This is a genomic window from Ruegeria sp. H9 (genome assembly GCF_056532915.1).
The window spans coordinates 281,891-336,050 of sequence record NZ_JBQFNX010000004.1; the positions used below are offsets into that span (position 1 = coordinate 281,891).

Annotated in this window: 60 protein-coding genes (2 of these 60 cut by a window edge); 48 read left to right on the forward strand and 12 right to left on the reverse strand. The window is 57.7% G+C overall.

Annotated features, from left to right (window positions below):
- The 3 genes in view from ACR0CZ_RS17365 to ACR0CZ_RS17375 are tightly spaced (at most 17 nt apart) and all read left to right on the forward strand, a layout consistent with a single transcriptional unit that may run on beyond the window.
- A protein-coding gene (locus ACR0CZ_RS17365) for a M20 aminoacylase family protein (protein WP_170397099.1) crosses the window boundary here: on the forward strand, positions 1-1,102 show its 3' portion. Its footprint begins 65 nt before the window's first position; only the last 1,102 of its 1,167 coding nucleotides appear in the window; the start codon falls outside the window, past its left edge; it ends in the stop codon at positions 1,100-1,102.
- Positions 1,103-1,116: 14 nt separating this feature from the next.
- Positions 1,117-2,280 (forward strand): M20 aminoacylase family protein, encoded by a 1,164-nt coding sequence (locus ACR0CZ_RS17370; protein ID WP_170397097.1) that lies wholly within the window; start codon positions 1,117-1,119, stop codon positions 2,278-2,280.
- A gap of 17 nt (positions 2,281-2,297) precedes the next feature.
- Positions 2,298-3,461 (forward strand): M20 aminoacylase family protein, encoded by a 1,164-nt coding sequence (locus tag ACR0CZ_RS17375; RefSeq protein ID WP_170397095.1) that lies wholly within the window; start codon positions 2,298-2,300, stop codon positions 3,459-3,461.
- Positions 3,462-3,535: 74 nt separating this feature from the next.
- Here ACR0CZ_RS17375 and ACR0CZ_RS17380 read toward each other — a convergent pair whose 3' ends face one another.
- Both ACR0CZ_RS17380 and moaA read right to left on the reverse strand, forming a co-directional pair.
- A complete protein-coding gene (locus ACR0CZ_RS17380; RefSeq protein WP_170397093.1) occupies positions 3,536-4,834 on the reverse strand; it encodes a 3-deoxy-D-manno-octulosonic acid transferase in 1,299 nt (432 codons plus the stop codon).
- Position 4,835: 1 nt separating this feature from the next.
- Entirely contained in the window at positions 4,836-5,843 is a 1,008-nt protein-coding gene (gene moaA, locus ACR0CZ_RS17385; RefSeq protein ID WP_170404063.1) for a GTP 3',8-cyclase MoaA, read from the reverse strand.
- Positions 5,844-5,934: 91 nt separating this feature from the next.
- Between moaA and ACR0CZ_RS17390 the strand changes: the two genes are divergently transcribed.
- Entirely contained in the window at positions 5,935-6,348 is a 414-nt protein-coding gene (locus tag ACR0CZ_RS17390; protein ID WP_170397089.1) for a hypothetical protein, read from the forward strand.
- Here ACR0CZ_RS17390 and ACR0CZ_RS17395 read toward each other — a convergent pair.
- From ACR0CZ_RS17395 to glmU, 3 genes are read right to left on the reverse strand one after another with little or no spacing between them, the layout of a single operon-like run.
- The gene (locus ACR0CZ_RS17395) at positions 6,336-7,019 is read right to left on the reverse strand and encodes a DNA alkylation repair protein (RefSeq protein WP_170397087.1); all 684 of its coding nucleotides are present in this window, start codon (positions 7,017-7,019) and stop codon (positions 6,336-6,338) included. The genes ACR0CZ_RS17390 and ACR0CZ_RS17395 overlap by 13 nt on opposite strands.
- Positions 7,020-7,025: 6 nt before the next feature.
- Positions 7,026-8,849, reverse strand: a complete 1,824-nt coding sequence (gene glmS, locus ACR0CZ_RS17400) for a glutamine--fructose-6-phosphate transaminase (isomerizing) (RefSeq protein WP_170397085.1) — start codon at positions 8,847-8,849, stop codon at positions 7,026-7,028.
- A 3-nt stretch (positions 8,850-8,852) separates the two neighbouring features.
- Positions 8,853-10,205: a bifunctional UDP-N-acetylglucosamine diphosphorylase/glucosamine-1-phosphate N-acetyltransferase GlmU gene (gene glmU / locus ACR0CZ_RS17405; RefSeq protein WP_170397083.1), complete on the reverse strand. Its 1,353-nt coding sequence runs from the start codon at positions 10,203-10,205 to the stop codon at positions 8,853-8,855.
- Positions 10,206-10,339: 134 nt separating this feature from the next.
- On the opposite strand from glmU, the gene ACR0CZ_RS17410 reads away from it, so the two are divergent.
- The 3 genes from ACR0CZ_RS17410 (at position 10,340) to ACR0CZ_RS17420 (ending at position 13,568) form a co-directional block, all read left to right on the forward strand.
- Positions 10,340-11,011 (forward strand): HAD-IA family hydrolase, encoded by a 672-nt coding sequence (locus ACR0CZ_RS17410; RefSeq protein ID WP_170397081.1) that lies wholly within the window; start codon positions 10,340-10,342, stop codon positions 11,009-11,011.
- A 39-nt stretch (positions 11,012-11,050) separates the two neighbouring features.
- The gene (locus ACR0CZ_RS17415; RefSeq protein ID WP_170397079.1) at positions 11,051-12,241 is read left to right on the forward strand and encodes a DegT/DnrJ/EryC1/StrS family aminotransferase; all 1,191 of its coding nucleotides are present in this window, start codon (positions 11,051-11,053) and stop codon (positions 12,239-12,241) included.
- A gap of 163 nt (positions 12,242-12,404) precedes the next feature.
- Positions 12,405-13,568, forward strand: coding sequence for an isovaleryl-CoA dehydrogenase (locus tag ACR0CZ_RS17420; RefSeq protein WP_170397077.1), 1,164 nt, complete (start codon positions 12,405-12,407; stop codon positions 13,566-13,568).
- Positions 13,569-13,615: 47 nt separating this feature from the next.
- On the opposite strand, the gene ACR0CZ_RS17425 is transcribed toward ACR0CZ_RS17420, so the two are convergent.
- Positions 13,616-14,221: an OmpW family outer membrane protein gene (locus ACR0CZ_RS17425; protein WP_170397075.1), complete on the reverse strand. Its 606-nt coding sequence runs from the start codon at positions 14,219-14,221 to the stop codon at positions 13,616-13,618.
- A gap of 136 nt (positions 14,222-14,357) precedes the next feature.
- On the opposite strand from ACR0CZ_RS17425, the gene ACR0CZ_RS17430 reads away from it, so the two are divergent.
- From ACR0CZ_RS17430 to ACR0CZ_RS17585, 32 genes are all read left to right on the forward strand, one after another.
- The gene (locus ACR0CZ_RS17430) at positions 14,358-15,884 is read left to right on the forward strand and encodes an AMP-binding protein (protein ID WP_170397073.1); all 1,527 of its coding nucleotides are present in this window, start codon (positions 14,358-14,360) and stop codon (positions 15,882-15,884) included.
- The gene (locus tag ACR0CZ_RS17435; RefSeq protein WP_480852333.1) at positions 15,884-16,345 is read left to right on the forward strand and encodes a lysozyme inhibitor LprI family protein; all 462 of its coding nucleotides are present in this window, start codon (positions 15,884-15,886) and stop codon (positions 16,343-16,345) included. Before ACR0CZ_RS17430 ends, ACR0CZ_RS17435 begins: the two co-directional genes overlap by 1 nt.
- Entirely contained in the window at positions 16,342-17,949 is a 1,608-nt protein-coding gene (locus tag ACR0CZ_RS17440; protein WP_170465999.1) for a carboxyl transferase domain-containing protein, read from the forward strand. Before ACR0CZ_RS17435 ends, ACR0CZ_RS17440 begins: the two co-directional genes overlap by 4 nt.
- Position 17,950: 1 nt before the next feature.
- The gene (locus ACR0CZ_RS17445; protein ID WP_170465996.1) at positions 17,951-18,376 is read left to right on the forward strand and encodes an ASCH domain-containing protein; all 426 of its coding nucleotides are present in this window, start codon (positions 17,951-17,953) and stop codon (positions 18,374-18,376) included.
- A gap of 3 nt (positions 18,377-18,379) precedes the next feature.
- A complete protein-coding gene (locus ACR0CZ_RS17450) occupies positions 18,380-20,311 on the forward strand; it encodes an acetyl-CoA carboxylase biotin carboxylase subunit (protein ID WP_170397065.1) in 1,932 nt (643 codons plus the stop codon).
- 79 nt (positions 20,312-20,390) lie between these two features.
- Positions 20,391-21,245 carry a hydroxymethylglutaryl-CoA lyase gene (locus ACR0CZ_RS17455; RefSeq protein WP_170397063.1) on the forward strand — a complete coding sequence of 285 codons (855 nt, stop codon included), beginning with the start codon at positions 20,391-20,393 and terminating at the stop codon, positions 21,243-21,245.
- A 3-nt stretch (positions 21,246-21,248) separates the two neighbouring features.
- On the forward strand, positions 21,249-22,031 hold the full coding sequence (locus ACR0CZ_RS17460; protein WP_170397061.1) for a crotonase/enoyl-CoA hydratase family protein: 783 nt from the start codon (positions 21,249-21,251) through the stop codon (positions 22,029-22,031).
- Between the two features lie 182 nt (positions 22,032-22,213).
- Positions 22,214-22,579, forward strand: coding sequence for an NADH-quinone oxidoreductase subunit A (locus tag ACR0CZ_RS17465; RefSeq protein ID WP_010442778.1), 366 nt, complete (start codon positions 22,214-22,216; stop codon positions 22,577-22,579).
- Positions 22,570-23,103 (forward strand): NuoB/complex I 20 kDa subunit family protein, encoded by a 534-nt coding sequence (locus ACR0CZ_RS17470; RefSeq protein WP_010442777.1) that lies wholly within the window; start codon positions 22,570-22,572, stop codon positions 23,101-23,103. The genes ACR0CZ_RS17465 and ACR0CZ_RS17470 overlap by 10 nt, the downstream gene beginning before the upstream one ends.
- A gap of 12 nt (positions 23,104-23,115) precedes the next feature.
- A complete protein-coding gene (locus ACR0CZ_RS17475; protein ID WP_170397059.1) occupies positions 23,116-23,718 on the forward strand; it encodes an NADH-quinone oxidoreductase subunit C in 603 nt (200 codons plus the stop codon).
- Positions 23,719-23,721: 3 nt separating this feature from the next.
- Entirely contained in the window at positions 23,722-23,895 is a 174-nt protein-coding gene (locus ACR0CZ_RS17480; RefSeq protein WP_170397057.1) for a hypothetical protein, read from the forward strand.
- Entirely contained in the window at positions 23,895-24,020 is a 126-nt protein-coding gene (locus tag ACR0CZ_RS17485) for a hypothetical protein (protein WP_010442774.1), read from the forward strand. The genes ACR0CZ_RS17480 and ACR0CZ_RS17485 overlap by 1 nt, the downstream gene beginning before the upstream one ends.
- Entirely contained in the window at positions 24,020-25,243 is a 1,224-nt protein-coding gene (locus tag ACR0CZ_RS17490) for an NADH-quinone oxidoreductase subunit D (RefSeq protein WP_010442773.1), read from the forward strand. Before ACR0CZ_RS17485 ends, ACR0CZ_RS17490 begins: the two co-directional genes overlap by 1 nt.
- Complete coding sequence (nuoE, locus tag ACR0CZ_RS17495; RefSeq protein WP_170397055.1) at positions 25,243-26,343, forward strand: NADH-quinone oxidoreductase subunit NuoE; 1,101 nt, start codon at positions 25,243-25,245, stop codon at positions 26,341-26,343. The genes ACR0CZ_RS17490 and nuoE overlap by 1 nt, the downstream gene beginning before the upstream one ends.
- Positions 26,344-26,373: 30 nt before the next feature.
- On the forward strand, positions 26,374-26,601 hold the full coding sequence (locus ACR0CZ_RS17500; protein ID WP_170397749.1) for a DUF5337 domain-containing protein: 228 nt from the start codon (positions 26,374-26,376) through the stop codon (positions 26,599-26,601).
- A 7-nt stretch (positions 26,602-26,608) separates the two neighbouring features.
- The gene (nuoF, locus tag ACR0CZ_RS17505) at positions 26,609-27,907 is read left to right on the forward strand and encodes an NADH-quinone oxidoreductase subunit NuoF (RefSeq protein ID WP_170397053.1); all 1,299 of its coding nucleotides are present in this window, start codon (positions 26,609-26,611) and stop codon (positions 27,905-27,907) included.
- A 5-nt stretch (positions 27,908-27,912) separates the two neighbouring features.
- Positions 27,913-28,329, forward strand: a complete 417-nt coding sequence (locus ACR0CZ_RS17510) for an MAPEG family protein (protein ID WP_170397051.1) — start codon at positions 27,913-27,915, stop codon at positions 28,327-28,329.
- Complete coding sequence (locus ACR0CZ_RS17515) at positions 28,326-28,829, forward strand: DUF3291 domain-containing protein (RefSeq protein WP_170397049.1); 504 nt, start codon at positions 28,326-28,328, stop codon at positions 28,827-28,829. Before ACR0CZ_RS17510 ends, ACR0CZ_RS17515 begins: the two co-directional genes overlap by 4 nt.
- A gap of 79 nt (positions 28,830-28,908) precedes the next feature.
- A complete protein-coding gene (locus ACR0CZ_RS17520; RefSeq protein ID WP_480438780.1) occupies positions 28,909-29,265 on the forward strand; it encodes a hypothetical protein in 357 nt (118 codons plus the stop codon).
- Between the two features lie 98 nt (positions 29,266-29,363).
- Positions 29,364-29,768, forward strand: coding sequence for a DUF5333 domain-containing protein (locus ACR0CZ_RS17525; RefSeq protein ID WP_255612031.1), 405 nt, complete (start codon positions 29,364-29,366; stop codon positions 29,766-29,768).
- A gap of 2 nt (positions 29,769-29,770) precedes the next feature.
- The gene (gene nuoG / locus ACR0CZ_RS17530) at positions 29,771-31,792 is read left to right on the forward strand and encodes an NADH-quinone oxidoreductase subunit NuoG (protein ID WP_480537203.1); all 2,022 of its coding nucleotides are present in this window, start codon (positions 29,771-29,773) and stop codon (positions 31,790-31,792) included.
- 204 nt (positions 31,793-31,996) lie between these two features.
- A complete protein-coding gene (nuoH, locus tag ACR0CZ_RS17535) occupies positions 31,997-33,034 on the forward strand; it encodes an NADH-quinone oxidoreductase subunit NuoH (RefSeq protein ID WP_039534288.1) in 1,038 nt (345 codons plus the stop codon).
- A 1-nt stretch (position 33,035) separates the two neighbouring features.
- A complete protein-coding gene (nuoI, locus tag ACR0CZ_RS17540) occupies positions 33,036-33,530 on the forward strand; it encodes an NADH-quinone oxidoreductase subunit NuoI (RefSeq protein ID WP_170397042.1) in 495 nt (164 codons plus the stop codon).
- A complete protein-coding gene (locus tag ACR0CZ_RS17545) occupies positions 33,527-33,937 on the forward strand; it encodes a carboxymuconolactone decarboxylase family protein (protein ID WP_170397040.1) in 411 nt (136 codons plus the stop codon). Before nuoI ends, ACR0CZ_RS17545 begins: the two co-directional genes overlap by 4 nt.
- Positions 33,934-34,536, forward strand: a complete 603-nt coding sequence (locus tag ACR0CZ_RS17550; protein WP_170397038.1) for an NADH-quinone oxidoreductase subunit J — start codon at positions 33,934-33,936, stop codon at positions 34,534-34,536. Before ACR0CZ_RS17545 ends, ACR0CZ_RS17550 begins: the two co-directional genes overlap by 4 nt.
- A gap of 4 nt (positions 34,537-34,540) precedes the next feature.
- Positions 34,541-34,846 (forward strand): NADH-quinone oxidoreductase subunit NuoK, encoded by a 306-nt coding sequence (nuoK, locus tag ACR0CZ_RS17555; protein WP_005984024.1) that lies wholly within the window; start codon positions 34,541-34,543, stop codon positions 34,844-34,846.
- 6 nt (positions 34,847-34,852) lie between these two features.
- Positions 34,853-36,982 carry an NADH-quinone oxidoreductase subunit L gene (gene nuoL / locus ACR0CZ_RS17560; RefSeq protein ID WP_170397036.1) on the forward strand — a complete coding sequence of 710 codons (2,130 nt, stop codon included), beginning with the start codon at positions 34,853-34,855 and terminating at the stop codon, positions 36,980-36,982.
- Positions 36,982-38,526, forward strand: a complete 1,545-nt coding sequence (locus ACR0CZ_RS17565; RefSeq protein WP_170397034.1) for an NADH-quinone oxidoreductase subunit M — start codon at positions 36,982-36,984, stop codon at positions 38,524-38,526. The genes nuoL and ACR0CZ_RS17565 overlap by 1 nt, the downstream gene beginning before the upstream one ends.
- 15 nt (positions 38,527-38,541) lie before the next feature.
- A complete protein-coding gene (gene nuoN / locus ACR0CZ_RS17570; protein WP_170397032.1) occupies positions 38,542-39,984 on the forward strand; it encodes an NADH-quinone oxidoreductase subunit NuoN in 1,443 nt (480 codons plus the stop codon).
- 54 nt (positions 39,985-40,038) lie between these two features.
- The gene (locus tag ACR0CZ_RS17575; RefSeq protein ID WP_170397030.1) at positions 40,039-40,788 is read left to right on the forward strand and encodes a biotin--[acetyl-CoA-carboxylase] ligase; all 750 of its coding nucleotides are present in this window, start codon (positions 40,039-40,041) and stop codon (positions 40,786-40,788) included.
- Between the two features lie 12 nt (positions 40,789-40,800).
- Complete coding sequence (locus tag ACR0CZ_RS17580; protein ID WP_170397028.1) at positions 40,801-41,580, forward strand: type III pantothenate kinase; 780 nt, start codon at positions 40,801-40,803, stop codon at positions 41,578-41,580.
- On the forward strand, positions 41,577-43,244 hold the full coding sequence (locus tag ACR0CZ_RS17585) for a ribonuclease J (RefSeq protein WP_170397026.1): 1,668 nt from the start codon (positions 41,577-41,579) through the stop codon (positions 43,242-43,244). Before ACR0CZ_RS17580 ends, ACR0CZ_RS17585 begins: the two co-directional genes overlap by 4 nt.
- Here ACR0CZ_RS17585 and ACR0CZ_RS17590 read toward each other — a convergent pair.
- Entirely contained in the window at positions 43,241-43,942 is a 702-nt protein-coding gene (locus ACR0CZ_RS17590; protein ID WP_480537202.1) for an NUDIX hydrolase, read from the reverse strand. The two genes, ACR0CZ_RS17585 and ACR0CZ_RS17590, sit on opposite strands and share 4 nt — an antisense overlap.
- Positions 43,939-44,337: a DUF983 domain-containing protein gene (locus ACR0CZ_RS17595; protein WP_170397024.1), complete on the reverse strand. Its 399-nt coding sequence runs from the start codon at positions 44,335-44,337 to the stop codon at positions 43,939-43,941. The genes ACR0CZ_RS17590 and ACR0CZ_RS17595 overlap by 4 nt, the downstream gene beginning before the upstream one ends.
- A gap of 221 nt (positions 44,338-44,558) precedes the next feature.
- On the opposite strand from ACR0CZ_RS17595, the gene ACR0CZ_RS17600 reads away from it, so the two are divergent.
- From ACR0CZ_RS17600 to ACR0CZ_RS17615, 4 genes are read left to right on the forward strand one after another with little or no spacing between them, the layout of a single operon-like run.
- On the forward strand, positions 44,559-45,014 hold the full coding sequence (locus ACR0CZ_RS17600) for an EF-hand domain-containing protein (protein ID WP_170397022.1): 456 nt from the start codon (positions 44,559-44,561) through the stop codon (positions 45,012-45,014).
- A 6-nt stretch (positions 45,015-45,020) separates the two neighbouring features.
- On the forward strand, positions 45,021-45,635 hold the full coding sequence (locus ACR0CZ_RS17605) for an RNA polymerase sigma factor (RefSeq protein ID WP_170397020.1): 615 nt from the start codon (positions 45,021-45,023) through the stop codon (positions 45,633-45,635).
- Complete coding sequence (locus ACR0CZ_RS17610) at positions 45,628-45,972, forward strand: hypothetical protein (protein ID WP_170397018.1); 345 nt, start codon at positions 45,628-45,630, stop codon at positions 45,970-45,972. The genes ACR0CZ_RS17605 and ACR0CZ_RS17610 overlap by 8 nt, the downstream gene beginning before the upstream one ends.
- Positions 45,969-46,442 carry a periplasmic heavy metal sensor gene (locus tag ACR0CZ_RS17615; RefSeq protein WP_170397015.1) on the forward strand — a complete coding sequence of 158 codons (474 nt, stop codon included), beginning with the start codon at positions 45,969-45,971 and terminating at the stop codon, positions 46,440-46,442. Before ACR0CZ_RS17610 ends, ACR0CZ_RS17615 begins: the two co-directional genes overlap by 4 nt.
- A gap of 4 nt (positions 46,443-46,446) precedes the next feature.
- Here the strand turns inward: ACR0CZ_RS17615 and ACR0CZ_RS17620 are convergent, their stop codons facing one another.
- Positions 46,447-47,853, reverse strand: coding sequence for a diguanylate cyclase (locus tag ACR0CZ_RS17620; protein ID WP_480537201.1), 1,407 nt, complete (start codon positions 47,851-47,853; stop codon positions 46,447-46,449).
- 83 nt (positions 47,854-47,936) lie between these two features.
- Between ACR0CZ_RS17620 and ACR0CZ_RS17625 the strand changes: the two genes are divergently transcribed.
- The 5 genes from ACR0CZ_RS17625 to ACR0CZ_RS17645 all read left to right on the forward strand — a co-directional run bounded on the left by ACR0CZ_RS17625 (position 47,937) and on the right by ACR0CZ_RS17645 (position 52,315).
- On the forward strand, positions 47,937-48,221 hold the full coding sequence (locus tag ACR0CZ_RS17625; RefSeq protein WP_170397013.1) for a DUF3572 domain-containing protein: 285 nt from the start codon (positions 47,937-47,939) through the stop codon (positions 48,219-48,221).
- A gap of 19 nt (positions 48,222-48,240) precedes the next feature.
- Positions 48,241-48,936, forward strand: a complete 696-nt coding sequence (locus ACR0CZ_RS17630) for an HAD family hydrolase (protein WP_170397011.1) — start codon at positions 48,241-48,243, stop codon at positions 48,934-48,936.
- Positions 48,937-49,049: 113 nt separating this feature from the next.
- On the forward strand, positions 49,050-50,609 hold the full coding sequence (locus ACR0CZ_RS17635; protein ID WP_170397009.1) for a trimethylamine methyltransferase family protein: 1,560 nt from the start codon (positions 49,050-49,052) through the stop codon (positions 50,607-50,609).
- A gap of 123 nt (positions 50,610-50,732) precedes the next feature.
- On the forward strand, positions 50,733-51,320 hold the full coding sequence (locus ACR0CZ_RS17640; protein WP_170397007.1) for a heme NO-binding domain-containing protein: 588 nt from the start codon (positions 50,733-50,735) through the stop codon (positions 51,318-51,320).
- On the forward strand, positions 51,317-52,315 hold the full coding sequence (locus tag ACR0CZ_RS17645; RefSeq protein WP_480537200.1) for a diguanylate cyclase domain-containing protein: 999 nt from the start codon (positions 51,317-51,319) through the stop codon (positions 52,313-52,315). The genes ACR0CZ_RS17640 and ACR0CZ_RS17645 overlap by 4 nt, the downstream gene beginning before the upstream one ends.
- 24 nt (positions 52,316-52,339) lie before the next feature.
- On the opposite strand, the gene ACR0CZ_RS17650 is transcribed toward ACR0CZ_RS17645, so the two are convergent.
- The 3 genes from ACR0CZ_RS17650 to ACR0CZ_RS17660 all read right to left on the reverse strand — a co-directional run.
- Positions 52,340-53,026 carry a CbiX/SirB N-terminal domain-containing protein gene (locus ACR0CZ_RS17650; protein WP_170465970.1) on the reverse strand — a complete coding sequence of 229 codons (687 nt, stop codon included), beginning with the start codon at positions 53,024-53,026 and terminating at the stop codon, positions 52,340-52,342.
- Positions 53,027-53,098: 72 nt separating this feature from the next.
- A complete protein-coding gene (locus ACR0CZ_RS17655) occupies positions 53,099-54,031 on the reverse strand; it encodes an AEC family transporter (protein ID WP_170397001.1) in 933 nt (310 codons plus the stop codon).
- Between the two features lie 44 nt (positions 54,032-54,075).
- Positions 54,076-54,160: the final stretch of an MBL fold metallo-hydrolase gene (locus ACR0CZ_RS17660; protein WP_170396999.1), read on the reverse strand. The gene runs 713 nt beyond the window's last position; the window shows 85 of its 798 coding nt (coding positions 714-798); the start codon falls outside the window, past its right edge; the stop codon is at positions 54,076-54,078.

Below are 54,160 nucleotides of genomic sequence, written 5' to 3' on the forward strand. Positions count from 1 at the left end.
TATGCATCCCGAGCTGATGTATGATGTTGAGGAAACGGCAGGGTTTGTGGTCGACCGACTGAAGGAGTTCGGTGTGGATGAGATCACGCCCGGCATCGGCAAGACTGGCGTGGTTGCCGTCATCAAGGGACGTCAGGATACGCTAGGCCGTGTTATCGGGCTGCGTGCCGACATGGATGCGCTGCCCATAGAAGAGGCGACGGGACTGGACTATGCTTCGACCGTTTCTGGTAAGATGCATGCCTGTGGTCATGACGGTCATACCTCGATGCTGTTGGGCGCCGCGCAGTATCTGGCCGAGACGAGGAATTTTGACGGTACCGTTGTGTTGATTTTCCAGCCTGCCGAAGAAGGCGGGGCAGGTGGTCTGGCCATGTGTCAGGACGGGCTGATGGAGCGCTGGGGTATTCAAGAAGTCTATGGCATGCACAACATGCCTGGGATGCCGGTTGGTGAGTTTGCCATTCGACCAGGCGCATTGCTGGCTTCTTCGGATGAATTCGAAATTGTTGTAACGGGTAAAGGCGGTCATGCTGCCGCCCCGCATGAGGCGCTAGATACAACGCTGATTGCGTCGCACATTGTTGTAGCTTTGCAATCTGTGGTGTCGCGTACCGTGGATCCTATCAAAAGGGTGGTGCTGACCGTCGGGACCTTTGAAACCGATAGTGTGGCCTCGAATGTGATTGCCCATACGGTGCGGTTGCGGGGAACTGTTCGTACACTTGACCCAGAATATCGAAAGGTCGCTGAAGAACGCGTGCGCCGGATCGCCGAGGACACTGCCTCGGCCTTTGGAGCTTCGGCTAAGATGACGTGGACACCGGGCTATCCGGTGACGGTGAATTCGGACGATGAAACCATCTATGCTGCTGAGGCCGCGCAGGCCGTGGCAGGCAAGGTCAATGACAGCACCGATCCAATTATGCCGTCAGAAGATTTTGCTTACATGCTTGAAGAACGGCCCGGAGCCTACATCTTTATCGGAAACGGGGACACGGCCATGTGCCATCACCCAGAATACAACTTCGACGACGACGCCATTCCCGCCGGTTGCAGCTGGTTTGCCGAGCTGGTGGAACGACGATTACCCGTCGCCTGATTTGGGAGGATCAGATGCCAATCAAGAACCGACTTGCCGAAATGCACGAAGAAATCACCGGTTGGCGGCGGGATATTCATCAACACCCTGAGATCCTCTATGACACCCACCGCACCAGCGCCTTGGTGGCTGAAAAGCTGAAAGAGTTCGGTTGCGATGAGGTTGTGACGGGCATTGGCCGCACCGGTGTCGTTGGCGTCATCAAGGGCAAGACCGACACGCAGGGTCGTGTGATCGGCCTGCGTGCCGATATGGACGCGCTGCCGATGCAGGAGCAGACGGGCCTTGATTATGCCTCGAAAACCGATGGCGCCATGCATGCCTGTGGCCATGATGGCCATACGGCGATGGTGTTGGGCGCGGCGAAATACTTGTCTGAGACGCGGAACTTCGACGGCACGGCCATTGTGATTTTCCAACCAGCGGAAGAAGGTGGCAATGGGGCCGAGGCGATGTGCAAAGACGGTCTGATGGATCGGTTCGGCATTCAGGAAGTCTATGCCATGCACAATGTGCCAGGTGTGCCGACAGGGCAGTTCGCGATCCGGTCTGGCCCGCTGCTGGCGGCTGCGGATGAGTTCGACATTCATCTGGAAGGTCGAGGCGGCCACGCGGCGAAACCGCATGAAACAATTGATACTACAGTGATGTTGTCGCAACTGATCGTGGCCTTGCAGACCATCGTGTCGCGTAACGCGGACCCTATTTTACAGGCGGTTCTGTCTGTGACTTCGGTCGAGACCTCATCCAAAGCGTTCAATGTGATCCCTCAATCGGCGCAGGTGCGCGGTACTGTACGAACGCATTCGAACGAAATGCGCGACCTGATCGAGACGCGGCTAAGCGAGGTGGCTGAGGGTATTGCTGAAACCTTCGGTGGCACTGTCAAAGTCTCATACACGCGTGGAGTTCCGGTGACGATCAACGCCGAAGAACAGACGGAATTTGCCGCTGAGGCCGCCATTTCCGTAGGTGGCAGCTGTGATGAAGCGCCCATGGTGATGGGCGGCGAAGATTTCTCGTTCATGCTGGAAGAACGCCCCGGAGCGTTCATCGTGCTGGGCAATGGCGACAGCGCCGGGCTGCACCACCCTGAATACAATTTTAACGATGAGATCATCCCGATGGGATGCTCATGGTTTGCCGAAATGGTCGAGCGCCGGATGCCGGCGGCTTGAATTAGGAGAGAGAAGACATGCCAGTTAAGAACCGCTTTGCCGAATTGCAGGCCGAAATCACCGAATGGCGACGGGATATTCATGAAAACCCCGAAATTCTGTTTGAAACCCACCGCACCAGTGCTTTGGTCGCGGACAAACTGAAAGAGTTCGGCTGCGACGAGGTCGCCACCGGGATCGGTCGCACCGGGGTTGTCGGTGTGATCAAGGGCAAATCAGACTCGAGTGGCAAAGTCATCGGTCTGCGTGCTGATATGGATGCGCTGCCGATTCACGAGGCGACGGGGTTGGATTACGCCTCGAAAAACGATGGGGCGATGCATGCTTGTGGCCATGATGGACATACGGCGATGCTGCTCGGGGCGGCGAAATACCTTTCGGAAACGCGTAATTTTGACGGCACTGTAGTGGTCATCTTCCAGCCCGCTGAAGAAGGTGGCGGCGGTGGTCGCGAAATGTGCGAAGACGGCATGATGGCGCGCTGGAACATTCAGGAAGTCTACGGCATGCACAACTGGCCGGGCCGTCCGGTCGGCAGCTTCTCGATCCGTCCGGGTTCGTTCTTTGCCGCGACCGATCAGTTCGACATCACCTTTGAAGGACGCGGTGGCCACGCCGCGAAACCGCAAGAGACCGTGGATACAACCGTGATGACGGCGCAGGCCGTGTTGGCGTTGCAGACGATTGCCTCGCGCAATGCCGACCCGATCGATCAGGTCGTGGTGTCTGTGACATCGTTCGAGACATCCTCGAAGGCGTTTAACGTGATCCCGCAGACGGTGCAGATCAAAGGCACCGTACGCACCATGAGCAAAGAGATGCGCGATCTTGCCGAGAAACGGATCAACGAGATTTGCGCAGGAGTTGCAGCGACCTTTGGTGGCACGGCGGATGTGACCTACATTCGTGGCTATCCGGTGATGGTGAACAGTGACGAGCAGACCGATTTCGCGGCCGAGGTGGCGAAATCGGTCTCGGGCAGCTGTGACGAGGCGCCCCTTGTCATGGGGGGTGAGGATTTTGCCTTTATGCTCGAAGAGCGTCCGGGGGCTTATATTCTGGTGGGCAATGGAGATACGGCCATGGTTCATCATCCCGAGTATAATTTCAACGACGAGGCCATTCCTGCCGGGTGTAGTTGGTGGGCCGAGATTGTTGAGCAGCGGATGCCTGCTGCTTGATGGGAAGGGTGGGGGCTCTGCCCCACCCCCCCCGAGGTATTTTTAGCCTGATGAAGAGGGATCGGTGTGTTTTGTCAGCCGAGAGACAGGCGGGAGCAGAGCGTTTCGATCACCGCATCCAACGCCGAACTCTGTGTTTTCACGCAGGCATCGGCCGCCATTCGAGCGGTGTGCAGTTCGGCTTTGTCCGACAGCCAGAGGGTGACAGCATCTGACAATGCGTTGGCCGAGTTGATCCGGACGGCGCCGCCCGTTTTGATGAGCGGCTCAAATGTCTCGGCAAAATTGAAATAACCAGGGCCGGTGATCACCGCAGCCCCCGCCTGAACCGGTTCGAACGGGTTATGGCCGCCGATCTCTTTCAGCGATCCCCCTAGGAAAACGATGGGGCAGAGGGCGTACCAGGTTCCGGTTTCACCCAATGTATCCGCGACATAGACCTGTAGGTCTGATGTTATCTGTTGGTCAGCGCTGCGTCGTGCATGCGAAAGACCAGCATCGCTCACCAATTTAGCAACGTCGTCTCCACGCTCCGGATGGCGAGGGATCAGCAGCAATAGCAGGTCGGGCCAGCGCTGTAGCAACGCTTTGTGGGCTGCCAGAACCGTTTCTTCTTCCCCTGCATGGGTCGAACTGGCAATCCATAGCGGGCGACCATCTATCTGCGCTTGGGTTTTGGTCAGGACATCCTGATTTACGGGCAGCGGGTCAGACATGGCCTTGAGGTTGGTGCCGGGCTGTACGCGATCCGCGTCGGCACCAATTGCGATCAGATTAGCGGCGGTTTTGTCGTTCTGGGTCAGAAATACCTTGAAATGATCCAGAATGAAGCGCGCAGTGTTCGGGCGCTTGTTCCAACTATCCACTGATTTGTCAGATAGCCGGGCATTCAAGAGCGCCAGTGGCGTGCCGCGATTTGCGGCCTCTACGATCAGCCGGGGCCAGATTTCACTTTCTACAAAGATGCCTGCATCGGGTTTCCAGTGGTCCAGAAACTCGCGCACCGGAGCGGCGCTGTCCAATGGCGGATATTGGTGGCGCGTCCGGGCAGGCAAGCGCTTAGCAATCAACGTCGCCGAGGTCGGGGTGCCTGAGGTGATGAGAAACTCAGCATTCGGCAGGCGCTGCCCCAGACAGTTGATCAGGCTTAGAACCGATAGGCTTTCACCCACACTGGCCGCGTGAAACCAGATCAGCTGCCCATCTGGGCGCGGCAAACTGGCATGGCCAAGCCGTTCTTGCTGGCGGCTTTCGGGAACACCCGCAGCGTGCAGTTTGTTGCGTACTTTTCGCCAAATCAGGGGTTCGGCAATAGATATGAGACCGCAGTACAGTTTGTACAGCAGCGTTGGCTGCGCGGGTGTGCCGGGCATCTCAGCCGCCCGTATGACTCATGTGGCGGCTCATCTGACCGTCGACGGCTTGCCGGGAATAGTCGAAATCATGGCCCTTGGGCTTGAGGTTGATGGCTGCACGGATCGCGTCTTCCAACGGTTTCTCGGTATCGGGATGATCGCGCAGGGGTGCGCGCAGATCAGCCATATCTTCCTGGCCAAGGCACATGTAGATCTCACCAGTGCAGGTCAGGCGCACGCGGTTGCAGCTTTCGCAGAAGTTATGGCTGAGTGGCGTTATGAAACCGATCTTTTGTCCGGTCTCCTCAAGCCTGACATACCGCGCCGGACCACCTGTCCGTTCGGCCAGATCAGTGACCGTATAGTGGTTCTGGTATTCCTTGCGGACGTCCTTGAGCGACCAATACTGATCCAGCCGGTCTTCGTTGCCTATGTCGCCCATGGGCATCACCTCGATCCAGGTCAGATCCATATCACGTTCGGCACACCATTCGGTGATCTTGGGTAGCTCGGGCTCGTTGAACCCTTTCAGAGCGACAGCGTTGATCTTGATCCGCAGGCCAGCCTTCTGCGCTGCGTCAATGCCGTTCAGCACCTGTTTCAGGCGGCCCCATCGGGTGACCTTGGCAAATTTGTCTTCATCCAGCGTATCGAGCGATACATTCACGCGCCGCACGCCCGCTGCGTAAAGATCATCCGCAAATCGGTGCAATTGTGATCCGTTGGTTGTCAGCGTCAGCTCCTTCAGGGCGCCGCTGTCCAGATGTCGGGTCATGCTGTTGAAGAATGACATGATGTTTCGCCTAACCAGTGGTTCGCCCCCGGTGATGCGCAATTTCTCGACGCCCAAATTGACGAAAGTCGTGCACATACGATCCAACTCTTCCAGAGTCAGAAGGTCTTTTTTGGGAAGAAACTTCATATCTTCGGACATGCAGTAGACGCAGCGGAAATCGCAGCGATCCGTAACGGAGACGCGAAGATAGGTGATGGCGCGGGCAAACGGGTCTATAAGCGGAGCTGTCATGGCTCATAGGTAAAGCGGAGGCATGTTCGCGGCAAGTGCCATCTGCGTTTTGGACTGGTACAGTTAGGCGCAGCGCTCTAGGTTTTGTGTTATGAAATATGCTTTGGTTTTAGCTTTTAGCCTCGTTGCCGGTTGCGATGCCGTTCGGTCCACGACGGATCGGGTGTTCGGAAGTTCATCCAACGAGACGGCGGCTGAACCCGTTACAGCAGAGGCGACGGAGGTAACTCCTGAACCTGTGGCTGCCGCAGGGTGGTCTGGCGCCAAAACGACCGTTGCCGGGCTGGGCGATCCCAACACATCGGGGCGCTGGTTGCAGACGCCTCTGGTACAAACTGAAATCAACGGCCGCGTGGTTGTGCCGCGCACGGGTGCGCAGGCCTATGTCACGCTTGTTCCCGCACCAGGCCCCGAAGGCGGTGGCGGACGGCTGTCGCTTGAAGCCATGCGCGCGTTGTTGGTGCCATATGACGAGTTGGTGGAACTGGAAGTCTATTCCGACTGAGCGCGCAGGTATTTCCCAGCCTCTTTGCGGGCAAAGGGTTTCATGTTTGCGCCGTGCGTTTCCAGAAACGCGACTACGCGCCCTGGATCATGCTTTGACAATTCGCGCAGCCACCATGCGATGGCCTTCTGGATGAACCATTCCCGATCGGAGACATACGTGGCAGCCCAGCCGAGTATACGGTCGCGGCATGCCAGGTCTTTCGGTTTGGGATGGTTCTGTTTGGTCCAGGGCAAGGTGGCGACCAGCGCGGCGCGTTTGGTCCACATGTGGCCCGACGTGGTCCAACGTTCGACCTGATCCAGCCGGGTTGGATCAGCCGAAAGACGCTTTTGCATCGCCATACAGGCATGATCGGCCACGGCCCAGGCGTCAAAATCCGGTAGCCAGCTTTGCAGCAGGTCCCACACCGCGTCATCCGGTCGGATACGGGCTTGGGTCAGCAGCTTTGCTGCCGCGACCCGCGCTTCATGAATGTTGGTCTGCCATAAGCCATCGGCGACAGCGATGCGGTCGATGACTTCAAGTTCGCGCCGCCAAGCCTTGGTCAGATCGTTCAGAACCGGGTTCGGAACACCCAGATAGGGGCGGTCTACCTTGTGATAGGCCGCCACCTGTTCTGCGCGTTCAGGATCGGCATGGGCTTTGATCTGATCCAGATAGGCCTGCATCTGCCGTCACTCGACCGTGACGGATTTTGCCAGATTGCGGGGCTGATCCACATCTGTGCCTTTGGCCACCGCCGTGTGGTAGGCCAGCAATTGCGCGGGCACCGAATAGAGAATCGGGGCAAGGCTGGCGTGCACATGTGGCATACGGATCGTACTCCAAACTCCATCTTCTGCCTCAGCGATACCGTCATCATCCGAGACAAGGATAACCTTGCCTTTGCGCGCCATCACCTCCTGCATGTTCGAAACTGTCTTGTCGAAAACTGCGTCGCGTGGTGCCATGACGACAACCGGCATATGCTTGTCGATCAGGGCGATGGGGCCGTGCTTCAACTCACCCGAGGCATAGCCTTCGGCGTGGATATAGCTGATTTCCTTGAGTTTCAGCGCGCCTTCCATCGCCAGCGGGTACATGAGGCCACGGCCCAGGAACAGCACGTCGCGCGCTTCGGACAGGCGTTGGGCGGATTGGCGAATAGCGTCGTTCTGATCCAGCGCAGCATTCAGAACAGTCGGCAAACCGCGAAGGGCGGCCGCGTGATCGGCGATCTCTTCATCGCTAAGCGTGCCTCGATCTGCAGCGGCCTTGAGGGCAAGCATCAGCAACACGCTAAGCTGACAGGTGAACGCCTTGGTCGAGGCAACACCGATCTCGACGCCCGCATGGATCGGCAACGCCACATCGCTTTCGCGCGCAATCGAGCTTTCCGCGACATTCACGACCGAGACAATCTTGTCCGCCTTGCCTTCGCAATAGCGCAAGGCAGCAAGCGTGTCGGCGGTTTCGCCCGACTGGCTTACAAACAGCGCCAACGTCCGGTCCGAGATTGGAGGCTCACGATAGCGGAACTCGCTGGCGATATCGACTTCAACCGGCATCTTGGCCAACTGCTCGAACCAATATTTTGCCGTCAGGCAGGCATAGAATGCGGTGCCGCAAGCCACCATGGTCAGACGGTCCAGTTTGGTGAAATCCAGATCGTCACCGGGCAACACCACCTGATCGCCTTCGGTCGGAAGATACGAGCGGATCGCCTCGGCCACCACGACAGGCTGCTCGGCAATTTCCTTGGCCATATAGTGCTTGTGGCCACCTTTGTCGGCACGGGTTTGATCGATTTGAATTCGCCGGACTTCGCGGTTGGCCAGCTCACCCGTTTCGGTTCGAATCTCAAGCGAAGTGCGGGTCAGAACCGCCCGATCGCCTTCCTCAAGATAGGAGATGCGATCCGTCAGGGGGGCCAGCGCGATCGCATCAGACCCAACAAACATCTCACCATCGCCGTGACCAATTGCAAGGGGCGAGCCCTTGCGCGCCGCAACAATCAGGTCTTCTTGACCGTCGAACAGAAAGGCGAGCGCAAAGGCGCCCTTAAGCCGATCAATGGTTTTAAACGCGGCGTCGACCGGAGAGAGACCTTCGGACATGTACCTTTCCGTCATCAGGGCAACGGTTTCAGTGTCGGTATCCGTCACGAAACCGACCCCATTATCGGCCAGTTCAGCCCGCAATTCACGATAGTTTTCAACGATGCCGTTGTGCACTACGGCGACAGGCCCGGCCTTGTGCGGATGTGCATTGTTAACCGATGGGGCACCATGGGTGGCCCAGCGGGTATGACCGATACCGGATTTACCCGGAAGGGGGTTGTGAACCAGAAGGTCGCTTAGGTTCACCAACTTGCCGACGGCCCGTCGGCGGCCCAAAGCGCCATCGTTCACGGTCGCAATACCGGCGCTGTCATAACCGCGATACTCAAGCCGCTTCAGTGCTTCGACCAGGATAGGGGCAGCTTCGTGACTGCCCAGAACACCAACAATTCCACACATAACTCAGGCTCCTTTGTCGCGGCGAGCCTTCTTCGCCTTCAACATTTCAAACAATTTACGCGCATAGCCGGGTTTGTTTTCCTGCTTAGAACGCGCCACGGCTAGTGCGTCTGGCTCAATATCCTTGGTCACTACGGTCCCCGTGGCGGTCATTGAGCCATCACCCAGAGTGACCGGGGCCACCAGCATCGTGTTCGATCCGATGAACACGTTTTCCCCGATGGTCGTTTTATGCTTCATCACGCCGTCATAGTTGCAGGTGATGGTTCCCGCACCAATATTTGTCGCCGCCCCGACTGAGGCATCGCCAATATAGCTGAGGTGATTCACCTTAGCGCCTTCGGCGATTTCGGCGTTCTTGATCTCGACAAAGTTGCCAATTTTGGCGTTTTCAGCCAGCTCTGTTCCCGGACGCAGCCGGGCATAGGGTCCTACCACCGAACCTCGGCTGACATGGCAGCCTTCGAGATGTGAAAACGCCCGGATCGTTGCGCCGCTTTCCACGGTCACTCCGGGGCCGAAAACCACATTGGGTTCAATGACAGTGTCGCGGCCAATGACGGTATCTGCGGCCAGATACACGGTTTCAGGGGCCATCAGAGTGACCCCCAGATCCAGCAATGCAGACCGTGCTTGCACCTGAAACACCGCATCAGCCGCCGCCAGATCAACGCGCGAATTAATACCCAGCGTCTGAGCTTCGTCGCAGGCAACTGCAGTTACGGTCAGCCCTTGGCTGCGGGCGATCTCGACTACGTCAGTCAGATAGTATTCACCCGAGGCGTTGTCATTGCCAACGGCATCGATCAGCGAGAACAAGGTTTCGGAATCGCATGCCAAAAGTCCTGAGTTACAGAAGGTTATAGTGCGTTCTTCATCTGTGGCATCCTTGAATTCGACGATCCGCTCCAAGGCGTCCCCGTTCATCACAAGGCGGCCATAACGGGCGGGGTCTGCAGCTTCGAATCCAAGAATGACCAGATCGTTTTTTGCGCGCGCTTCGATCATCCGCTGCAGGGTGTCGGGCTGTAGAAACGGGGTGTCACCATAGAGGACGACCACATCCCCCTGAAAGCCCTCCAGCGCTGCACGCGCCTGCGCAACCGCGTGGGCGGTGCCAAGTTGTTCTTCCTGCACCGCAATGCTGGCGTTTTCATCTTCGGCTTCAGCCACACGCGCGACTGCTTCCGCACCGTGGCCGGTAACAATCACCGTGCGCTCGGGCGACAGGACAGCACCGGCGCGCATGGCGTGAACCAGCATTGGGGCCTGAGCGATCGGATGCAGGACTTTGGGAATATCAGAGTTCATCCTTGTGCCTTTTCCGGCGGCAAGAATGACAAGGGCAGTGCTCATGAAATCGTTTTCTCTTTTGTTTTGTCGCCGCCCGTTTTATCCGCTGTGGGCAAAGGCGCAAGCGGTTCAGCCATCAAAGAAGATTGCCGTTTGCAACACGACATGGCGGAATCCCGCCGGTTCAGGAGGTGAGCATGCGAACGGTAATCTTTGATCTGGATGGAACTTTGGCGGATACATCTGGTGATTTGCTGGCCGCTGCAAACCATTGTTTTCGCGAGATGGGTCATGGGGATGTTCTGTCGCCCGAGCTTGATGCGGCGGTATCGGTACGCGGTGCACGCTTGATGTTGTCCCATGGATTGAAGCGGGTCGGCGCCTATGATGCGGATGTTGTCGAAGCCTATTATCCGGTCTTTTTGGACGTCTATGGGCAGGCGATCGATACGCATACCTATTTCTATCCCGGTGCGCTTGAAGCCGTCGAAGCACTGAAAGAGGCAGGTTATGGCGTGGGGATTTGCACCAACAAGCCCGAAGGCCTGGCTGATTTGCTGCTGACCCGGATGGGTGTCCGTGATCACTTTGCTTCACTGATCGGTGCAGACACATTACCGGTGCGGAAACCCGACCCTGAACCGTTACGCGAAGCAGCGCGTCGCGCCGGAGGGCACCCTGACCACTGCGTATTGATCGGCGACTCAGATACCGACCGAAATACGGCGCGGGCTGCCGGAGTGCCGTCGGTACTGGTGACATTCGGCCCGTCGGGCGATGAGATGGCTGCGCTGGAGCCCGAGGCGTTGTTGCATCATTTTGATGATTTACCGAAACTGGTCTCCGATTTGATCGGAGCGGCGGCCTGATCCCTTGACCCGCTTAACACTCAGCATAAAAACGGATTCATGACTGAGACATTCACAGGTAATTTCACCCAGCAAGAACCCATTCCCGAAGAGGCGATCGAGGCCGCCTTGGCCGTTTTGCGCCATGGTCGTTTGCACCGCTACAATGTTGCCCCTGGCGAGTTGAGCGAGACGGCTTTGTTGGAGCAGGAATTCGCCGCCCAGATGGGGGCGAAATACTGTCTGGCAGTCTCGTCGGGTGGCTACGCTCTGGCCACTGCGTTGCGTGGGGTGGGGGTCAAGCCGGGCGATCCGGTTCTGACCAACGCGTTCACTCTGGCGCCGGTGCCGGGGGCGATTGCGTCGGTAAGCGCAAAGCCGGTCTTTGTTGGTGTGACCGAAGCCCTGACCATCGATCTGGATGATCTTGAGGCCAAGCTGGATCAGTCGAAAGTACTAATGCTTAGCCACATGCGAGGGCATCTGTGCGATATGGATCGGCTGATGCAGATGTGCGACGCCGCCGGCGTGATCGTGATCGAGGATTGTGCGCATACCATGGGTGCGGCATGGCGCGGACAACTGTCTGGGCGGCAGGGGGCCATTGGATGTTACTCGTGCCAGACCTACAAACACGTAAATTCGGGCGAGGGCGGGCTATTGATCACGGATGATCCGAAGCTGGCGGCCAAGGCAACGATGCTCTCTGGCTCATATATGCTGTATGAACGCCATCTGGCCGCGCCTGGGCCGGAGGTGTTCGAGCAGATCAAGTACACAACCCCCAATGTCTCGGGTCGGATGGATAATTTGCGTGCAGCGATCTTACGTCCGCAGTTGCGTGATCTTGATCGGCAGGTGCAGCGTTGGAATGAACGTTATTTTGAGATTGAGCATGGCCTGCGTGAAACACCGGGTTTGACGATGGTGGAGCGGCCTGATGCTGAGACCTATGTCGGTTCATCGATACAATTCCTGTTGCTGGACTGGACGCCCGCGCGCATTGCCGAGGTAATCCAGCGTTGCGCCGCGCGCGGGGTCGAACTGAAGTGGTTCGGGGGGGCTGAACCGTCGGGCTTTACCTCACGCTATGACAGTTGGCGTTATGCCGACAGCGCCCCGATGCCGGTCAGTGATCGGATATTGGCAGGGATCATGGATATGCGCGTTCCACTGACCTTTTCGCTGGAAGATTGTGCCCAAATTGCGCGCATTATCCGGGCTGAAGTCAGCGCTGTCTATCAGTTATAGTCCAGCGGAGTGCGCTTTCAGCGCACGCTCGATTTATCTGAAAACGCCGCCCCTTGCCGGGCGGCGTTTTGCGTTGGCCTGCGTGTCGTCATTGACCAGAGGAGGAAACGCTGCTATCTGATTATTGAACGCTTGTTCATTAATGCAATCGGAGGAGCCCTGCATGTTTATGGCCACAATGCAATTCGATCTGGGCGAGGACGTGAACGCCCTGCGTGAGATGGTGCACCGCTGGGCTCAGGAACGGGTCAAACCGATGGCGGCCGAGATCGACGCGTCCAATGCCTTTCCGAATGAGCTGTGGAAAGAAATGGGTGAGCTTGGTTTGTTGGGCGTCACAGTCCCTGAAGAATATGGCGGGGCCGGTATGTCCTATCTGGCGCATACGGTGGCAGTTGAGGAAGTGGCGCGCGCCTCGGCCTCGGTATCTTTGTCATATGGGGCGCATTCGAACTTGTGCGTGAACCAGATCAAGCTGAACGGAACGGATGAGCAGAAGAAAAAATATCTGCCCCGTCTGATTTCGGGTGAGCATGTCGGGGCGTTGGCTATGTCCGAGCCCTCGGCTGGGTCGGATGTGGTTTCCATGAAGCTACGTGCAGAAAAGCGAAACGATCACTATCGGCTGAATGGCAACAAATACTGGATCACTAACGGGCCGGATGCAGACACTCTGGTCGTCTATGCCAAGACCGATCCGGACGCCGGGTCAAAGGGGATCACGGCTTTTCTGATCGAGAAAGAGATGACCGGGTTTTCGACTTCGCCTCATTTCGACAAGCTTGGCATGCGCGGCTCGAACACCGCTGAGTTGATCTTTGAAGATGTTGAAGTGCCGTTCGAGAATGTTCTGGGCGAAGAAGGGCGGGGTGTAGCCGTTCTGATGTCCGGTCTGGACTATGAGCGTGTGGTTCTTGCGGGAATTGGAACCGGGATCATGGCCGCCTGCTTGGATGAAGTGATGCCCTATCTGGCCGAGCGTAAGCAGTTCGGAAAACCGATCGGGAGCTTCCAGCTCATGCAAGGCAAGATCGCGGATATGTACACAGCCATGAATTCGGCGCGGGCCTATGTCTACGAAGTTGCCAAGGCATGCGACCGCGGGGATGTAACCCGTCAGGATGCTGCAGCGTGCTGCCTATATGCCTCGGAACAGGCGATGGTGCAGGCGCATCAGGCCGTTCAGGCGTTGGGTGGTGCCGGTTTCCTGTCGGATTCGCCGGTCAGCCGAATTTTCCGCGATGCAAAGCTGATGGAAATCGGCGCGGGCACCAGCGAAATCCGCCGCATGCTGATTGGGCGCGAAATGATGAACGAGATGTTGTGACGGAAAACCCCGCAGTTCATTGAACCACGGGGCTTTTTGCGATTGGATCAGAAACGATGAACGTAGGACAGACCAATCAGGAAGGGATCAATCTCGGCGGTGCCGATGTCGTTGCCGTCAAGTTTGACGTCCGAGTCGATGTCGAACCAGCGCACGTTCAGACGCACCGCGCCTTTTTCCGTGACCATGTAATCCAGACCGGCCTGCAGAGAAACGCCGAAGGAGTTGTCCAGATCGAGATCGCCCAAAGGCGAGTCTTCCTCGAAGAAGATGGTGTAGTTCAGACCAGCGCCGACATAGGGCTTCCACCCGCTATTGGTCGGGAAGTGATAGTTCAGCGACAGAGTAGGCGGAAGATGCTTGACGCTGCCCGCGTCAACGCTGCCACCGAGAGTGACGTCATGCTTGTAGGGGGTCGAGGCCAAGAGCTCGATCCCGAGATTGTCCTGAACGAAGTATTCGACGGTGAAAATCGGACGGGTGTCCGAGTCGATTTCGGCGTCGAACCCGGCCAGAGTTCCATTGTCGGATTTGGGGTCCAGATAGCCGACACCAACACCGACAGTCCAATCGCCCTGGGATTGGGCGAAGGCTGGGGCAGCCAGAGCGACAAGTGCGGTAGAAAGGGTCAAAGCGGCGAGTTTCTTTGTCATATTCGTGCCTTTGCTTGCGTTGATGCCGATGTTTTGGATGCCGCGGCGCAGAAATGCTCTGATCTGCATCAAACTCCGGAAATTGCTGAAGCGGGGAGGCTAGCTGCAACCGCCAATGAAATAAGGGAAAATCAGCATGCATCCCGCTGAGCGCATACCGGGTTTGCGCGGCGACCAAAGCTGGGCGATGCCTGATCGGCTGAACATGGCGCAGCAATGCCTGTCGCAACAATCCGATCGGGTTGCTTTGCTGGATCTGACCCGGGGCGATCCGAGCGTGGTAACATTTGGCGAACTGGAGCTTATGGTTGATGGCATCGCTCGCGCGTTGATAGCTCGGGTCCAGCCAGGAGACCGGGTTGGCGTCTTGCTCAGCCAGTCGCCGTGGTGTGCCGCCGCGCATCTGGCGATCTGGAAGATCGGCGCGATTTCGGTGCCGTTGTTCAAGCTGTTCAAACACGATGCGCTGGCATCGCGCGTCAGAGATGCAGGTGCGCGGATCGTTTTGACCGATGCGGAAGGGTCTGCGTTACTGGGTGAATTGGCCCAACCGCTTTTGGTTGATGAGATTAGGCAGGAAGGGCAACCGGTGCCCTTTGCTGATACCGGCCCCGAGGATCCGGCAGTCCTAATCTACACGTCCGGCACTACTGGCAGCCCCAAGGGTGCGCTGCACGGCCATCGCGTGCTGACGGGCCACCTGCCGGGCGTCTCGATCAGCCACAATCACTTGCGTGAAGGGGATCGCCTGTGGACGCCAGCAGACTGGGCGTGGATCGGCGGCTTGTTCGACGTTCTGATGCCCGGGCTTGCGCTGGGCGTTCCGGTGGTCGCCACGCGGTTGGACAAATTCACCCCACAGGCCTGCGCCGATGTGATCGCGCGGGCGGGGGTGCGGAACGTCTTCTTTCCACCGACGGCTTTGCGGATGCTCAAAGCTGCGGATCAGTCGATACCGGGATTGCGGTCGGTGGCGTCTGGGGGCGAGCCTTTGGGCGCTGAGATGTTGGCTTGGGGCCAGCAGGCGTTTGGTCTGACGGTCAACGAGTTTTATGGCCAGACCGAGTGTAACATGGTCGTATCCTCCTGCGCCGAGGACTTCCCCGTTCGCCCCGGCTGTATCGGTAAACCGGTGCCGGGTCATGAGGTGGCGGTAATTGACGATCATGGCCAACCGACGACGGAGGAAGGCGATGTTGCCATCCGGCGCGGTTCGGCCTCAATGCTGCTGGAATACTGGAATAATCCGCAAGCAACGGCTGAGAAATTCCGAGGTGATTGGCTGATCACCGGTGACCGTGGCGTGTGGGAGGGCGATTATCTGCGCTTTGTCGGTCGGGATGATGACGTGATTACCTCGGCAGGTTACCGGATTGGCCCGGCTGAGATCGAGGATTGCCTGCTGACCCACCCGGCTGTGGCAACGGTGGGCGTGGTCGGCAAGCCCGATGAGCTGCGGACCGAGATCGTGAAGGCCTATGTGGTGTTGAAGCCGGGGGCTGAGGCGTCGGGCGCTGAGTTGCAGGACTGGGTTAAGGACCGTTTGGCGCAGTATTCCTATCCGCGTGAGGTGTCGTTTCTGGAAGAGTTGCCGATGACGGTGACAGGAAAGGTGATCCGGAAGGAATTGAAGGCGCGGGCTGCAGGGGAGGCAATTACATGATGCGAATTGCACTTGCTGCGATGCTAGCACCATCGCTTGTTTCCGCTCAGGGCGCTTGGGTAGACCAGTCGTATATTCAACAGTGTTTTTCTCAGACGCAGCAGGGCGATAGCATGTCATCATGTCTCGGCGCAGCTGCTAATGCCTGCCAAACGATACCGGGAAATGAAACAACCCTTGGCATCACCGAGTGTATTCAAGCCGAAACCCAAATTTGGGATTCATTTCTAAACGAACAGTATAAACTGCGTCGAGCAGAACTGGCTGAACAAAGTCCCGAACTTTCGGACCAGTTGCGAGATGCTCAACGCGCATGGATCGGGTTTCGGGATGCTGAATGTGCTCTGGCCTACGGCATATGGTCTGATGGAACGATACGCTCGATTGTTGCTGCAAATTGCCTGCTGACCGAAACCGCTGAACGCGCTGTGGAATTGCGCGACTTGGGGAAGATGGAATGAAAATAAAATCCAAAGCCATACCAACCTCTGAGGGGTTTAAGGCGAACCGAGCCGCACATCTGGATGCGCTGGCACATATTGCGGATGCCGCCGAAGCGGCCCGCATGGGTGGCGGTGAAAAATCGCGGACGCGGCATGAATCGCGGGGCAAGATGCTGCCGCGTCGTCGGGTGGCGAACCTGCTCGATCCGGGTTCTCCGTTCTTGGAAATCGGCGCGACGGCGGCACATGGGATGTATGGAGATGCCGCGCCCTGTGCCGGGGTGATCGCGGGGATTGGCCGGGTGCAGGGGCGCGAGGTCATGGTGGTGTGCAACGACGCCACTGTGAAAGGCGGCACATATTATCCGCTGACGGTCAAGAAACACCTCCGCGCGCAGGAGATTGCCGAGGAAAACCATCTGCCCTGCATCTATCTGGTCGATAGCGGCGGTGCGAACCTGCCCAATCAGGATGAGGTTTTCCCCGACCGCGATCACTTTGGCCGCATCTTCTATAATCAGGCGCGGATGAGCGCGAAGGGGATTGCTCAGATCGCCGTTGTAATGGGGTCGTGTACGGCGGGCGGGGCTTACGTTCCGGCGATGTCCGACGTGACGATCATCGTGAAAGAGCAGGGGACGATCTTTTTGGCCGGACCGCCTTTGGTCAAGGCCGCGACGGGGGAGGTTGTGACAGCCGAAGATCTGGGTGGCGGCGATGTGCATACGCGCCTGTCCGGCGTGGCGGATTATCTGGCCGAGGACGATGCGCATGCGTTGGCCCTGGCACGGCGGGCCGTCGGGTCGTTGGGGGGTGCAGGGCTGAAGCCTGGCCTACAGTTCGAAACACCAGAAGAGCCTGCCTATGATCCCGAGGAAATTTTGGGCGTAGTTCCGGCCGATCTGCGCACGCCCTATGACATTCGCGAGGTGATTGCGCGGCTGGTCGATGGCTCTCGGTTCGACGAGTTCAAACCGCGATTTGGTGAGACGCTGGTGACCGGTTTTGCCCATGTCAAAGGCTGCCCGGTCGGGATCATTGCCAACAACGGTGTGTTGTTTTCTGAGGCCGCGCAGAAGGGTGCGCATTTTGTCGAACTGTGCTCGCAGCGCAAAACCCCGCTGGTCTTCCTGCAGAACATCACCGGCTTCATGGTCGGCCGCAAATACGAAAACGAAGGCATCGCGCGGCACGGGGCCAAGATGGTGACGGCGGTGGCGACGACGAGCGTTCCAAAGATCACAATGCTTGTCGGAGGGTCCTTCGGAGCTGGAAACTACGGCATGGCAGGACGCGCCTATCAGCCTCGGTTCCTGTGGACTTGGCCGAATTCGCGTATCTCAGTGATGGGGGGCGAGCAAGCTGCAGGTGTCCTAGCGACTGTCAAACGCGACGGGATCGAACGACAGGGCGGCACATGGTCGGCTGAGGAAGAAGCTGAATTCAAGCGCCCGACGCTGGACATGTTCGAAGAACAATCCCACCCGCTCTACGCGTCGGCGCGGTTGTGGGATGACGGCATCATCGACCCGCGCAAATCGCGCGATGTGTTGGCATTGTCGCTGAGTGCCGCACTTAACGCCCCGATTGAGGAGACACGTTTCGGCGTGTTCAGGATGTAAGATGAGCGTTTCATTGAATGAAGTAATGGCCCGCTACCCGGGCGCGCAGACCTTCAAGTTTGGAGACAGCGCATCGCTAAGCGCCGAGCTGCTGGCGTTGGTAAGATTAGGCCGAAAAACGGCGACATGTGGTGCTTTGCGAGACTACCCAGAAGGCAGTGCTGATACCCCGGTCGTTGGGCGTCAGGATATTGCGCTGGAATGGGATGATCGCCCCGCTTTGGTGATCGAAACGGTCGAGGTCTCGACCTGCCGATATTGCGATGTGACCGAAGACTTTGCGTTGGCCGAGGGTGAGAATGAAACGCTTGAGGGATGGCGCGAGGATCATCGCCGGTATTTCGAACGCAATGGCGGGTTCGATCCCGAGATGGAATTGCTGTGCGAACGCTTCCGCCTTGTCGAAGATCTGGCGGTTAAGGGGTAAGCTATGTTTAACAAAATCCTGATTGCCAACCGCGGCGAGATCGCCTGCCGAGTCATGGAAACTGCTCAGAAGATGGGCGTATCTTGTGTGGCTGTGTATTCGGATGCTGATGCATCGGCCAAGCATGCGCAGATGGCGGATGAAGCGGTGCATATTGGTGGCGCGGCCCCAGCCGAAAGCTATCTGAAGGGTGATGTGATCATTCAGGCGGCGCTGGATACAGGAGCGCAGGCGATCCATCCTGGTTATGGGTTCTTGTCCGAAAACCCGGATTTTGTGGATGCAGTCGAGGCTGCAGGTCTGACCTTCATCGGGCCATCGGCGGACGCGATCCGCAAGATGGGCCTTAAGGATGCAGCCAAGGTATTGATGGAGGACGCAGGAGTTCCCGTCGTCCCCGGCTATCATGGCGACAATCAGGACCCTGAACATCTGGCTGGCGCGGCAGATACCATCGGGTATCCCGTTTTGATCAAGGCCGTTGCAGGTGGTGGTGGCAAGGGGATGCGGCTGGTCGAGGCGCCCGAGGAGTTCTCGGCTGCATTGGACAGCGCGCGCGGTGAGGCAAAGACGGCGTTCGGTAACGATGCTGTACTTGTCGAGAAATTCGTCGCCAAGCCCCGCCATATCGAGGTGCAGGTGTTCGGCGATGGCACCCATGCGGTGCATCTGTTTGAACGCGACTGCTCGTTGCAGCGGCGACATCAGAAAGTGATCGAAGAGGCCCCAGCCCCTGGAATGACTGCCGAGATGCGTGAGGCGATGGGGCAGGCGGGCGTGCGTGCGGCTGAGGCGATTGGATACAAGGGCGCAGGGACGGTTGAGTTCATCGTCGATGCCTCGGACGGGCTACGCCCGGATCGGTTCTGGTTTATGGAGATGAACACGCGCCTGCAAGTCGAGCACCCGGTGACCGAGGCCATTACCGGCGTCGATCTGGTCGAATGGCAGTTGCGCGTAGCAGCGGGTGAAAGCCTGCCGAAGCGGCAGGGCGATTTGTCGATCCGCGGGCATTCCTTTGAGGCGAGGCTTTATGCCGAAGATGTACCCAAGGGCTTCCTGCCCGCGACGGGTACGCTGACTCATCTACAGTTCCCGGAAGGCTGCCGTGCCGACAGTGGCGTGCGCGCCGGGGATACGATCAGCCCATGGTACGACCCTATGATCGCCAAGGTCGTGGTGCATGGCCCGACACGCGCGGTCGCTTTGGAAAATCTCCACCGGACCTTGCGCCAGACCGAGGTCGCCGGGACTGTCACAAATCTCGCCTTCCTTGGTGCTCTGACGCGGCACAGCGGGTTTGCGTCGGGCGACGTGGATACCGGGCTGATCGGGCGGGATCTTGATGATCTGGTGCAGGAAGCTGGCGTAAGCAACGCTTCGGCAGTGGCTGCGGCGATGACGGCGTTGGGTCTGGCCGAGACGGTCTCTGAAACGGGCTTTACGCTATGGGCACCGTTACATCGCGCTGTGCAGTTACTGCGGGACGGAGAGGTTGTTGATCTGGATGTCCAGGTCGAAGGCCCGGATCGGCAGATTTGGGAGATCGAAGGTGCGCAGCTTGTTGCGCGGCGGCGTGGCGCTGGCTGGACCATCGATGGGACACCCATGCCCAATGTTGTCATGGCCGGGTCACAGGTCACTGTATTCGACGACTATGGGCAGGTATTTGAGGTCATTGACCCTCTGGACCGCGATGCCAGTGCTGCAGGTGACACCAACGTGATCGAGGCGCCGATGCCCGGGCTGGTCAAGGCCGTCTTCGCCTCGGCGGGGCAGGAGGTGAAAGAGGGCGACCGGCTGGCCATTCTGGAAGCCATGAAGATGGAGCATTCTCTATTAGCCGCCCGCGATGGTGTGGTTGCAGAAGTGCTGGCCGAAGCGGGGGCACAGGTCGAGGCAGGTGCGGCGTTGGTTCGGTTGGCCGAGGATTGATCTGTTCGGCCCGTGGATTGCGTGGCAAAGTCGGGCCATCCGCAATTGAAACGATAAGAAACCGGGAAGGGATGCGCTGATGAAAGAACGGGTCGAAATATTCGAGGTCGGGCCACGCGACGGCCTGCAGAACGAACAGCGCGAGATCCCGGTGGCCGAGAAGGTCGCCTTGGTCGATTGCCTCAGCCGGGCCGGTTTCAACCGGATCGAAGTTGCCAGTTTTGTCTCACCGAAATGGGTCCCGCAAATGGCGGGCAGCGGTGAAGTTATGGCTGGAATCACACGGACCGAAGGCGTGCGGTACGCTGCGCTGACGCCGAATATGCGCGGGTATGAGGACGCGTTGGCAGCCAAGGCAGATGAGATCGCGGTGTTTGCTTCGGCGTCCGAGGGATTCTCGAAAGCGAACATAAACGCGACGATTGCCGAATCCATCGAACGGTTTGTGCCCATTCTTGAAGCGGCACGACATATTGATCTGCCCGTCCGGGGCTATGTCTCGTGCGTGACCGACTGTCCCTATGACGGCCCGACCCCACCCGAGAAGGTGGCCGAGGTGGCGGACGCGCTGTTTGCCCATGGCTGCTATGAGATTTCGCTGGGGGACACAATTGGGCAGGGAACGCCGGACAAGATTGCTCATATGCTGCTGGCCGTGCGCGAACGAGTGCCGGTTACCCGGCTTGCAGGACATTTTCATGATACCAACGGGCGGGCAATCGACAACATAGACGCTTCGCTTGCCTTGGGTGTGCGGGTATTTGATACCGCCGTGGGCGGGCTGGGTGGTTGCCCTTATGCGCCGGGTGCGGCCGGTAATGTCGCAACCGAAGCCGTGACCGCACATCTGGAACGGTTGGGATATGAGACCGGTCTGGATGTGCCGGTTCTGGAACAGGCGGCGCGCATGGCGCGGGCAATGCGGGCGGAATAAGATATGTTCGAGACCATTACGCTGAACACAGACGCGCGTGGCGTGGCTACTCTGACGCTGGATCGACCCGAGAAGCACAACGCACTGTCGGCGCAGATGATTGCAGAGCTAACCCAGGCCGCTGGGCAATTGGCAAATGATGATGCGGTGCGGGTGGTGGTTCTGGCCGCCGCGGGCAAGAGCTTTTGCGCCGGGGGAGATCTGGGTTGGATGCAGGTGCAGATGGCTGCCGATCCCGAGACGCGTTTTGCCGAAGCGCGCAAGCTGGCTGAGATGCTGAATGCCTTAAATACGCTGCCCAAACCCTTGATCGGCGCGTTGCAGGGAAACGCGTTTGGTGGAGGTGTCGGGATGGCCTCGGTCTGCGATGTGGCGATCGGTGTGGAAAGCCTGAAGATGGGTCTGACCGAGACGCGGCTTGGCCTGATCCCGGCGACGATTGGACCCTATGTCATTGCCCGAATGGGCGAAGCACGGTCGCGGCGCGTCTTTATGTCTGCCCGCCTGTTCGAAGCGGCGGAAGCGGTCGAACTGGGCCTGCTGGCCCGCGCAGTGCCCGCTGAAACGTTGGCCGAGGCGGTTGAAGCCGAGGTGCTTCCCTATCTGTCCTGTGCACCCGGTGCAGTGTCTTCGGCCAAGCAGCTGATCCAGTCACTTGGGCCGCGAATTGATGACGCGGTGATTGACCACACCATTCGACAGCTTGTCGCGCGTTGGGAAACTGATGAGGCGCAAGAGGGAATCGGCGCCTTTTTCGACAAACGAAAACCTGCATGGATTAGTTAGGTTTAGCCGATCACTTTGTTCCAGAAGTGTTCTCCGCAATAGCCCGCTGGATGATTGTAACAATGCCGACCTGCGCGTTTCTGTTCGGTTGACCCTCTGACCCCACAGGGATAGAGAATGTCCAGTCAAATCGCCAATTGACGGCGCACCCTTTCGGGACTTGCGCAGGAAAGGAGCTATACGTGGAAGACCTGCTGCGGGAGTACCTCCCGATTCTGGTGTTTCTGGCCGTTGCCGTAGGCCTTGGAATCGTACTGATTCTGGCTGCTGTGGTCCTGGCTGTCCGCAATCCCGACCCCGAAAAGGTCAGCGCCTATGAATGTGGCTTCAACGCATTCGACGATGCGCGGATGAAGTTTGATGTCCGATTCTATCTGGTCGCGATTCTCTTCATCATCTTTGATCTGGAAATCGCCTTCCTGTTCCCCTGGGCCGTTGGCTTCAAAGACATCAGCGATGTTGGGTTCTGGTCGATGATGGTGTTCCTGGCGGTGCTGACCATCGGCTTTGCCTATGAATGGAAGAAAGGGGCCCTGGAATGGGAGTGATGACGGGCGCAAACACCGCCGGCGTCGACAAGGAAGTCGCCACCCAGGCCCTGAACGCAGAACTGCAGGACAAGGGATTTCTGCTGACCTCGACCGAGGACATCATCAACTGGGCGCGGACCGGATCCCTGCACTGGATGACCTTTGGTCTGGCCTGCTGCGCGGTAGAGATGATGCACACCTCGATGCCACGGTATGACGCGGAACGGTTCGGCATCGCGCCTCGTGCGTCTCCGCGCCAGTCTGATGTGATGATCGTCGCTGGAACGCTGACCAACAAGATGGCTCCGGCGCTGCGCAAGGTTTATGACCAGATGCCCGAGCCGCGCTATGTGATCTCGATGGGGTCCTGCGCGAATGGTGGTGGGTACTATCACTATTCCTATTCGGTCGTTCGTGGCTGTGACCGGGTTGTTCCGGTGGACATCTACGTGCCCGGCTGCCCTCCAACCGCTGAGGCGTTGTTGTATGGATTGATGCAGTTGCAACGCAAAATCCGCCGCACCGGCACGATTGTACGCTAAGGGAGAGGGCAGATGAGCGAAGCACTCAAAGAACTCGGCGCTCAGTTGGAGCTGAAACGTGCAGATTGCGTTCTGGCCTGGGATGTGACCCATGGCGAGCTGAACGTCGATGTGGCTCCTTCGAATCTGGTGGAATTCATTGAGTTTCTCAAAAGTGACCGGACCTGCCAGTTCTCGACCCTGGTTGACATCACCGGCGTCGACTACCCCGAACGGGCCAAACGGTTCGATGTGGTCTACCACTTCCTGTCAATGTATCAGAACCAGCGCATTCGCTTGCGAGTCTCGATCCGAGAAGATGACATGGTGCCTTCAATCGTGGACGTGCACCCCTCTGCCAATTGGTTCGAGCGCGAGGTGTTCGACATGTTCGGCATCCTGTTCTCGGGTCATCCAGACTTGCGACGCATCCTTACGGATTATGGTTTCCGCGGCTATCCGCTGCGCAAGGATTTCCCGACCACTGGCTATACTGAAGTCCGCTATGACGAAGCGCAAAAGCGCGTGGTCTACGAACCGGTCTCATTGGTTCAGGAATACCGTCAATTTGATTTCATGTCCCCGTGGGAAGGTGCGAACTACATTCTTCCGGGGGATGAAAAACAGGAGTCGTAAGTCATGGAGTTCCTGATCTGGATTGCCGTCACGGTTGCCACGATTATCCCGATGCTGAAGCTGCTACCGCATTTCGGGATCGAGAAATACTGGGTCGTAGCCTGCGTCATCCCGATTGGAACGCTGATCCTGATTTGGATCATGGCCATGAAACTGCAAGAGATGGAGCGCCGCTGATGGGTCTGGGGGAACTGATTGCGTTGGGGGCGCTTGGGGTTCTGCTGGCTGGGGCCGCTGCCAAGGCAGCGGAGGCGGAAAAGGTCCGGGTACGGGCCGAAGCGAAGAAGAAACGAGGGCGTTGATGGACGGCTCAAGATACGATGACGGCAGCACGGACGCGCTGAGCGGAGAACAGAAGATCCGCAACTTCAACATTAACTTCGGCCCGCAACACCCTGCGGCGCACGGAGTTCTGCGACTTGTGCTTGAGCTGGACGGCGAGATCGTCGAACGTTGCGACCCGCATATCGGCCTATTGCACCGTGGTACCGAAAAGCTGATGGAAAGCCGGACGTATCTGCAGAATCTGCCGTATTTCGACCGTCTTGATTACGTGGCACCGATGAACCAGGAACATGCCTGGTGTCTGGCCATCGAAAAACTGACCGGTGTTGAAGTGCCGCGTCGCGGCTCGCTAATCCGCGTTTTGTATTCCGAGATCGGGCGTATTCTTAACCACCTGCTGAACGTGACTACTCAGGCCATGGACGTTGGCGCGCTGACCCCGCCTCTGTGGGGTTTTGAAGAGCGTGAAAAGCTGATGGTGTTCTACGAGCGTGCCTGTGGTGCCCGCCTGCACGCCGCCTATTTCCGCCCCGGAGGCGTGCATCAGGACCTGCCGCCGGAACTGCTGGACGATATCGAGGCTTGGAGCCACGAGTTTCCCGCCGTTCTCGATGACATTGACGGCCTGTTGACCGAAAACCGCATCTTCAAACAGCGCAACGCCGATATTGGTGTCGTGACCGAGGATGACATTCAGAAATACGGCTTCTCGGGCGTGATGGTGCGCGGGTCTGGCCTCGCATGGGACCTGCGTCGTGCGCAGCCTTATGAATGCTATGACGAGTTCGAATTCCAGATTCCCGTCGGAAAGAACGGCGACTGCTATGACCGCTATCTGGTGCGCATGGAAGAGATGCGCCAGTCGCTGCTGATCATCCGCCAGGCTATCGCCAAAATCCGCGATTGCCCCGGAGACGTTCTGGCGCGCGGAAAGATCACCCCGCCGAAACGGTCGGACATGAAGACCTCGATGGAGAGCCTGATCCATCACTTCAAGCTTTATACCGAAGGCTTCCACGTCCCCGCGGGCGAAGTCTACGCCGCCGTCGAAGCTCCCAAGGGCGAGTTTGGCGTTTATCTAGTCGCCGACGGCACTAACAAACCCTACCGCGCCAAACTCCGCGCGCCGGGGTTCCTGCACTTGCAAGCCATGGACCACGTCGCCGGAGGCCACCAACTGGCCGACGTCGCCGCGATTATCGGCACCATGGACGTCGTATTTGGAGAGATTGACCGCTAATGCTCCGCCGTCTTCACGCCGAACAACCCGAAAGCTTCGCCTTCACCGCTGCTAACCAGAAATGGGCCGAAGCGCAAATAACCAAATATCCCGAGGGGCGTCAGGCCAGTGCGGTCATCCCGCTGCTGTGGCGCGCGCAGGAGCAGGAGGGATGGCTGAGCCGTCCGGCGATCGAATCCGTCGCCGACATGCTTGGTATGGCCTATATCCGCGTTCTTGAGGTTGCCTCGTTCTACTTCATGTTCCAACTGCAGCCGGTTGGTTCGGTTGCGCATATTCAGGTCTGTGGCACTACGTCCTGCATGATTTGCGGGGCCGAGGACCTGATTGCGGTTTGCAAGGAAAAGATCGCTGCAAAGCCGCATGAACTGTCTGCTGATGGCAAGCTGAGCTGGGAAGAGGTGGAATGCCTCGGATCTTGCACCAACGCCCCGATGGCGCAGATCGGTAAGGATTACTACGAAGATCTGACGTCCGAGAGCTTTGGCAAGATTCTCGATGATCTGGTGGCGGGCAAAGTGCCGACTCCGGGTCCTCAGAACGGGCGCTATGCGGCGGAACCTCTGAAGGGGCTGACCAGCCTGACGGAGTATGACAGCGGCAGAACGCAGTATAACGCAAGTGTTCAGCTTGCGAGCGATCTGGGCGATACGGTCAAGCGCATCGACGGAACCGAAGTTCCGATCCTGACGCCGTGGCTGGGCAAGGATGGCAAGGCTGCTGCTTCAAATGCCGCGCCGAAGCCGCCCAAAGCGCCGGCTTCGGCGAAGCCAGCGGTGAAACAAGCCGCTGAGGCGAAAGCAGCGAAAGAGGATCAGCCGGAAACGCTGAGCAGTGCGCGCGATGGCAAGCCCGATGATCTGAAGATGCTGAAGGGCGTAGGTCCGAAGCTGGAAGAGACTCTGAACGAGTTGGGCTTTTACCACTATAACCAGATCGCTGCCTGGACACCCGAGCAAGTGGCCTGGGTGGATGCACGGCTGAAATTCAAAGGCCGGATCGAGCGGGACGGGTGGATCGAACAAGCCGCGAAATTGGCTTCAGGTGAAAAGACCGAGTTCGCCAAACGTGCCAAGGAAGACGGCACTTACGAGGACTAGATGGGTGCCCGTTCGGGGCATCAGGACGATATGGATAAAGACAAGGAACTGGCCATAGCCCGCAAGGGCCGACATATCGGCATCGTCATCGCCGTGACGATGGTGATTTGGCTGGCCATGAATTTGTTCATCGGCCCGGCGCTGGGCTTGACCGCACGCTATGCGCTGCTGTTTGATTTTGCCGCTCTGGCAGGTTTCATCTATGCGGGCGTCAACATTTTTCAACTCTGGCGCATGCGTCAGGACAGCCAAAGGTAACTGAGCGATGCTGAAGGATCAGGACAGGATCTTTACCAACATCTACGGGATGCACGAGCGCACTTTGAAAGGCGCGCAGGCCCGGGGGCATTGGGACGGCACCGCTGGCCTGATTGAAAAGGGCCGTGACTGGATCATCCAGACGATGAAGGATTCAGGTCTGCGCGGCCGTGGTGGTGCGGGTTTCCCGACCGGTCTGAAATGGTCTTTCATGCCCAAGGAAAGCGATGGTCGCCCGGCTTATCTGGTGGTGAACGCGGATGAATCCGAACCCGGGACGTGCAAAGACCGCGAGATTATGCGTCATGATCCGCACACGCTGATCGAGGGGTGCCTGATCGCGTCTTTCGCAATGAACGCGAATACTTGCTACATCTACCTGCGCGGCGAATACATCCGCGAGCGTGAGGCTCTGCAGGCCGCGATTGACGAAGCCTATGACGCGGGTCTGCTCGGGAAGAATGCTGCTGGTTCCGGCTGGGATTTCGACCTGTTCCTGCATCACGGCGCTGGGGCTTATATCTGCGGCGAGGAAACTGCTCTGATCGAAAGCCTTGAGGGCAAGAAGGGTATGCCGCGCATGAAGCCTCCGTTTCCGGCGGGTGCGGGTCTTTATGGCTGCCCGACCACGGTGAACAATGTGGAATCGATTGCCGTTGTGCCCACGATTCTGCGGCGTGGTGCCGACTGGTTCGCAGGCTTTGGCCGTCAGAACAACGCGGGCACCAAGCTGTTTGCGATCTCAGGTCACGTGAACAATCCCTGCGTCGTTGAAGAAGCGATGTCGATTTCCTTCGAAGAGCTGATTGAAACCCATTGCGGCGGCATTCGTGGCGGCTGGGACAATCTGCTGGCGGTAATACCCGGCGGGTCTTCGGTGCCATGCGTGCGTGGTGAAAACATGCGCGATGCCATCATGGATTTCGATTATCTGCGCGGAGAATTGGGCTCGGGTCTGGGCACGGCAGCAGTCATCGTGATGGACAGGTCCACCGACATCATCAAGGCAATCTGGCGGTTGTCGAAGTTCTACAAGCACGAAAGTTGCGGCCAGTGTACGCCATGTCGTGAAGGCACTGGTTGGATGATGCGCGTGATGGATCGTCTTGTACGCGGTGAAGCCGAACTGGAAGAGATCGACATGCTGTTTGACGTCACCAAACAGGTTGAAGGCCACACGATCTGCGCCCTTGGCGATGCGGCGGCCTGGCCGATCCAAGGTCTGATCCGCAATTTCCGAGAAGAAATAGAGGACCGCATCAAGGCCCAGAAATCGGGCCGCATGGGTGCGATGGCAGCGGAGTAAAATCGATGGAAGTCTATGCCGAATATTCCCACGCGATCGCCGCTTTGGTGATCTTTACCCTAATCGTTCTGTTCATGTCGCCGTTCTCGGCGCTTGCAAAAGCGGGCAAGGGGCTGGCACCGGGGGCCACTCCGGATCAGGATTATTCGGACAGGGCCTATCGTTTGAACCGCGCTTATCTGAACGGCACTGAAACTCTGCCTGCCTTTTTGACTGTTACAGTCGCGGCGATCCTGTTGGGGGCCAGCCCGTTCTGGGTGAACCTGCTGGCCTCAATAGCGCTGCTGGCGCGGGTTGTTATGTTGGTGATTCACCTGCGCGGGATCGGCAAGCCGCATAGCGGGGTCCGGTCTGTTGCTTATGTGGTTGGATGGGCCTGCATGTTCATTCTTGGCCTTATTGCTTTGGTGGCCGCGTTTTGATCCAGCCCGAAGGATATCATCTGGCCGAGTTGAATGTCGGCCGTTTGTTGGCGCCAACAGACGATCCGCGCGTGGCTGAATTCATGGCCAACCTGGATCGCGTCAACGGGCTTGGCAAGCGGATGTCCGGCTTTGTCTGGATGATGGAAGGGTCCGGAGAACCGGGAACAGGCAACACCGAAAACAGCATCGGGGATGATCCGCAATTCGTCGCGAACCTGACGGTTTGGGAAGACGTCGCCAGCCTTGAGAAATTTGTTTGGGGGACTATCCACAAACAGTTCTACGAGCGTCGGCAAGAGTGGTTCGAAATCCTTGGCGAACAACATTTTGTCATGTGGTGGGTGCGGGAAGGGCGTTGCCCCAGTTTGGCCGAAGCGCTGGATCGTCTGGAAAAGCTGCGCTCGGAAGGTCCCAGCGAGCATGCCTTTGGGTGGGCAGAATTGAAACAGGCCAGCAAGTGGCGCGACAATCGTTGCGTACAGGTCGCGGCGGAGTGAACGGGATGTTGATTCATACGCTTTCTCCTGCGCATCAGCGGATGCCACAAGCGCCAGCCACGAAACAGGAGTGGTCATGATGGCGAAGCGCGTATTTGTAATGACAATGGTATTGGTGGGAAGCTTACTTGTATCTGCCTGCGGTACAGCGAAATCGAGGGCGACCCGCGTGGCGTTTGACGGCATTTTCTTCAACGCCAACGCTAAACACGTGGATAAGAAGACGACACCTACCGATTTCACTGTGACTGTGAATGGCGTTTCGCAGTCATTGGAAGGCGCACGCGAAGCGGGCCGCTATGAGGCGACAAAATTCTGCATTCAGAATTTTGGATCGTCCAGAATTGTATGGAAGGTTGGGCCGGAGACCGAGCCGCAAAATCTACGGATCGAAAACGATAAGCTGACATATGCCGGAAGCTGTCAGCGACCATGAGCCACCGTATCGCATATCACGGCAAAACCCATGGGCTGTTATTGCATAGCAGCCCGGCTGACCGCCGTCTTGGGAATCCCAAGACGAAAGGAAATGTCATGACCGTTGTACGACTTCTGGCCGCGATTTGCGCGATTTCGATGCCTGTAATGGCCGAAGCCAAACCACCCTTGAGGGATGTCAAAGAGATCGACAACGAACTCTACTACATCGCGATCGCAAATGAGATTTCGGAGTACTGTCCGTCGATCAGCGGGCGTCGACTTAAGGCGATTGGGGTGATGTGGGATCTGCGGTCCAAGGCGAACAAATTGGGATATTCGGACAAGGAAATCCGCGCCTATGTGGACTCGGATGCCGAAAAAGACAGGATGCGCGCCAAGGGTGAGGCGTATCTGATCCAAAACGGCGTGTCTTATGAAAATCCCAATTCTTTCTGCACGTTAGGGCGGAAAGAGATTGAAAGAAACAGCGCCATAGGCGTGTATTTGAGGGCGAACTAGCGATGTCTGACCTCCGCAAAGTCAATATCGACGGGCAGGAAATCGAAGTCGATGGCGCGATGACACTGATCCAGGCCTGCGAGCAGGCCGGGGTCGAGGTGCCGCGCTTTTGCTATCACGAGCGTCTGTCGATTGCCGGGAACTGCCGGATGTGTCTGGTCGAGGTCGTGGGCGGCCCGCCGAAACCGGCGGCCTCCTGCGCGATGCAGGTGCGCGATCTGCGTCCGGGTCCGGAAGGGCAGGCACCGGTGGTCAAGACGAACTCGCCCATGGTCAAGAAGGCCCGCGAAGGGGTGATGGAGTTTCTGCTGATCAACCACCCGCTGGATTGCCCGATCTGCGATCAGGGCGGTGAGTGTGACCTGCAGGATCAGGCCATGGCCTATGGTCTGTCAGGGACGCGCTTCAAAGAAGCCAAGCGTGCCGTGGATGATCTGGACCTTGGTCCGCTGGTTGGCACCGCGATGACTCGCTGCATCAGTTGTACTCGTTGCGTGCGCTTCACCACAGAGGTCGCCGGGATCACCCAGATGGGTCAGACCGGACGCGGCGAAGATGCCGAGATCACCTCGTACCTGAACCAGACGCTGGATTCGAACCTGCAGGGCAACATCATCGATCTGTGCCCGGTAGGGGCGTTGACCTCGAAGCCATATGCATTCACCGCTCGCCCTTGGGAACTGACCAAAACCGAGAGTATCGACGTGATGGACGCTTTGGGCTCAAGCATCCGTGTAGATACCAAAGGGCGTGAAGTGATGCGCTTTCTGCCGCGCAACCATGACGGTGTGAACGAGGAATGGATCAGCGACAAGACCCGCTTTGTCTGGGACGGCTTACGGCGTCAGCGACTGGACAGGCCTTATGTGCGCGAAAACGGCAAGCTGCGTCCTGCCACATGGCCAGAAGCACTGAACAAAGCTGCTGAGGTTCTTAAGGGGGCCGAGAAACCGGCTGGGATCGTAGGTGATCTGGCTTCGGTTGAGGCCATCTATGCGCTGAAACAGATGATCGAAGGGCAAGGCGGTATCGTTGAGTGCCGCACCGACGGCGCCAAACTGCCTGCGGGTAACCGAGCAGCCTATGCCGGGACCGCGGCAATCGAAGATATTGATGCAGCTGAACGTATCCTGTTGATCGGGACCAACCCGCGTGACGAGGCTCCGGTTTTGAATGCTCGTATCCGTAAGGCCTGGGCACACGGCGCCGAGGTGGCCTTGGTCGGGCCTGCCGTCGATCTGACCTATGAGTATCACCATGTAGGCAGCGACCGTGCCGCGCTGCAGACCATCGTTGATATGGGTGGTGATGATGAGATCAAGAGCAAGCGCTCTCTTGTCATCGTCGGGCAGGGCGCGCTACAGGAGGCCGATGGCTCTGCCGTTCTGGCCGCCGCGCAAGCCATTGCAAGCAATACCGAAAGTGGGCTGATCGTTCTGCACACCGCGGCATCGCGCGTAGGTGCGATGGATGTGGATGCGACCAACGAAAGTGGCATGGAGGCGGTCAACGCGGCCGATGTGATCTATAACCTCGGTGCTGACGAAGTCGAGATCGGCGAGGGTGCTTTTGTGATCTATCAGGGCAGTCACGGCGATCGTGGCGCGCACCGCGCAGATGTGATCCTGCCGGGGGCGGCTTACACAGAAGAAAACGGTCTGTTCGTGAACACCGAAGGGCGTCCTCAACTCGCCGTGCGCGCAGGCTTTGCACCGGGAGAGGCCAAGGAAAACTGGGCAATCCTAAGGGCGTTGTCTGCCGAGCTGGGGGCTACTCTGCCCTACGATACATTGGCTCAGTTGCGCACCTCCTTGCTCGAATCTGTTCCGCATCTGGCGCGCATTGATGAGGTGATTGAGAATGAAGCAGCGGCGCTACAAGCCGGAAAATTGGGAGAAGCCAGCTTCCGCAATGCAATCAAGGATTTCTACCTGACCAACCCGATTGCCCGCGCCTCGCAATTGATGGCCGAACTATCGGCACAGGCGCAGACCCGCAAGACTGAGAAGATTGCGGCTGAATGAACCAGAAACGTTTCATATCGCAGACGTACGCGGTGCCCGGGTGGCAGATAGCCGCGCCGGATTTGCGTGTGAAATTGAAGATTAAGGGTGGCGTACAGACGGCAGATGCTGTTTACACCAACGCGCCGACCCAGCCGCAGATTGCGCAGGCATCTGGCCTTTGCATCGCACGCGGAAACCAAAATACCCACGGTGTGAGGACCAATGGCTGACTTCTTTAACACCCCAGGCGGAATAGCCATCATCATTCTGGCGCAAGTGCTTGCTGTTGTTGCGTTCGTGATGATCTCGCTGTTGTTCCTCGTTTACGGCGACCGCAAGATCTGGGCCGCCGTCCAGATGCGTCGCGGCCCCAACGTTGTCGGCGTATACGGCCTGCTGCAATCGGTGGCGGACGCACTGAAATATGTGGTGAAAGAGGTCGTCATTCCCGCAGGTGCCGACCGTACGGTGTTTATCCTCGCACCATTGACCAGTTTTGTCCTCGCGATGATCGCCTGGGCGGTGATCCCGTTCAACGATGGCTGGGTCCTGTCGGACATCAACGTCGCCATCCTCTATGTCTTCGCAGTCTCATCGCTTGAGGTTTATGGCGTGATTATGGGTGGTTGGGCGTCGAACTCAAAGTATCCATTCCTTGGGTCGCTGCGCTCTGCCGCGCAGATGATTTCATACGAGGTATCCATCGGTCTGATCATCATCGGCATCATCATCTCGACCGGTTCGATGAACTTTGGTGATATCGTCCGCGCACAGGATGGCTCGTTCGGGTTCTTCAGCTGGTACTGGCTGCCGCATTTCCCGATGGTGTTCCTGTTTTTCATCTCGGCATTGGCTGAAACCAACCGTCCACCCTTCGATCTGCCCGAGGCGGAATCGGAACTGGTTGCAGGCTATCAGGTCGAATACTCGGCCACGCCTTTCCTGCTTTTCATGGCTGGTGAATACATCGCCATCTTCCTGATGTGTGCTCTGACCACGCTGCTGTTCTTTGGCGGCTGGCTGTCCCCGATCCCAGGCCTGCCTGACGGCGTATTGTGGATGGTTGCCAAGATGGCGTTCTTCTTCTTCATCTTCGCGATGGTCAAGGCGATCACACCCCGCTACCGCTATGACCAGTTGATGCGCCTGGGTTGGAAAGTGTTCTTGCCGTTCAGCCTCGTCTGGGTCGTCTTCGTGGCCTTCGCGGCGAAATTCGACTGGTTCTGGGGCGCGTTTGCCCGTTGGAGCGTAGGAGGCTGATATGACTCAAATCGACTACACCCGCGCCGCCAAGTATTTCCTGCTGCAGGACTTCTGGGTCGGAATGAAATTGGGCTTGAAGTATTTCTTCGCCCCAAAAGCCACCGTGAACTACCCGCATGAAAAGGGGCCCTTGTCCCCGCGGTTCCGGGGTGAACATGCCCTGCGCCGTTATCCGAACGGTGAGGAACGCTGCATCGCCTGCAAACTGTGCGAAGCGATCTGTCCTGCACAAGCCATCACCATCGATGCCGAGCCGCGCGAAGACGGAAGCCGCCGCACCACGCGCTATGACATTGACATGACCAAATGCATCTATTGCGGTTTCTGCCAGGAGGCATGTCCGGTTGATGCCATCGTCGAGGGCCCGAATTTCGAATTCGCCACCGAAACCCGGGAAGAGTTGTTCTACGACAAGCAGAAACTGCTGGATAATGGCGAACGCTGGGAAGCCGAAATCGCTCGCAATCTGGAAATGGACGCGCCGTACAGATGAGTGACAGTCCGACAAATCCGTTCGAGCTGATGATGAAGCAAGCTCAGGACATGGCAAAGGCGATGAACCCGGCGATGGAGAATTTCTCGCCCAAAGGGTTTGAGGCGTTGTGGCCGACCATGCCCAAAGAGATCATGGAGATGATGTTTGGCAATACCGTCAACAAGGACGGGCTGGATGCCAAAACGCGCCTGCTGCTGACGCTGGCCGGGCTGACCTGTCAGGGCGCTCAGGCAGACTCGGCGGTGCGTCAGACCGTGCGCCACGCGCTGGAAGCTGGCGCGAAGAAACAAGAGATCGTGGAAACGATCGGTCAGATGTCGGTCTTTGCCGGCATCCCGGCCATGACCCGTGCGCTGGATCTGGCGCAAGAGGTCATGGGTGATAACGAGGATGAGGATCAATGACCGTCTTTGCCTTCTATCTGTTTGCCATCAGCGCCATCACCGGCGGGCTGTTCACGGTGATCAGCCGCCAGCCGGTGCATTCGGTGCTGTGGCTGATCCTGTCCTTTCTGTCCTCTGCGGGCCTGTTCGTGCTGCTGGGGGCCGAGTTCGTGGCGATGCTGCTGATTATCGTTTATGTCGGCGCGGTTGCGGTTCTGTTCCTCTTCGTGGTGATGATGCTGGATGTGGACTTTGCCGAGCTGAAGGCCGAGATGGCGCGCTACATGCCGCTGGCGCTGTTGATCGGATTGGTGATCCTGATGCAGTTCGTCATGGCCATCGGAGCATGGGACAGCGCGCAGGGTGCCGCCGCCAATCTGGCGCAGCCGGTACCGAGCGACCGCCACAACACTGAGGCGCTCGGCGTCATTCTATACGATCAATACTTCCTTCTGTTCCAACTGGCGGGCCTGATCCTGCTGGTGGCCATGATCGGTGCCATTGTGCTGACACTGCGCCACCGTCAGGACATCAAGCGTCAGGACATCATCGGCCAGATGATGCGCGACCCGGCCAAAGCGATGGAGTTGAAGGACGTGAAACCGGGGCAGGGACTTTGAGACGATGATCGGACTTGAACACTATCTTACGGTCGCGGCGACGCTATTCGTCATCGGCATCTTCGGTCTCTTTCTGAACCGCAAGAACGTCATCATCCTGCTGATGAGCATCGAGTTGATGCTGCTGGCGGTGAATATCAACCTCGTGGCGTTCTCTAGTTTCCTCGGCGATCTGGTCGGGCAGGTCTTTACGCTGTTCGTGTTGACAGTTGCGGCGGCTGAGGCGGCGATTGGTCTTGCCATTCTGGTCTGCTTCTTCCGCAACCGTGGCACCATCGCGGTTGAAGACGTCAATATGATGAAGGGGTAAGAGAATATGGAAACCACCATCCTCTTTGCCCCGCTCGTGGGTGCGTTGATCTGCGGTTTTGGCTGGCGCTTCATTGGTGAGAAAGCCGCCATGTGGACTGCCACGGGCCTGCTGTTTCTGGCCTGCCTGCTCAGCTGGATCGTCTTCCTTTCATTTGATGGCCACACCCAGCAGATCGAGATCATGCGCTGGATCGAAAGTGGTTCGCTGTCGACAAGCTGGGCCATTCGTCTGGACCGTCTGACGGCGATCATGCTGATCGTGGTGACGACCGTTTCGGCGCTGGTTCACTTGTATTCATTCGGCTACATGGATCACGACCCGCAATGGCGTGAAGGCGAAAGCTATAAGCCGCGTTTCTTTGCCTATCTGTCGTTCTTCACCTTCGCGATGCTGATGCTGGTGACGGCGGACAATCTGGTTCAGATGTTCTTTGGCTGGGAAGGCGTGGGTGTTGCCTCGTATCTGCTGATCGGGTTCTATTATCGCAAGCCCAGCGCCAATGCAGCAGCGATGAAAGCGTTCATCGTGAACCGAGTGGGCGATTTCGGCTTTGCGCTGGGGATCTTCGCGCTGTTCTTCCTGACCGACAGCATCAATTTCTCAGACATATTCGCGTCGGCCCCGGCATTGGCGGAGGAAAAACTGAGCTTCCTCTGGGGTGAGTGGACTGCGATTGAGGTGATCTGTGTTCTGCTTTTCATCGGCGCGATGGGTAAATCGGCCCAGTTGATACTACACACCTGGCTGCCGGATGCGATGGAAGGTCCGACCCCTGTGTCCGCGCTGATCCACGCTGCGACCATGGTTACCGCAGGTGTGTTCCTGGTCTGCCGTATGTCGCCGCTGATGGAGTTCGCACCGGGGGCCACCGGGTTCATAGCCTTCCTTGGCGCTTCGACTGCGTTTTTCGCAGCAACCGTGGGCTTGGTGCAGACCGATATCAAGCGGGTCATTGCGTATTCGACCTGTTCGCAATTGGGTTACATGTTTGTCGCCGCCGGCGTTGGCATGTACTCAGCCGCGATGTTCCATCTGCTGACGCACGCATTCTTCAAGGCGCTGCTGTTCCTTGGTGCCGGTTCAGTGATCCATGCGATGCATCATGAGCAAGAGATGACCGAGTACGGCGGTCTGCGGAAGAAAATCCCCTATACGTTCTGGGCGATGATGATCGGCACGCTGGCCATTACCGGTGTGGGCATCCCGCTGACCACGTTTGGATTCGCCGGGTTCCTGTCGAAGGATGCCATCATCGAAAGCGCCTTTGTAGGTGGCACAGGTTATGCCTTCTGGATGTTGGTAATCGCAGCGGTGTTCACCTCATTCTACAGCTGGCGTCTGATATTCCTGACCTTCTATGGCGAGCCGCGTGGCGACAAGCATACGCATGAGCACGCGCATGAAAGTCCGATGGTCATGCTGGTCCCGTTGGGGGTACTGTCTCTGGGCGCGGTATTCTCGGGGATGCTGTGGTACAACCAGTTCTTCGGCTACACCGATAAAGTGGCCAAGTTCTACGGTATTCCGCTGGCGGAAGAGACCGGCGGTCATGGCGAAGTTGCCGCAGACGCATCTCATGGTGAGGCCAAGGCAGATGACGACCAATTCGACGCGAAGGCTGATAAAGGCGAGGGTGACTACAAGGCGGACAAAAAGCATGCCAGCTTTGGCGGTGAGCCGGGCGAAGGCGCGCTGTATATGGCACCTGACAATAATGTCCTGAACGATGCGCATGAGGCTCCGAAATGGGTCAAAGTATCGCCTTTTGTTGCCATGCTGCTGGGTTTTGTCGTCGCCTATTGGTTCTACATCGTGAACACGTCGCTGCCCGCACGTCTGGCGGCGAACCAGCGGCCGCTGTACCTGTTTCTCAAGAACAAGTGGTACTTTGACGAGATCTACGACGCGATCTTTGTCAAACCTACCGTTGCGCTGGGTCGGTTCCTGTGGAAACGCGGTGACGGCAACACGATTGATGGCTTCCTGAACGGGGTTTCGATGGGCGTGGTGCCCTTCTTCACCCGCCTCGCAGGGAAGGCTCAGACCGGTTACATCTTTACTTACGCCTTCTGGATGGTCTTGGGGATCGCCGCCCTTGTCACCTGGATGTCGATCGGCGGAGGCGCGAACTAATGGACAATATCCTATCTATTGTCACCTTCATCCCCGCCATCGCAGCAGGCATTCTGGCCCTGTTCCTGCATGGTGAGGACGCAGCCGCCCAGCGGAACGCCAAATGGGTGGCCCTGGTTGCGACAAGCGTGACGTTTCTGGTCTCAATCGGCATCTACACGGGCTTTGACCCCTCGAACACCGGCTTCCAGATGGTGGAAGAGGGGGAATGGCTGCTGGGCCTGAAATACAAGATGGGCGTCGACGGGATCAGCGTTCTGTTCGTGCTGCTGACCACCTTCATCATGCCGCTGACCATTCTGGCCAGCTGGAACGTCACCGACCGCGTCAAGGAATACATGATCGCATTCCTGTTGCTGGAAACGCTGATGCTGGGCGTGTTCATGGCGCTGGATCTGGTGCTGTTCTACCTGTTCTTTGAGGCCGGCCTGATCCCGATGTTCCTGATCATCGGCATCTGGGGCGGCAAGGATCGCATCTATGCCAGCTTCAAGTTCTTCCTCTATACCTTCCTCGGCTCGGTGCTGATGCTGGTGGCGATGGTTGCGATGTATGCGGATGCGGGCACCACGGATATCGAGGCGCTAATGAGCCATCAGTTCTCGTCGGATGGGTTCAGCGTGCTGGGCATCTATATCGTCGGCGGCATGCAGACGGTGATGTTCCTGGCCTTCTTCGCGTCGTTCGCGGTGAAGATGCCGATGTGGCCGGTGCATACCTGGCTGCCGGATGCGCACGTTCAGGCGCCGACGGCAGGTTCGGTCGTGCTGGCGGCGATCCTGTTGAAGATGGGCGGCTATGGCTTCCTGCGCTTCAGCCTGCCGATGTTCCCGGTGGGGTCTGCGGTGATGACCGATGTGGTGCTGTGGATGTCGGCGATTGCCGTTGTCTACACCTCTCTGGTCGCGCTGGTGCAGGAGGATATGAAGAAGCTGATCGCCTATTCCTCGGTCGCGCATATGGGCTTTGTGACCATGGGTATCTTTGCAGCGAACCAGCAGGGCATTGATGGCGCGATCTTCCAGATGCTCAGTCATGGGTTCATTTCCGCAGCGCTCTTCCTGTGTGTTGGCGTGATCTATGACCGGATGCACACCCGCGATATCGAGGCGTATGGCGGTTTGGTCATCCGGATGCCGGCTTACGCTCTGGTCTTCATGCTGTTCACCATGGCCAATGTTGGCTTGCCTGGTACATCAGGCTTCATCGGGGAATTCCTGACCCTGATGGGCGCATTCCAGGTCAACACCTGGGTGACGGCTGTGGCTGCAACCGGTGTGATCTTCTCGGCGGGCTATGCGCTATGGCTCTATCGCCGGGTAGTCTTTGGAGATCTGATCAAGGAAAGCCTCAAGGCCATCACAGACATGAGCTCGCGCGAGCGGCTGATCTTCGCGCCGTTGATCGTGATGACTATTTTGCTTGGGGTTTATCCCTCGCTGGTGACCGATGTGATCGGGCAATCCACCGCAGCGCTAATCTCGAACTATGACACGGCTCTGGCCGCGGCTGAAGCCGCAACCCAGACAGCCGCTTCGCATTAAGGGGGCTTTGGAGACATGATCCAGGCTGATCTGACAATCATCCTGCCGGAAATTGTTCTGGCAATTTATGCGATGGCGGCGCTGATCGGGGCTGTCTACACCACCAAGGATGCTCTGGCTCCCATGCTGGTCTGGGCCACTTCAGGTCTGATGGCGGTGTTGGCAATCTGGATTGCGATGAATGGCGAAGGTACCAACGTGGCCTTCAACGGCATGTTTGTGGATGACGGCTTTGCTCGATTTGCAAAGGTTGCGATTCTGCTGTCCGCCGCTGCGGTATTGCTGATGAGCCAGGAATATATGGCGCGCCGCGATCTGCTGCGCTTTGAATATCCTTTGCTGGTCGCACTTGCGGCTGTCGGCATGATGATGATGGTTAGCGCAGGCGATCTGATGTCGCTTTATATGGGGCTTGAGCTACAGTCGCTGTCGCTTTACGTCGTGGCCGCCTTGCGGCGCGACAGTGCCAAATCCACCGAAGCCGGTCTGAAATACTTCGTGCTGGGCGCGTTAAGTTCTGGTTTGCTGCTCTATGGTGCGTCGTTGGTTTACGGCTTCACTGGCACCACGCTGTTTTCGGGCATCATCCAAACGGTGCATCATGGAGATGTCTCGATTGGCCTCCTGTTTGGCCTGGTGTTCATGATCTCGGGTCTGGCCTTCAAGGTCTCGGCCGTGCCGTTCCACATGTGGACGCCGGATGTGTATGAAGGGTCTCCGACCCCGATTACCGCGTTCTTCGCCACTGCTCCGAAAGTGGCTGCGATGGCCTTGTTCGCGCGCCTGATGCATGACGCATTCGGAGGCGTGATCAAGGATTGGCAGCAAGTGATCGTGCTGCTTTCGGTCCTGTCGATGCTGCTGGGCGCGGTTGCGGCCATCGGGCAGCGGGACATCAAGCGGCTGATGGCGTTTTCGTCGATTGCCCATATGGGATATGCTCTGATCGGACTGGCCGCCGGGACCGAGATGGGCATCAAGGCAATGCTAATGTATCTGGCCATCTATGTGACGATGAATATCGGAACCTTCGCATTCATCCTGATGATGGAGCGTGATGGCAAACCGGTCACTGATATTGATGCGCTACGTCAGTTCTCGAAGCGCGATCCGGGTAAAGCTCTGGCGGTCCTGATCCTGATGTTCAGTCTGGCGGGCGTGCCACCGATGCTGGGCTTCTTCGCCAAGTTCGGCGTCTGGCAAGCGGGTATCGATGCCGACCTGTTCGGGCTGGTGATCGTCTCGGCCATCGCCTCGGTCATCGGTGCGTTCTACTATCTGCGGATCGTGTTCTACATGTATTTCGGGGCGGAGAATGAAGACCCGATCGAGATCCGCTCGACCCCGGTTTTGTGGGCAGCGCTGATGGGCTCTGCGGCTCTGATGTTGATTGGCGTATTTTATCAGTTCGGTGTGGAAGGGGCAGCTGCAGCTGCTGCGGCGACGCTTGTCAACTGATACTGCCGCGTTTCGATCAACCGAGGCTCGGTCGCGCGACCGGGCCTTTTTGACATGAGCGAATGGCCGCAGGGATATGGCCTGCATATACTGAAAGAAGTCGACAGTACTCTGAATGAGGCGGTGCGGCTTGCGCCAACAGCGACCGGTCCGGTCTGGATCATGGCACATCATCAGACCGCCGCGCGTGGTCGGCGCGGGCGAGCCTGGGCCAACCCCAAAGGTAATCTGGCAGCGACTTTGCTGATGCGCCCGCCGGGTGATCCGGAACAGGCGGCCCTTCGAAGTTTTGTCGCAGCGCTCGCCCTGTATGATGCCTGTGTGGCAGTAACGGGGCGCGCAGTAGGTTTGGCACTGAAATGGCCCAATGACGTGCTGCTCAACGGCGGAAAACTAGCGGGTATCCTGCTAGAAAGCACGGGGCAGGGCCGGGGTGTGTCACATCTGGCGATAGGTATTGGGGTGAACCTGTCCGAGGCACCGGGCACTGATCGCGTCGAAGCCGGAGCGGTGCGACCTGTTTCTCTGCTTTCGGAAACCGGCGCGCTCACCACCCCCGAGGATTTTCTAACCGAACTGGCGGTAGCCTATGCGCATTATGAGACCCAGTTCATGACCTACGGGTTCGAACCTATCCGCACCGCCTGGCTATCCCGAGCAGCGCGGTTGGGCGAAGTCATAACCGCTCGTACAGCCACGTCCGAAACGGTTGGAACCTTCGAAACGGTAGACGTGGGTGGCAGCCTTGTCCTAAACACCGCCAAGGGCCGGGTCAGCATTCCGGCTGCGGATGTTTACTTCTGAAAGGGGCGCGGGATGCTTCTGGCGATTGATTGCGGCAATACCAACACCGTTTTCTCGATCTGGGATGGCGAAAAGTTTCTGTGCACCCTGCGCACCTCAACTCATCATGCCCGCACAGCGGACGCATATTTCACTTGGTATTCAACCTTGGTGAAACACTACGGTATCGAAGCTGATATCTCGGATGTGATCATCGCCTCAACCGTGCCACGCGTGGTGTTCAACCTGCGGGTCTTTGCTGATCGCTTTTTTGGATGCCGGCCGATTGTTGTTGGCAAGCCAGATTGCCTGCTGCCGGTCAATCCGCGCGTGGACGAAGGCACCGTGCCCGGTCCGGACCGGTTGGCCAACGCGGCGGCGGCGTTCGACCGCCATGGCGGCAATGTGGTTGTGGTTGACTTTGGGACGGCTACGAATTTCGACGTAGTCGCAGCCGACGGCGCCTACGTCGGTGGTATCATCGCCCCTGGCGTGAACCTGAGCCTTGAGGCACTGCATCAGGGTGCCGCGGCGTTGCCGCATATCGACATCACGAGGCCCGAAAAAGTGATTGGAACAAACACGGTTGGCTGTATCCAGTCCGGCGTGTATTGGGGATATTCCGGCCTGATCGAAGGGCTGATCTCGCGCGTGAAAGCTGAATACGGAATGGCGATGAAAGTCGTCGGTACCGGGGGCCTGGCGCCTCTGTTTGACCAGGCTGACGTGGGTTTTGACGCTATCGAGGATGATCTGACGATGCACGGGTTGACCGTGATACATCGCTATAACAAGGAAAATGGCTCAACATGAGCAGTGAACGACTGATCTATCTGCCGCTGGGCGGTGCAGGCGAAATCGGCATGAATGCCTATGTCTATGGTTACGGTAAGCCGGGGCAAGAGCGGTTGATCCTTGTGGATCTTGGCGTTGCCTTCCCGGACATGGACACCTCGCCCGGCGTGGATCTGATCTTTGCAGACATCACCTGGCTGAAAGAGCGCGCCGATCAGCTGGAAGCAGTTTTTGTCACTCACGCGCACGAAGATCATGTCGGGGCGGTGGCCCACTGTTATGAGGCTTTAGGCGCGCCGGTCTACGCGCGCGCTTTTACCGCCAATATCGCGCGTCGCAAGATGGAAGAACGCGGCCACCCGACCGAGGCGGTGCAAACTGCGTCTCCATGGCCCGAACAGATCAAGGCTGGCCCGTTTACCGTTGGTTTCCTGCCGGTTTCGCATTCCATCCCTGAAAGTGCAGGGCTCGTTATCGACTCGCCTGCCGGACGCGTGGTGCATACGGGGGATTTCAAGCTCGATTCCAACCCGGTCGTGGGCGAACCATTCGATCCCGATCTGTGGGCCGAGGTGGCAAAGCCCGGCGTCAAAGCGTTGGTCTGTGACAGTACCAATGTGTTCTCAAGCCATCCCGGGCGTTCGGAATCCGAAGTCGGCCCCGAGATCACCCGTCTGGTTCTAGAGGCCAGCGGCATGGTCATCGCAACCACGTTTGCCTCGAACGTGGCACGCGTGAAAACGCTGGCAGAGGCGGGACAGAAAGCCGGCCGTTCGGTCGTTCTGCTGGGTCGTGCGATGCGGCGTATGATCGAGGCGGCGACCGAGACCGGCATCCTGACCGATTTTCCAAAGGTTATCAGCGCCGAAGAGGCCGTCGACGTGCCGCGCGCGAACCTGATGTTGATTGTGACTGGCAGCCAAGGCGAACGCCGCGCAGCCAGCGCGCAACTGGCGCGCGGTAAGTATCGCGGACTAGAAGCGAAAGAGGGCGATCTGTTTCTGTTCTCGTCCAAGACTATTCCCGGCAATGAACGTGGCGTGATCCGCATCATGAACCAGCTCAGTGAGAAGGGCGTGGATGTAGTCGATGACAGCTCTGGTCTGTATCACGTCTCGGGTCACGCCAACCGGCCTGATCTTGAGAAGGTTCACGCTCTGATCGATCCGCAGATGGTCATCCCGATGCATGGCGAACACCGCCACTTGCGTGAGCATGCCAAACTGGCCGAAACGGGTGGTCGCACTGGGATTCTCGCTGTTAACGGCACTATGCTGGATCTGACTGGGAATGCGCCCAAAGTGGCGGATTATATCGAGACTGGCCGGACCTATCTGGATGGTACAGTCAAAATCGGCGCCTTGGACGGCGTAGTGCGCGACCGGATTCGCATGGCGCTGAACGGCCATATCACCATCACGGTGATATTGGACGAAGAAGACGAACCGCTGGGTGAGCCGTGGTGCGATACGATGGGCCTGCCCGAAATGGGATCATCCCGCGCGGGGCTGATTGAGGTGCTGGAAGAGGACCTGAACCAGTTCCTGATGCGTGCGGGCGCAAAGACGCTGCGTGATGACGACAAACTGGAAGAAGGGTTGCGCCGGATCGCACGTCAGACCGCGCAGGCCGAGATCGGCAAGAAACCCGAGGTAACAGTGGTTGTTAGCCGAATGCGTTAATCTGCATAGGGCATCGGATAGCCCCGAAGCTGCAGGAAAAGGCTGGCCTCTTCGTTGTTGAGAAAGAAGGGAACGGTTTCAGGCGGGTTCGGGTCCTCTGCACGGGCAGCGACTTCGGCCAGAACAACTTCGGTGATGAAGGGCAGGTCGAACTCCCGCGCTTGGCTGATCTTGACCCATTGCAAATGCGATAGCTCGTCCGAGGCATGGGTGAAGTCGTCAAGATCCCCCTGAATCGCGTCCGCATCGACCAGAAAGAACCTGGCGTCGAACCGGCGGGGTCGCCCCGGTGGTGTGACTGCGCGAAAGACAAATTGCAGTGCTTCCGCAGACGGCAGGTAGCCCATCGCCGCAAAGCTTTGCCAATCGGCCGGGATCGCGCCTTGCCAATACCCTTGTTGTCCCAGAACAAGCCCGGTTTCTTCCCACAACTCTCGGATCGCCGCGACAGCCAGAGAGGTCTGCAAGTTTGGCGCTGATTGTTGTGACAGGCGATCGGTGCATAGATCGGGCAATGGCGTACTGAGCGGGATGCCTGCATCGGAAGCGTCAACCGCGCCGCCCGGGAATACGAATTTGTTCGGCATGAACGCAGCCTTGGCACCGCGTTGGCCCATCAGGATCGACGGGTCTGTGAACCGATCACGCAATACGATTACGGTAGCAGCATCACGGATTGCGGTTTTATCCGCCGTCATCCGGCCTTGCCAAACCCGTGCATCCGCCGCGCCCATTGATAGGCGACCACGGCCCCTTTGAGACGGGGCAGAAGGAACAAGGACAGCGCGACGCAGCCGATCGAGAATGCAATCGCCATGGTCCATGGATCGGGACGCCACTGCACGTAAGAGACATGAAGGGCGGGTGCCAGAAGGTGCCCCACCAGCAGGATCGTCAGGTAGGCCGGGCCGTCATCAGCGCGATGATGGAACAATTCCTGCCCGCATTCCGAACAGGTGTCATTCACCTTGAGATAGCTGTGCAACAGCGCACCCTCACCGCAATTCGGGCATTTGCAACGGAACCCTCGGATCAATGCGGGTTTTGTTGGGCGGTCTTCTTCGAGCGAACTGTCAATAGTTTGGTCAATCATATGTATCTCGCGCATCTTTCCTGAAGGCATATAGGCAGGATCAGACCCAACGGAAAAGGGGGGTGCGTCGCTTTGTGGCGCTGCTGCTTAGCGTATCATTTTCTATTGGCGTTTCAAATAAACCAAAAAAAGTTTTGCCGGAAGCGACGGAAACCCGCCCAAGCCGCGTTTGAATAGGTATCAACAGCGGCAAATGGCCGCCAAATTCAGGGAACTATGTAATGAAAACCAAAAGCTTCATTTCGGCAATCGTCGTAGCTGCAGTTACTGTGACCGGCACTTCCGCTTTGGCCAAGGGCCCGCGTGCGACATTTCAGGAACTGGATGCCGACGGGGACGGGCAGGTGACTCAGGCCGAGATCGAGACACATCGCAACCAGAAATTCACCGTTGCCGATACGGATGGCGACGGCCAACTGAGCGTCGAAGAAATGCAGGCTGCGGCGCAGACCAAGGCCAACGAGCGTGTCACCAAGATGTTCGAAAAGCACGACGCAAATGCGGATGGTTTCCTTAGCGAAGATGAATTGCCGAAACCGCGCCGCGCCTCCAAGATGTTCGAGCGCATCGATGCCGACGGCAACGGTTCGATCTCAGAACAGGAATACGCGGATGCAAAAGACAAAATGGGCCGGAAACACAAGCGGCATCAGAAGTCGGACACCGACAACAACTGATACGGGATGGAGGATCTGACCTCTTATCCCGACATCGAGCATGGCGGAACATCTGCCATGCCCGAGCCCAGCGACGAAGAGTTGCTGGGCCGGTTTTCTGATGGCGATGCTACGGCGGCCCGCCTGCTGACCGGGCGGTTGGGGCCGCGAAGTTATTCCGTGGCTTTGCGAATGCTGGGAAACCCAGCAGAAGCAGAGGACGTGACGCAAGAAGCGATGATGCGCCTTTGGAAGATGGCACCTGACTGGGTGCCGGGGCAGGCGCAGTTATCGACCTGGCTCTATCGCGTAACACTGAATCTATGTGTGGACTTGCGCCGGAAAAAGCGGCCTCAAGCGTTGGACAATGTGGCCGAACCCGAAGATGAGACTGCAAGTGTGGTCGACCAGATGCAGGAGAGTGCCCGCAAGGACGCGTTGCAGGCTGCATTGGAGCATTTGCCGGACCGGCAGCGGCAGGCTGTGGTTCTGCGGCACATCGAAGAATTGTCCAATCCCGAAATCGCGGGGATCATGGATATTTCGGTCGAGGCGGTTGAAAGCCTGACCGCGCGTGGCAAACGATCTCTGACCGCGATACTGGCGGGGCGTCGGGATGAACTGGGGTACGAACATGGCTGATCAAGATAACGAACTCGACCATCTGTTTGCACGGGCGCGTGCGGCGCGAGATACGTTTCCTGACGATCTTGCGGTTCGCATCGAAACGGATGCCGAAGCCATACGTCTGGCCCGGACTGCAAGACCGCAGCGGCGGACATGGCGGCAAAAGATAGGCGTTATCGGGGGGTGGCAAGGGTTGAGCGGTCTTGTAGCCGCAAGCGCAGCTGGCGTCTGGATCGGGTTCTCCGCTCCGGCCTTCTTGCCGGACCCAGTTGATTATTTCATCTCACAAGAGACGACCTATCTGATGGCCGATCTGAATTTAGACGAAAACTATCTGGAGGACGCAGAATGAGCGATCATCCCGCACCCAAACGCAAATGGATGCCGATATTGCTGGTTGTCTCTCTTGCTTTGAATCTGCTGATTGTCGGAGTCATTTTGGGTGCGGCATTGCGCTTTAAAGGAAGCGCTCATGCCGATGCGCCTCCGGGATTTGGCCCGGCGCTGTATTATGCGCTGCCAAAGTCGGATCGAAAGGCTCTGAGGGGTGAGTTGTCGGACCTGCGCGGAAAAGGATCACATCGGCGCAAGCAGGATTTTACTGCTCTTAGTCAAGTGCTTAGGGCCGTGCCTTTCGATCCCGCAGCGGTTGCGAGTCTTTTGGCACAGCAGTCGAAGGCAACTGCTGATCTGCAGACTGCGCTTCATCAGCAATGGCTGGCCCAGATCTCGGCCATGAATGATGACCAACGTGCCGCTTACGCGGACCGGCTGGAGGACGTGGTTAAACGCGGCCCGCGCAAACACAAAAAACGGGACTGACTAGTCACGCTGCGCTTTGCCGAATCTGTACCTGGTTGCGGCCCGCTTTTTTGGCGGCATAAAGTGCTTTGTCCGCCGAGCTGATCAATCGACCAACCGGGTCTGCTTCGCCTGGATGAGAGAGTTCGGGCGGGGTACATAATTTCACCCCCACGCTGATCGTTACGGGTACTGGGGCCGGACGATCCGGCAGCTGAAAAGGTTTTTCGCAAATTGTTTCACAAATCTGTTTCGCTTGCTTCAGCGCTTGGTCGGTTGAGGTATTCGGTAGCCCGATCATGAACTCTTCGCCGCCGATACGCGCGACAAAACCGGTTTTTCCTATCACGACTCGCAGCCTTTTCGCGGTTTCGGTCAGAACCAAATCCCCCGCGGCGTGACCGTAACGGTCATTGATTGCCTTGAAGTGGTCCAGATCGGCCAGCATCACGGCGAATCCGTGTTCCGTTTCTGGGGCCTGATGCGCGATCTGGTCCAGCGCGCGCATCGCATAGCGGCGATTGAACAGTCCCGTCAGCGGATCGATCAGGGATTCGGCCAAATCCCTGCGCAATGTCGCTCGCAATCTGTCGTCTCGGGTCTTGCGGGCGATCAAAGTTTCAAGCCGCAAGCATATCTCATCTGTCTGAAACCCGCCCATGCAGACCGCATCAGCACCTCGGTCCAGCGCCTCGGCCGCAAGTGCGGGATTATCACCCGGCAACACACCGATCAGCACCGTATTTCGTGTCGCACCGCGCGACCGAAGATCTGCCAGTAGGTTCCGCCCCGAGCTATTCGGTGCAAGCTCAACAATAATCGCGTCCGGGATCGTTCCGGACAGGATGCCTTTGAGATCAGGCAGAGTATGGCCGGTCACACGATGCCGGGTTTGATGGGTCAGAGCATTACTCCACAACGCGCTGGTTCGAACTGTTTGCGTCAGGATCGCGATCTCTGCCGTCGATGGCGGGGCGATCAGCACCTGTGGCGCCTCGCCAAAGCCAATGGTTTGGGCCGAACCTTCAATGTTTAATTCCTGCCGTTCGGCGCGCGTACGTAACAAGCTGCGTACGCGGGCCAATAGAAGTGTATCCTTGAACGGATAGCCAAGCACATCATCCAGCCCGTCCGACAGTGCCTTCAAACGCGCTGATTTGTCGTTTTGCGGTGCAATCGCAACAATCGGCACATCGATCAGAGCAGGATCTGCCGCCATCACTTTCTTAACATCCGCAGCGCTTCCGTCGGGCAGAGTTTGCGCTGTAAGAACCAGATCAGGCCGTGTCCGCCGCAGCAATGCACCAAGCCCGGCCAGTTTCTCACCCTGCACGACATGGTACCAGGCGGCCGTCAACTGAACCTTGAGCATTATACGATTCGTCGAAACACCGTCGAGGACGAGTATGGTGCCTTGTACAGACATAGCCATTCACCGTTTGATTGCATGCGTTGCTAAAGTGTTTATGAGTCTGGTTAACAAACCCTTTCCAACACAGTGTCCGAGGCCAGTTTATGCCGATCTCCGCCAATTCCGCTGAAACTCTGGCCCTGAATGTGCTGGGCTGGCTGGTGGGAAATGATGAGTTGCTGCCCGTTTTCCTGGGGGCGACAGGTGCCTCGGAACAAGATTTGCGCGACCGTGCGGGTGAGGCTGAATTTCTTGGGTCTGTGTTGGACTTTCTGCTGCTTGACGATTCATGGGTGATCGCTTTTTGTGACGCCAATTCCGTGCCCTACGAAGAGCCGGGTCAAGCCCGTGCCGCGTTGTCCGGAATTTCGGATATGCACTGGACCTAACCCAAAGGAAATTTGTTTCATGGCAATCGACGCCCTCGTGTTCGACAAGGACGGTACTCTTTTTGATTTTGCAGCCACTTGGGGTGCGTTCGGGCGTATCGCGATGCTGCAGCTCTCTGATGGAGATGTGCAGCGCGCGACCGAGTTGGGGAAGGCCATCGGATTTGATTTTGAACAAGAGAGCTACGACCCGAATAGCGTAGTCATCGCCGGAACGGTCGATGAAGTTGCTGCAGCCCTTACACCGCATTTGCCTGAGGTATCTCTGGGGCACCTGATCGAAACACTCAACCGGGCGTCAGCGAACGCAGAGCAGATCCAAGCCGTTCCCTTGGCACCATTCCTTGCCGAGCTGCGTCGCGCCGGGCTGAAACTGGGCGTTGCGACGAACGATGCTGAAATGCCGGCCCTGCAGCACCTGCAGTCCGTTGGTGTGCGAGACCATTTTGATTTTGTAGCCGGATATGACAGCGGACATGGTTACAAGCCAGGTCCGGGGCAGCTATTGGCCTTTGCTCAGCATGTCGAGGTCGCGCCATCTCGTGTTGTGATGGTTGGTGACAGTCTTCACGATCTAGAGGCGGGACGCGCCGCAGGGATGGTCACCATCGGGGTTCTGACCGGCATGGCGACGGCCAAAACACTCGAACCGCTGGCGGATGTCGTCTTGCCCAACATCGGGCACATTCCCGGCTGGTTGTCGAAAACCGAATAACCTCGGTTCCAAATCGCCGGGTTGGATAATAAAACCGACAACTCTTGTCGCAGACAGAACGGCGATGCTGAGTCTTCGGGGCTTTCATGGGAGTGAAAGCGCGGAGGATGGTGATGGCTGAGAGCAAGACACGCAAACGTCGCGGTGGTGGACGCGCGGGCGCAGCCGCGAGGCGCGGCGCGGCGGTGATCGAGCAGATGCCCTGGAACCCGCCCACAAACATCGACAAGCCAATCGAGCCGTTGGGACCCGAGGGAATCGAAGCGGTTCACGAAGGTGCCATGCGGATTCTCGAAGAGATCGGCATCGAGTTCTACAATCAAGAAGCCATCGGGATCCTGCGCAAGGCGGGCTGTACAATTTCCGGCGACAACGTCCGTATGGACCGGGATTTCGTGATGGAAATGGTGAGCAAGGCGCCCAACAAATTTACCATCACGCCGCGCAACCCGGAGCATCAGATCGAGATTGGTGGCAAGACCATTCTGTTCGGCAATGTTTCATCCCCACCAAATTATTGGGACATGGAAATCGGAAAAAAAGTGCCCGGCACCCGGCGGATGTGTCAGGACCTGCTGAAGCTGACGCAATACTTCAACTGTATCCACTTTGCAGGTGGATATCCGGTTGAGCCGGTCGATATCCACGCCAGCATACGGCACCTTGATGTGCTTTATGACAAGCTGACCCTGACTGATAAGGCAATGCATGCCTATTCGCTGGGGAAAGAGCGCGTCGAAGACGTGATGGAGATGGTGCGTATCGCGGGTGGCCTGAGCCACGAGGAATTCGAGGCCACGCCCCGGATGTACACTAACATCAACTCGACCTCACCGTTGAAACACGACCATCCAATGATCGATGGCTGCCTGCGGCTTGCGCGGCGTGGGCAGGCAATTGTCGTGACGCCTTTCACTCTGGCCGGGGCGATGGCCCCCGTGACGATGGCTGGCGCAGTGGCACAATCGCTTGCCGAAGCGCTGTGCGCGATTGCGTTGTTTCAGTACGTTCGCCCGGGTATTCCATGCGTGATCGGGACCTTTACTTCGAATGTCGATATGAAATCCGGTGCGCCTGCATTCGGGACACCGGAATACATGCGCTCGACCCAGATGACTGGGCAGATGGCACGGTATTATGGCTTGCCTATGCGGTCCTCGGGCGTTTGCGCGGCAAATGTGCCTGATGGGCAGTCGGTTTGGGAAACCTCGAATTCCCTTTGGGCGGCGGTACAGTCAGGCACCAACATGGTATATCATGCGGCAGGCTGGCTGGAAGGAGGCCTTATCGCAAGCCCCGAGAAATTTATCATGGATTGCGAAATCCTTCAGCAGATTCAGAGGTATATGCAACCGGAACTGACAGCGACGGGCCCGGATGACATCGCCCTTGAAGCGATCCGGTCTGTTGGAAACGACGGGCATTTCTTTGGCATCCAACATACGCAAGATCGCTATACCACCGCATTTTATCAGCCGTTCCTGAGTGACTGGAAAAACTTCGAAGCCTGGGAAGCAGCTGGTGGTATCTGGACTGCGGAACGTGCCCATCGGATGTTCAAGGAGATCGTGAACAATTTCGAAGCCCCGAAGATGGATGAGGCGATCCGCGAGGAGCTGGCCGAGTTTGTTGAGCGCCGCAAGGCCGAAGGCGGTGCGCCGACCGATTTCTGATCGCTGCCCAATCCGCCCTTCAGTTTGGGATTAGATCGGATTCTCATAATCCCGTATCGGATTTTGGGTGTTTGTTAAGCTTTCTGCGATCACTTGAGAGTGTCTTTCAATCTGAGGCGACACATGCACGGGCTGATCAACAGGGCGATCCAATCCTTTGTCTGCGCCACCTACGGGCGTCAATGCTGGTTGCGCGCGACTCATACGGCCGGGCTGGGATTTGACGAGTTCGAGGCGATGTTGATCTATGACACGGAGATATCGACCCGAGTGCTCGACGCTTTGTGCGCTGACTTGAACCGCCCAAAATCCGAATTTCTTGAGGATTTGGGCACTTATCTGGTCTCACACTCGAACATGGAAGATCTACGCAGGTTATTGCGTTTTGGCGGGGTAACCTATTTGGAATTTTTGCATTCGCTTGATGACCTGTCGGATCGTGTCCGCCTTGCCGTGTCGGATCTGAGGTTGCCTGATTTGGAATTGCAGGAACATTCACCCGGAGAATATCACTTGCACTGCTCTGCTGATTTGCCGGGATATTCCAGCGTCATGACCGGTGTGCTGCGCGCCATGGCGGATGACTACGGCGCGCTGGTGATCCTATCCAATGAAGGTCACCAAAGCGGGGCCGAGGTGATTTCGATCACATTGATCGAAAGCGCGTTTGCCGAAGGGCGTCACTTTGATCTCGGGGCACGTAAATCATGATCAAGACCGCGGAGCTTGGACAGTTGCTGGACACCTTGTGCCCGATGTTCGTTCTTGTTGATGGCAAGGGTCGGGTCGAGCAGGTTGGACCAACCCTGCAGAAACTGCGCCCGGATCAACCGATGGCGGGCCAAGATTTTCTGGATATCTTTGAACTGGTGCGCCCCCGATCCATCAAGACAATTGCTGCGCTGATGACGGTGCCGGACCGAAAATTGCATCTCAGGTTTCAAGACCAGCCGCAGACGGCGTTCAAAGGTCTGATCGCGCCGTTTCCTGGCGGAAGCGGGGCGGTCATCAACCTGTCGTTTGGAATTTCGATACTGGATGCGGTACGCGACTATGCTCTGACCAGCACCGATTTCCCGGGCACTGATCTGGCCATAGAATTGTTGTATCTGGTCGAGGCAAATTCTGCCGCGATGGAAGCGTCACGCTCGCTGAACTTGCGTCTGCAAGGTGCGATGCTGGCGGCAGAAGAACAAGCCTACACGGATACGTTGACCGGGCTGAAAAATCGACGTGCGATGGATCATATTCTAGGGCATTTGATTTCGGCGAAATCGAGTTTTGCAATGATGCATCTGGATCTGGATTTCTTCAAATCAGTCAATGATCGATTGGGGCATGCTGCAGGGGACTATGTTCTGCAGCAAGCTGCAAAGATCATGCTGGACGTCACACGCAGCGACGACACGGTTGCCCGAGTCGGGGGTGATGAGTTTGTCTTGATTTTTAAGGGCATGAACGATCGTACAAAGCTTGATGGTATTGCAGGGCGCCTGATTTCACGCCTGTGCAAGCCGATGCAGTTCGATGGGGCAACCTGCCGAATATCGGCAAGTATTGGTACAGCACTCTCGACACAATTCGAAGTGCCCAAGGCCGAAGATATTCTTCATGCCGCCGATCTGGCTTTATACGCAGCGAAACGAAGCGGGCGATCCTGCCACCGTTTCTATTGCGAGCTATCGGATGCGCAGCATTCCGGTTGACGCAGGTGGCCCCCCTTTGCTTCGCTACAGTGTATCCAACATCGCCGCGATGTGTCGCTTGACCTGAGGAAGCTCTGAAATCACGGGCATTACGTGTCCGTGAAAGCTGGCGCGGGCAAGTTCCTCGGGTACATCTTCCAAAACATGGCCTCCGGTGCAGGCAAAAAACGGCAGGCACAGCGCCTTGCCACCGCACCCGGTGGCGGCGTCCGCAATTGATGGGGTTTGCTCAACGAACCCGGTGCGAATGCTATTGAACGCGATAAGCCGACCCAGATTCTCGGCGAAACCCTTTGCGACAATGGCCGGATTGGCGCTGCGGCCCGAGCCATGTGCAGCGATCACAAGATCTGTGTCCGCCGCGCTCCAAACCCTGTTCGTCAGTTCCTGATGTATGGCCGCTGTAATCAGGGCAGGCAGTTCGGGATCGATACCCATGGGGTCCAGAATCGTGACAGAACGCTGGCCAATCCGCTTTGGCAGAGCGCTGGTGACAAACCAGCCGCGCGCCATGAATAAGGGGTAGATAACCGTGTCGCTGGTCAATCCATCAAGGCAATTTTCCAACGCCTGCGGGGCTGCCAATGTGGCCGACGATACCGAAACCCGTTGACATAACTCATCTACCTCTCGCGCAAAGGCTGCTAGCGCAGCTTCTGCAGGTGCAGGGTCCGAGGGTTGGCCATGGGCGACGATAACGGCGTGTGTCATGCAGGGCTCCGGATAGGTTCTGCGATAGATGTATTGCTGGTGGGCAGAGTCAATGCGGTGTTGGCAATTTCGTCATCCCAGTAGAGTCAGCCACAACCAGACCGTCAATATTGACGCGGTTGTTCCGATCAGAACCGACGACGCGGCCACACGTTTGGCATGTCCGTACATGTTCGCGAAGATGTAGCTATTGATCCCCGGCGCCATCGCTGCGGTAAGAACGCCCGAGCGGAACAGGTCTTGCGGCAGCGCCAGAGTTGACCCGAAGAACCAAACCAGGCTCGGGTGCAGCATCAATGAGATACAGCAGACGAAAATAATGGTACGCAGATCGCCCTCGGGTCGGTACTTAACCAGCACGCCCCCCAGCGCGAACAGGGCACCGGGCAAGGCCGCGCGGGTGATCAGGTTCAAGGCTTCGTCTACAACTCCGGGTATGGCCAGTCCAGTGAGGTTTACGACAAACCCCAACGAGATCCCAAGAATGAGTGCATTCTTGAACATGGCCGACAGCACGGATTTCAACATCAGCACTCCGCCGTTGCCGCGGTTTCGAAGCACCTCCATCACCGTGATGCCGAGGCAATAGCAAAAGGGTGAGTGGAACGCGATGATTGTGAAGTTGCCAACTAAATTTTCGACCCCATAGGCGCGCTCGGTAATAGGCAACCCCAAGAGGACCGAGTTTGAAAACAGACAGCAAAATCCAATAGCAACCGAATCCTCCCACGCTCGTCCGAAGATCAGGCGCGCACCGATCATACCAGCGACAAAACACAGACCAGCTGCTGAATAGAAACTGACCAAAAGCCGAGGATCGAAGCTGGTGCCGAGATCGAGATTGGCAATGGCGAGAAACAGTAGGCAGGGAATGGCAAAGTTCTGCGTGAAACTCATTAACCCATCGATATGGGTTTCGCGAAAATAGCCGAACCTCGTCGCCGTGTATCCGGCACCGATGACCAGAAACACCGGCAGGATGACATCAATCAGGCTTTGTAACATGGCGGCGCCATACGGGGTATCGTAAGCGCGTGCAGCAGCATGCCTTACAGGGCGTGCCGGATCACCATGCCATCATAGGCAGGCGTGATATGATCCGGTGTTTCCGCATCGACCGTCGCATAATCCAGA

Excerpts from the sequence above, each read along its gene's own strand:
- ACR0CZ_RS17410 (WP_170397081.1), top strand. The coding sequence starts at position 10,340 with ATGCGAACGGTAATCTTTGATCTGGATGGAACTTTGGCGGATACATCT.
- ACR0CZ_RS17605 (WP_170397020.1), top strand. The coding sequence starts at position 45,021 with ATGGAGGATCTGACCTCTTATCCCGACATCGAGCATGGCGGAACATCT.
- ACR0CZ_RS17600 (WP_170397022.1), top strand. The coding sequence starts at position 44,559 with ATGAAAACCAAAAGCTTCATTTCGGCAATCGTCGTAGCTGCAGTTACT.
- ACR0CZ_RS17455 (WP_170397063.1), top strand. The coding sequence starts at position 20,391 with ATGAAAGAACGGGTCGAAATATTCGAGGTCGGGCCACGCGACGGCCTG.
- ACR0CZ_RS17445 (WP_170465996.1), top strand. The coding sequence starts at position 17,951 with ATGAGCGTTTCATTGAATGAAGTAATGGCCCGCTACCCGGGCGCGCAG.
- ACR0CZ_RS17370 (WP_170397097.1), top strand. The coding sequence starts at position 1,117 with ATGCCAATCAAGAACCGACTTGCCGAAATGCACGAAGAAATCACCGGT.
- ACR0CZ_RS17630 (WP_170397011.1), top strand. The coding sequence starts at position 48,241 with ATGGCAATCGACGCCCTCGTGTTCGACAAGGACGGTACTCTTTTTGAT.
- glmS (WP_170397085.1), bottom strand. The coding sequence starts at position 8,849 with ATGTGTGGAATTGTTGGTGTTCTGGGCAGTCACGAAGCTGCCCCTATC.
- ACR0CZ_RS17610 (WP_170397018.1), top strand. The coding sequence starts at position 45,628 with ATGGCTGATCAAGATAACGAACTCGACCATCTGTTTGCACGGGCGCGT.
- ACR0CZ_RS17645 (WP_480537200.1), top strand. The coding sequence starts at position 51,317 with ATGATCAAGACCGCGGAGCTTGGACAGTTGCTGGACACCTTGTGCCCG.
- ACR0CZ_RS17520 (WP_480438780.1), top strand. The coding sequence starts at position 28,909 with ATGGCGAAGCGCGTATTTGTAATGACAATGGTATTGGTGGGAAGCTTA.
- ACR0CZ_RS17580 (WP_170397028.1), top strand. The coding sequence starts at position 40,801 with ATGCTTCTGGCGATTGATTGCGGCAATACCAACACCGTTTTCTCGATC.
- nuoK (WP_005984024.1), top strand. The coding sequence starts at position 34,541 with ATGATCGGACTTGAACACTATCTTACGGTCGCGGCGACGCTATTCGTC.
- ACR0CZ_RS17470 (WP_010442777.1), top strand. The coding sequence starts at position 22,570 with ATGGGAGTGATGACGGGCGCAAACACCGCCGGCGTCGACAAGGAAGTC.
- ACR0CZ_RS17500 (WP_170397749.1), top strand. The coding sequence starts at position 26,374 with ATGGATAAAGACAAGGAACTGGCCATAGCCCGCAAGGGCCGACATATC.
- ACR0CZ_RS17565 (WP_170397034.1), top strand. The coding sequence starts at position 36,982 with ATGGACAATATCCTATCTATTGTCACCTTCATCCCCGCCATCGCAGCA.
- nuoE (WP_170397055.1), top strand. The coding sequence starts at position 25,243 with ATGCTCCGCCGTCTTCACGCCGAACAACCCGAAAGCTTCGCCTTCACC.
- ACR0CZ_RS17585 (WP_170397026.1), top strand. The coding sequence starts at position 41,577 with ATGAGCAGTGAACGACTGATCTATCTGCCGCTGGGCGGTGCAGGCGAA.
- ACR0CZ_RS17380 (WP_170397093.1), bottom strand. The coding sequence starts at position 4,834 with ATGCCCGGCACACCCGCGCAGCCAACGCTGCTGTACAAACTGTACTGC.
- ACR0CZ_RS17430 (WP_170397073.1), top strand. The coding sequence starts at position 14,358 with ATGCATCCCGCTGAGCGCATACCGGGTTTGCGCGGCGACCAAAGCTGG.
- nuoG (WP_480537203.1), top strand. The coding sequence starts at position 29,771 with ATGTCTGACCTCCGCAAAGTCAATATCGACGGGCAGGAAATCGAAGTC.
- ACR0CZ_RS17420 (WP_170397077.1), top strand. The coding sequence starts at position 12,405 with ATGTTTATGGCCACAATGCAATTCGATCTGGGCGAGGACGTGAACGCC.
- ACR0CZ_RS17460 (WP_170397061.1), top strand. The coding sequence starts at position 21,249 with ATGTTCGAGACCATTACGCTGAACACAGACGCGCGTGGCGTGGCTACT.
- moaA (WP_170404063.1), bottom strand. The coding sequence starts at position 5,843 with ATGACAGCTCCGCTTATAGACCCGTTTGCCCGCGCCATCACCTATCTT.
- ACR0CZ_RS17620 (WP_480537201.1), bottom strand. The coding sequence starts at position 47,853 with ATGGCTATGTCTGTACAAGGCACCATACTCGTCCTCGACGGTGTTTCG.
- ACR0CZ_RS17635 (WP_170397009.1), top strand. The coding sequence starts at position 49,050 with ATGGCTGAGAGCAAGACACGCAAACGTCGCGGTGGTGGACGCGCGGGC.
- ACR0CZ_RS17435 (WP_480852333.1), top strand. The coding sequence starts at position 15,884 with ATGCGAATTGCACTTGCTGCGATGCTAGCACCATCGCTTGTTTCCGCT.
- nuoN (WP_170397032.1), top strand. The coding sequence starts at position 38,542 with ATGATCCAGGCTGATCTGACAATCATCCTGCCGGAAATTGTTCTGGCA.
- ACR0CZ_RS17590 (WP_480537202.1), bottom strand. The coding sequence starts at position 43,942 with ATGACGGCGGATAAAACCGCAATCCGTGATGCTGCTACCGTAATCGTA.
- ACR0CZ_RS17575 (WP_170397030.1), top strand. The coding sequence starts at position 40,039 with ATGAGCGAATGGCCGCAGGGATATGGCCTGCATATACTGAAAGAAGTC.
- ACR0CZ_RS17525 (WP_255612031.1), top strand. The coding sequence starts at position 29,364 with ATGACCGTTGTACGACTTCTGGCCGCGATTTGCGCGATTTCGATGCCT.
- ACR0CZ_RS17655 (WP_170397001.1), bottom strand. The coding sequence starts at position 54,031 with ATGTTACAAAGCCTGATTGATGTCATCCTGCCGGTGTTTCTGGTCATC.
- nuoI (WP_170397042.1), top strand. The coding sequence starts at position 33,036 with ATGACTCAAATCGACTACACCCGCGCCGCCAAGTATTTCCTGCTGCAG.
- ACR0CZ_RS17390 (WP_170397089.1), top strand. The coding sequence starts at position 5,935 with ATGAAATATGCTTTGGTTTTAGCTTTTAGCCTCGTTGCCGGTTGCGAT.
- ACR0CZ_RS17440 (WP_170465999.1), top strand. The coding sequence starts at position 16,342 with ATGAAAATAAAATCCAAAGCCATACCAACCTCTGAGGGGTTTAAGGCG.
- ACR0CZ_RS17615 (WP_170397015.1), top strand. The coding sequence starts at position 45,969 with ATGAGCGATCATCCCGCACCCAAACGCAAATGGATGCCGATATTGCTG.
- ACR0CZ_RS17640 (WP_170397007.1), top strand. The coding sequence starts at position 50,733 with ATGCACGGGCTGATCAACAGGGCGATCCAATCCTTTGTCTGCGCCACC.
- ACR0CZ_RS17550 (WP_170397038.1), top strand. The coding sequence starts at position 33,934 with ATGACCGTCTTTGCCTTCTATCTGTTTGCCATCAGCGCCATCACCGGC.
- ACR0CZ_RS17415 (WP_170397079.1), top strand. The coding sequence starts at position 11,051 with ATGACTGAGACATTCACAGGTAATTTCACCCAGCAAGAACCCATTCCC.
- ACR0CZ_RS17545 (WP_170397040.1), top strand. The coding sequence starts at position 33,527 with ATGAGTGACAGTCCGACAAATCCGTTCGAGCTGATGATGAAGCAAGCT.
- ACR0CZ_RS17450 (WP_170397065.1), top strand. The coding sequence starts at position 18,380 with ATGTTTAACAAAATCCTGATTGCCAACCGCGGCGAGATCGCCTGCCGA.
- ACR0CZ_RS17375 (WP_170397095.1), top strand. The coding sequence starts at position 2,298 with ATGCCAGTTAAGAACCGCTTTGCCGAATTGCAGGCCGAAATCACCGAA.
- ACR0CZ_RS17650 (WP_170465970.1), bottom strand. The coding sequence starts at position 53,026 with ATGACACACGCCGTTATCGTCGCCCATGGCCAACCCTCGGACCCTGCA.
- ACR0CZ_RS17625 (WP_170397013.1), top strand. The coding sequence starts at position 47,937 with ATGCCGATCTCCGCCAATTCCGCTGAAACTCTGGCCCTGAATGTGCTG.
- ACR0CZ_RS17475 (WP_170397059.1), top strand. The coding sequence starts at position 23,116 with ATGAGCGAAGCACTCAAAGAACTCGGCGCTCAGTTGGAGCTGAAACGT.
- nuoL (WP_170397036.1), top strand. The coding sequence starts at position 34,853 with ATGGAAACCACCATCCTCTTTGCCCCGCTCGTGGGTGCGTTGATCTGC.
- nuoF (WP_170397053.1), top strand. The coding sequence starts at position 26,609 with ATGCTGAAGGATCAGGACAGGATCTTTACCAACATCTACGGGATGCAC.
- ACR0CZ_RS17510 (WP_170397051.1), top strand. The coding sequence starts at position 27,913 with ATGGAAGTCTATGCCGAATATTCCCACGCGATCGCCGCTTTGGTGATC.
- ACR0CZ_RS17425 (WP_170397075.1), bottom strand. The coding sequence starts at position 14,221 with ATGACAAAGAAACTCGCCGCTTTGACCCTTTCTACCGCACTTGTCGCT.
- ACR0CZ_RS17490 (WP_010442773.1), top strand. The coding sequence starts at position 24,020 with ATGGACGGCTCAAGATACGATGACGGCAGCACGGACGCGCTGAGCGGA.
- ACR0CZ_RS17480 (WP_170397057.1), top strand. The coding sequence starts at position 23,722 with ATGGAGTTCCTGATCTGGATTGCCGTCACGGTTGCCACGATTATCCCG.
- ACR0CZ_RS17395 (WP_170397087.1), bottom strand. The coding sequence starts at position 7,019 with ATGCAGGCCTATCTGGATCAGATCAAAGCCCATGCCGATCCTGAACGC.
- nuoH (WP_039534288.1), top strand. The coding sequence starts at position 31,997 with ATGGCTGACTTCTTTAACACCCCAGGCGGAATAGCCATCATCATTCTG.
- glmU (WP_170397083.1), bottom strand. The coding sequence starts at position 10,205 with ATGAGCACTGCCCTTGTCATTCTTGCCGCCGGAAAAGGCACAAGGATG.
- ACR0CZ_RS17485 (WP_010442774.1), top strand. The coding sequence starts at position 23,895 with ATGGGTCTGGGGGAACTGATTGCGTTGGGGGCGCTTGGGGTTCTGCTG.
- ACR0CZ_RS17595 (WP_170397024.1), bottom strand. The coding sequence starts at position 44,337 with ATGATTGACCAAACTATTGACAGTTCGCTCGAAGAAGACCGCCCAACA.